This is a genomic window from Nonomuraea mesophila (assembly GCF_004352805.1).
In the GTDB taxonomy this organism is placed as follows: domain Bacteria; phylum Actinomycetota; class Actinomycetes; order Streptosporangiales; family Streptosporangiaceae; genus Nonomuraea; species Nonomuraea longispora.
The window spans coordinates 1-40,805 of record NZ_SMLD01000081.1; the positions used below are offsets into that span (position 1 = coordinate 1).

At 72.5% G+C, this 40,805-nt stretch carries 41 protein-coding genes; 28 read left to right on the top strand and 13 right to left on the bottom strand.

The window, feature by feature from the left end:
• On the top strand, positions 1-520 hold a 520-nt coding region (locus tag E1295_RS26985), incomplete at its 5' end, for a hemerythrin domain-containing protein (protein ID WP_132633953.1).
• Here E1295_RS26985 and E1295_RS26990 read toward each other — a convergent pair.
• The gene (locus tag E1295_RS26990; RefSeq protein WP_132633955.1) at positions 444-1,685 is read right to left on the bottom strand and encodes an MFS transporter; all 1,242 of its coding nucleotides are present in this window, start codon (positions 1,683-1,685) and stop codon (positions 444-446) included. The genes E1295_RS26985 and E1295_RS26990 overlap by 77 nt on opposite strands.
• Before the next feature lie 61 nt (positions 1,686-1,746).
• On the opposite strand from E1295_RS26990, the gene E1295_RS26995 reads away from it, so the two are divergent.
• The 5 genes from E1295_RS26995 to E1295_RS27015 all read left to right on the top strand — a co-directional run bounded on the left by E1295_RS26995 (position 1,747) and on the right by E1295_RS27015 (position 5,107).
• The gene (locus E1295_RS26995; protein WP_132633957.1) at positions 1,747-2,118 is read left to right on the top strand and encodes a MerR family transcriptional regulator; all 372 of its coding nucleotides are present in this window, start codon (positions 1,747-1,749) and stop codon (positions 2,116-2,118) included.
• Between the two features lie 102 nt (positions 2,119-2,220).
• Positions 2,221-2,949, top strand: coding sequence for a class I SAM-dependent methyltransferase (locus tag E1295_RS27000; protein WP_220448906.1), 729 nt, complete (start codon positions 2,221-2,223; stop codon positions 2,947-2,949).
• Between the two features lie 109 nt (positions 2,950-3,058).
• Positions 3,059-3,340, top strand: coding sequence for a hypothetical protein (locus tag E1295_RS27005; RefSeq protein WP_132633959.1), 282 nt, complete (start codon positions 3,059-3,061; stop codon positions 3,338-3,340).
• Positions 3,341-3,438: 98 nt separating this feature from the next.
• A complete protein-coding gene (locus E1295_RS27010) occupies positions 3,439-4,281 on the top strand; it encodes an LLM class flavin-dependent oxidoreductase (protein WP_132633961.1) in 843 nt (280 codons plus the stop codon).
• A gap of 46 nt (positions 4,282-4,327) precedes the next feature.
• Positions 4,328-5,107, top strand: a complete 780-nt coding sequence (locus E1295_RS27015; protein WP_132634024.1) for a TetR/AcrR family transcriptional regulator — start codon at positions 4,328-4,330, stop codon at positions 5,105-5,107.
• A 3-nt stretch (positions 5,108-5,110) separates the two neighbouring features.
• Here the strand turns inward: E1295_RS27015 and E1295_RS27020 are convergent, their stop codons facing one another.
• The 4 genes from E1295_RS27020 to E1295_RS27035 all read right to left on the bottom strand — a co-directional run bounded on the left by E1295_RS27020 (position 5,111) and on the right by E1295_RS27035 (position 8,831).
• A complete protein-coding gene (locus E1295_RS27020) occupies positions 5,111-5,473 on the bottom strand; it encodes a DUF4180 domain-containing protein (protein WP_132633963.1) in 363 nt (120 codons plus the stop codon).
• A gap of 32 nt (positions 5,474-5,505) precedes the next feature.
• On the bottom strand, positions 5,506-5,907 hold the full coding sequence (locus tag E1295_RS27025) for a helix-turn-helix domain-containing protein (RefSeq protein ID WP_132633965.1): 402 nt from the start codon (positions 5,905-5,907) through the stop codon (positions 5,506-5,508).
• An 812-nt stretch (positions 5,908-6,719) separates the two neighbouring features.
• Positions 6,720-8,063 carry a 6-phospho-beta-glucosidase gene (locus E1295_RS27030; RefSeq protein ID WP_132633967.1) on the bottom strand — a complete coding sequence of 448 codons (1,344 nt, stop codon included), beginning with the start codon at positions 8,061-8,063 and terminating at the stop codon, positions 6,720-6,722.
• A 9-nt stretch (positions 8,064-8,072) separates the two neighbouring features.
• On the bottom strand, positions 8,073-8,831 hold the full coding sequence (locus E1295_RS27035; protein ID WP_132633969.1) for a DeoR/GlpR family DNA-binding transcription regulator: 759 nt from the start codon (positions 8,829-8,831) through the stop codon (positions 8,073-8,075).
• A gap of 131 nt (positions 8,832-8,962) precedes the next feature.
• On the opposite strand from E1295_RS27035, the gene E1295_RS27040 reads away from it, so the two are divergent.
• From E1295_RS27040 to E1295_RS27060, 5 genes are read left to right on the top strand one after another with little or no spacing between them, the layout of a single operon-like run.
• A complete protein-coding gene (locus E1295_RS27040; RefSeq protein WP_132633971.1) occupies positions 8,963-10,189 on the top strand; it encodes a PfkB family carbohydrate kinase in 1,227 nt (408 codons plus the stop codon).
• Positions 10,190-10,193: 4 nt separating this feature from the next.
• Entirely contained in the window at positions 10,194-11,591 is a 1,398-nt protein-coding gene (locus tag E1295_RS27045) for an extracellular solute-binding protein (protein WP_132633973.1), read from the top strand.
• A complete protein-coding gene (locus E1295_RS27050; RefSeq protein WP_132633975.1) occupies positions 11,588-12,484 on the top strand; it encodes a carbohydrate ABC transporter permease in 897 nt (298 codons plus the stop codon). Before E1295_RS27045 ends, E1295_RS27050 begins: the two co-directional genes overlap by 4 nt.
• Positions 12,481-13,281 (top strand): carbohydrate ABC transporter permease, encoded by an 801-nt coding sequence (locus tag E1295_RS27055; protein WP_132633978.1) that lies wholly within the window; start codon positions 12,481-12,483, stop codon positions 13,279-13,281. Before E1295_RS27050 ends, E1295_RS27055 begins: the two co-directional genes overlap by 4 nt.
• A gap of 15 nt (positions 13,282-13,296) precedes the next feature.
• Positions 13,297-16,011, top strand: coding sequence for a sugar-binding protein (locus E1295_RS27060; RefSeq protein WP_132633980.1), 2,715 nt, complete (start codon positions 13,297-13,299; stop codon positions 16,009-16,011).
• A gap of 111 nt (positions 16,012-16,122) precedes the next feature.
• On the opposite strand, the gene E1295_RS27065 is transcribed toward E1295_RS27060, so the two are convergent.
• On the bottom strand, positions 16,123-16,914 hold the full coding sequence (locus E1295_RS27065) for a RibD family protein (RefSeq protein ID WP_132633982.1): 792 nt from the start codon (positions 16,912-16,914) through the stop codon (positions 16,123-16,125).
• A 127-nt stretch (positions 16,915-17,041) separates the two neighbouring features.
• Between E1295_RS27065 and E1295_RS27070 the strand changes: the two genes are divergently transcribed.
• Together E1295_RS27070 and E1295_RS27075 are read left to right on the top strand one after the other, a co-directional pair.
• The gene (locus E1295_RS27070; RefSeq protein WP_132633984.1) at positions 17,042-17,797 is read left to right on the top strand and encodes a hypothetical protein; all 756 of its coding nucleotides are present in this window, start codon (positions 17,042-17,044) and stop codon (positions 17,795-17,797) included.
• Positions 17,798-17,870: 73 nt separating this feature from the next.
• On the top strand, positions 17,871-18,407 hold the full coding sequence (locus tag E1295_RS27075; RefSeq protein ID WP_246080391.1) for a pyridoxamine 5'-phosphate oxidase family protein: 537 nt from the start codon (positions 17,871-17,873) through the stop codon (positions 18,405-18,407).
• Between the two features lie 31 nt (positions 18,408-18,438).
• Here the strand turns inward: E1295_RS27075 and E1295_RS27080 are convergent, their stop codons facing one another.
• The 3 genes from E1295_RS27080 to E1295_RS27090 form a co-directional block, all read right to left on the bottom strand.
• The gene (locus tag E1295_RS27080) at positions 18,439-19,167 is read right to left on the bottom strand and encodes a Clp protease N-terminal domain-containing protein (protein ID WP_132633986.1); all 729 of its coding nucleotides are present in this window, start codon (positions 19,165-19,167) and stop codon (positions 18,439-18,441) included.
• Between the two features lie 85 nt (positions 19,168-19,252).
• Positions 19,253-20,230, bottom strand: a complete 978-nt coding sequence (locus E1295_RS27085) for a threonine ammonia-lyase (RefSeq protein ID WP_132633988.1) — start codon at positions 20,228-20,230, stop codon at positions 19,253-19,255.
• A 58-nt stretch (positions 20,231-20,288) separates the two neighbouring features.
• Positions 20,289-21,221, bottom strand: a complete 933-nt coding sequence (locus tag E1295_RS27090; RefSeq protein WP_220448907.1) for an alpha/beta fold hydrolase — start codon at positions 21,219-21,221, stop codon at positions 20,289-20,291.
• Between the two features lie 28 nt (positions 21,222-21,249).
• Here E1295_RS27090 and E1295_RS27095 point away from each other — a divergent pair, with 28 nt between their 5' ends.
• Positions 21,250-21,840, top strand: coding sequence for a TetR/AcrR family transcriptional regulator (locus E1295_RS27095; RefSeq protein ID WP_166427433.1), 591 nt, complete (start codon positions 21,250-21,252; stop codon positions 21,838-21,840).
• Positions 21,841-21,953: 113 nt separating this feature from the next.
• Here E1295_RS27095 and E1295_RS27100 read toward each other — a convergent pair whose 3' ends face one another.
• Positions 21,954-23,432 carry an MFS transporter gene (locus E1295_RS27100; protein ID WP_132633994.1) on the bottom strand — a complete coding sequence of 493 codons (1,479 nt, stop codon included), beginning with the start codon at positions 23,430-23,432 and terminating at the stop codon, positions 21,954-21,956.
• Between the two features lie 101 nt (positions 23,433-23,533).
• Between E1295_RS27100 and E1295_RS27105 the strand changes: the two genes are divergently transcribed.
• The gene (locus tag E1295_RS27105) at positions 23,534-24,460 is read left to right on the top strand and encodes a LysR family transcriptional regulator (RefSeq protein WP_181958048.1); all 927 of its coding nucleotides are present in this window, start codon (positions 23,534-23,536) and stop codon (positions 24,458-24,460) included.
• A 77-nt stretch (positions 24,461-24,537) separates the two neighbouring features.
• Here E1295_RS27105 and E1295_RS27110 read toward each other — a convergent pair whose 3' ends face one another.
• The gene (locus tag E1295_RS27110) at positions 24,538-25,707 is read right to left on the bottom strand and encodes a DUF418 domain-containing protein (RefSeq protein WP_132633996.1); all 1,170 of its coding nucleotides are present in this window, start codon (positions 25,705-25,707) and stop codon (positions 24,538-24,540) included.
• Positions 25,708-25,798: 91 nt separating this feature from the next.
• Here E1295_RS27110 and E1295_RS27115 point away from each other — a divergent pair, with 91 nt between their 5' ends.
• Complete coding sequence (locus tag E1295_RS27115) at positions 25,799-26,284, top strand: MarR family winged helix-turn-helix transcriptional regulator (RefSeq protein ID WP_246080393.1); 486 nt, start codon at positions 25,799-25,801, stop codon at positions 26,282-26,284.
• A 109-nt stretch (positions 26,285-26,393) separates the two neighbouring features.
• On the top strand, positions 26,394-26,867 hold the full coding sequence (locus E1295_RS27120; protein WP_132633998.1) for a carboxymuconolactone decarboxylase family protein: 474 nt from the start codon (positions 26,394-26,396) through the stop codon (positions 26,865-26,867).
• A 28-nt stretch (positions 26,868-26,895) separates the two neighbouring features.
• On the opposite strand, the gene E1295_RS27125 is transcribed toward E1295_RS27120, so the two are convergent.
• The gene (locus E1295_RS27125; RefSeq protein ID WP_132634000.1) at positions 26,896-27,930 is read right to left on the bottom strand and encodes a helix-turn-helix domain-containing protein; all 1,035 of its coding nucleotides are present in this window, start codon (positions 27,928-27,930) and stop codon (positions 26,896-26,898) included.
• A 24-nt stretch (positions 27,931-27,954) separates the two neighbouring features.
• Here E1295_RS27125 and E1295_RS27130 point away from each other — a divergent pair, with 24 nt between their 5' ends.
• The 7 genes from E1295_RS27130 (at position 27,955) to E1295_RS27155 (ending at position 36,196) form a co-directional block, all read left to right on the top strand.
• Entirely contained in the window at positions 27,955-28,926 is a 972-nt protein-coding gene (locus E1295_RS27130; protein WP_246080396.1) for an alpha/beta hydrolase, read from the top strand.
• A gap of 60 nt (positions 28,927-28,986) precedes the next feature.
• The gene (locus E1295_RS27135; protein WP_132634002.1) at positions 28,987-30,819 is read left to right on the top strand and encodes an ABC transporter ATP-binding protein; all 1,833 of its coding nucleotides are present in this window, start codon (positions 28,987-28,989) and stop codon (positions 30,817-30,819) included.
• The gene (locus E1295_RS27140; RefSeq protein ID WP_132634004.1) at positions 30,816-32,531 is read left to right on the top strand and encodes an ABC transporter ATP-binding protein; all 1,716 of its coding nucleotides are present in this window, start codon (positions 30,816-30,818) and stop codon (positions 32,529-32,531) included. Before E1295_RS27135 ends, E1295_RS27140 begins: the two co-directional genes overlap by 4 nt.
• 117 nt (positions 32,532-32,648) lie before the next feature.
• Positions 32,649-33,539: a diacylglycerol/lipid kinase family protein gene (locus E1295_RS27145; protein ID WP_132634006.1), complete on the top strand. Its 891-nt coding sequence runs from the start codon at positions 32,649-32,651 to the stop codon at positions 33,537-33,539.
• A 149-nt stretch (positions 33,540-33,688) separates the two neighbouring features.
• Complete coding sequence (locus E1295_RS27150; RefSeq protein ID WP_132634008.1) at positions 33,689-34,687, top strand: glycoside hydrolase family 43 protein; 999 nt, start codon at positions 33,689-33,691, stop codon at positions 34,685-34,687.
• Between the two features lie 40 nt (positions 34,688-34,727).
• Positions 34,728-34,856, top strand: coding sequence for a hypothetical protein (locus E1295_RS51945; RefSeq protein ID WP_281284772.1), 129 nt, complete (start codon positions 34,728-34,730; stop codon positions 34,854-34,856).
• 173 nt (positions 34,857-35,029) lie between these two features.
• Positions 35,030-36,196, top strand: coding sequence for a serine hydrolase domain-containing protein (locus E1295_RS27155; protein ID WP_132634010.1), 1,167 nt, complete (start codon positions 35,030-35,032; stop codon positions 36,194-36,196).
• On the opposite strand, the gene E1295_RS27160 is transcribed toward E1295_RS27155, so the two are convergent.
• The gene (locus tag E1295_RS27160; protein ID WP_132634012.1) at positions 36,150-36,416 is read right to left on the bottom strand and encodes a hypothetical protein; all 267 of its coding nucleotides are present in this window, start codon (positions 36,414-36,416) and stop codon (positions 36,150-36,152) included. The two genes, E1295_RS27155 and E1295_RS27160, sit on opposite strands and share 47 nt — an antisense overlap.
• Positions 36,417-36,648: 232 nt before the next feature.
• On the opposite strand from E1295_RS27160, the gene E1295_RS27165 reads away from it, so the two are divergent.
• Genes E1295_RS27165 through E1295_RS51950 form a run of 4 tightly spaced genes read left to right on the top strand, consistent with a single transcriptional unit; the run spans position 36,649 to position 40,716 of the window.
• Complete coding sequence (locus E1295_RS27165) at positions 36,649-38,154, top strand: ABC transporter substrate-binding protein (RefSeq protein WP_132634014.1); 1,506 nt, start codon at positions 36,649-36,651, stop codon at positions 38,152-38,154.
• Complete coding sequence (locus tag E1295_RS27170) at positions 38,154-39,119, top strand: ABC transporter permease (protein ID WP_132634016.1); 966 nt, start codon at positions 38,154-38,156, stop codon at positions 39,117-39,119. Before E1295_RS27165 ends, E1295_RS27170 begins: the two co-directional genes overlap by 1 nt.
• Positions 39,116-39,928, top strand: a complete 813-nt coding sequence (locus tag E1295_RS27175) for an ABC transporter permease (protein WP_132634018.1) — start codon at positions 39,116-39,118, stop codon at positions 39,926-39,928. The genes E1295_RS27170 and E1295_RS27175 overlap by 4 nt, the downstream gene beginning before the upstream one ends.
• Entirely contained in the window at positions 39,925-40,716 is a 792-nt protein-coding gene (locus E1295_RS51950; protein ID WP_132634020.1) for an ABC transporter ATP-binding protein, read from the top strand. The genes E1295_RS27175 and E1295_RS51950 overlap by 4 nt, the downstream gene beginning before the upstream one ends.
• Positions 40,717-40,805 lie beyond the last annotated feature (89 nt).

A 40,805-nucleotide genomic window follows, 5' to 3' on the forward strand; every position in this document is an offset into this window, starting at 1 on the left:
CCCCACCGCGCCCCGCCCCGATCACCAGAGGCGCTACACCGCGCGCGAGCAGGCCAACGGGCAGCACCTCGTCGACGTGCACGACCACCTGCGCGCCGAGCTGGCCCAGCTGCGCGACCTGGTCGACCAGGTCGCGGCCGGGACCCTCGACGCGGGCGCGGCCCGCTCGAAGATCAACACCTTGACCATGCGCCAGAACAACTGGACCCTGGGCGCCTACTGCGAGTCCTACTGCCGGCTCCTCACCCTGCACCACTCGGTCGAGGACAGCGCGATCTTCCCGCGCCTGCGCAGCGCGGAGCCCGGCCTCGTCCCCGTGCTCGACCGCCTGGAGGAGGAGCACCACGCCATCCACAAGATCGTCGAACGGATCGACCGCGCTCTCGTCGCCTTCGTGGCGGAACCGGGCGGCCTCGGCGCCCTGCGCGCCGCCGTGGACCTGCTCACCGACAGCCTGCTGTCCCACCTGTCGTACGAGGAACGCGAACTCGTCGAGCCCCTGGCCCGACACGGCTTCTAGCGGCCCGGCGGCCGGGGAAGGCGTGCCCGCGCGCCGCGAGCACGACCGCGAGGGCGAGCGCCACCAGCGGCAGGGCCGTCCACGGCAGCGCGCCCGCGCCGGCGCCCTCCAGCACCAGCCCGCCGGCCAGCGACCCACCCGCGATGCCGGCGTTGTACACCGTCGTCTGCATGGAGGTGGCCACATCGGCGTTCTCCGGCCCGGACGCGTTCACCAGCGCCGTCTGCAGCAGCGTCGGCACGCCACCGAAGGCGGCGCCCCACAACACCACCGCCACCAGGGAGACCGGCCCGCCGATCGTACCCAGCACGGCCATCGCCCCCGCCACCACGGCCAGCACCACCACGAGCGTCACGCGCAGGGCCCGGTCGATGACCGCGCCCACCACCCAGATCCCCGCGACCGTCCCCGCGCCGAACGCCAGCAGCACCACGCTCGCCCGCCCGGCGCCGGTCAGCGCGGCGAGCGGCGCCAGGTACGTGTACACCGCCTGGTGCCCCACCAGCACCAGCGCCGTCACCCCCAGCACCGTCGCCACCCCGGGCACGGCGGCGACCCGCCGCAGCGGCACACGCCCGGCCGCCGGCTCGCCGGGGAAGCCGGGCACCGTGACCGGCACCAGCCCCACCAGGACGGCCGCCGCGACGGCCAGTACGCCGAACGCCGCCCGCCATCCGAACGCCCCGGCCAGCGCCGCACCCGCCGGGATGCCCGCGCACAACGCCACCGTGATGCCCGCGGAGACGATCGCGATCGCCCGCCCCCGCCGCTCGGCCGGCACCATCCGCGCCGCGTAGCCGACCAGCATCGCCCACAGGATCCCGCCCATCGCCCCGGCCAGCACCCGGATGCCGAACGTCACCGCGTACGACGAGGACAGCGCGGTCGCCGCGTTGCAGGCGGCGAACCCCGCCAGCGTCCCGACCAGCACCCGCCGCCGGGCGAAGCGCCGTAACAACGCCGTCAGCGGGATCGCCGCCAGGAACGACGCCACCGCGTACGCCGTCACCAGGAACCCGGCCCGCCCTTCCGGCACCCCCAGCGCCGCTCCCATCTGCGGCAGCAACCCGGCGGGCAGCAACTCCGTCATCACCGCCGTGAACGCCGCCGCGGACAACGCCAGCAGTCCCGGCCACGGCATCCTCCCGCGCACTCCATCAACCATGGGACTAGGCTGAAACCTTCACATCAATGTGAATGCAAATCCCAGCGGACCGAGGCCTGCCATGAGAATCGGGGAGCTCTCCCGGCGCACCGGCGTCCCCACCCGCATGCTGCGCTACTACGAGGAGCAGGACCTCCTCCACCCGCAACGCGCGGACAACGGCTACCGCCACTACCCGGACTCGGCCGTCCACCGCGTACGCCAGATCCGCGGCCTGCTCGACTCGGGTCTCACGACGGAGATCATCCGCCGCATCCTCCCGTTCCTCGACGGGCCCGGCAAGATCCACCTGCACCCGGAATGCCTCACGCCCGAACTCGCCGGCCTCCTGGAGGCCGAGGCGGAGCGCATTCAGGAGCGCATCGACTGCCTGTCCCGCAACCGCGACGCCATCCACGCCTACCTCGCCGCCGTACGAGAGGTGCGGACCTGATCCCGCCCACCGCCTTTACAATGTAGATCACAAGGCGCGGGATACCGGCCCGTGGGGGCGGAGGTGCCGCTTGCCCGACCGCCGGCGGGGCAGGCTGATGTGGTGCCGACCGAACAGGAGGTGACCGGCATGGGTTGCGGAAAGCTCCTGCGCCACCACCACGAGCATTCCGGCACCATCGACCATCCACGCGCCTACGAGCTGTTCTCCCGGCTGGGCTACGCGGGGCGCCGGCGGCTGGTGTTCACGCAACTGGCCGCCCTCGCCGGTGCCGGGCCTGGCGACCGGGTACTGGACGTGGGCTGCGGCACCGGCTACCTCACCCGGCGCCTGGCTCCGCTGGTGGCGCCGGGAGGCCGGGTCGTCGGCGTGGACCCGGCGCCGCGGATGATCGCCTACGCCCGCCACCGCTCCCCGGCGAACTGCGTCTACCTGGTGGGCGAGGGACAGTCACTTGACATACCCGGCGGACCGTTCGACGTGGTGGTCTCCAGCCTCGCCGTCCACCACATCCCCCCTGAGGCGCGGGAGACGGCCGTACGGGAGATGTTCCGCGTGCTGCGGCCAGGTGGCCGGCTGCTGATCGCGGAACTCCGCCCGCCACGACGGCCGCTGGTACGCCGGCTCACCGGCCTGGTGAGCGGCCCGACAAGCGACGCTGCGAGCGGCCCGGCGAGCGGTCATGGCAGGGGGCACGACTCGGGCGAACTGGGTGAACCGGGCGAACCGGGCGAGATGCCGGTCGCTCTCGTGCGGGCCGCCGGGTTCCGGGTGCAGGCCGAGGGCGACCTGTGGCCGTTGCTGGGCTACGTGCGGGCGGTCAAGCCGTAGGCCCGCGCGACCGCCCTGTTGATCAAAACAGGCGTGGCGCTTCTTGCTCCCACAAGATCGCTACGTATAGTGATGGCCGATGTCACTTTCGTGATTACAGGGGGAGATCATGAGAAGTACCCTCATCGCCACCGGCGGTGCACTGGCCGCGGCGGCCGTGGTGTTCGGGGCCGGCGCAGCCGCTGCCGACTCCACTCACCACCCGCGCCACTGTGACCTCGCGGTGAACGAAGACTCGACCTACCACCACGTGACGGAGCACGGAAGGTTCGCCGGCACCCGCGACATCGACGCCTGCGTCCCCGGCCACCACCACGACGACCACCACGACTGGCGCGGCAACCCCAACCGGGACGAGCGCAGCTGGGTCTTCAACTGGCTCAGGCGCTGATCTCCCGCCTCGTGGTCCCGGCCCCCGTCATTCGGGGTGCCGGGACCTCGGCTTCTCCGGCGGGTCACCGGGGCGTTCACGTTCGGTAGCCTGGCCTGGTGCGACTTGGCGTGAACGTCCCCAACTTCGGCCCCGGCACCGACCCCGGCATCCTGCGGCGATGGGCGCAGACCGCGGAGGGGCTGGGCTATGACCTGCTGATGGTGTCCGACCACGTGGTGATCACTCCCGACGTGGCGCGGCAATATCCGGCCCCCTTCTACGAGCCGTTCACCACCCTGTCGTGGCTCGCCGGGTGCACCAGCCGCATCGCCCTCGGCACGACCGTGCTGATCGTCCCCTACCGCCATCCGCTGCTCGTGGCCCGCATGGCGGCCAATCTCAACGACCTCAGCGGCGGGCGGCTGGTGCTGGGTGTCGGGGTCGGGTGGGCGCGGCAGGAGTTCGAGGCGCTGGGCGTGGCGCACGAGCGGCGCGGCCGGCTGACCGACGAGCATCTCGCGGCGATCCGCGCGGCCTGGGCCGACGAGCGCGACTACCGCGCCGGCGACATCCCGATCTGGGTGGGCGGCAACAGCGACGCGGCCCTGCGCAGGGCGGCCCGGTTCGGCGAGGCCTGGCACCCGCTCAGGAACACCATGTCCTACCTGCGTGAGACGTGGCCGCGGCTGAAAGACCTCGCGGCCGAGCACGGGCGGCCCACCCCCGACCTGGCGCCCAGGATCCTGCTGCGGCTCACCGCGTCGCCCGTCACGGGTCCCGACCGGCTCGTGGGCGAGGGCACGATCGACCAGGTCGCCGACGACCTCGAGCAACTGCGCCTGCTCGGCGCGGAGAGCGTCCTGCTCGATCCCTTCACCGGCGACCCCGACGAGACGCTCCACCCGGAGGCGGCCTGGGAGATGATCGCGGCGGTGGCCGCCCGCATGACCGCCCGCTGATAGCGTTCATGGCGTAAAGAGTTCGTTCCGCGTGGGGAGTTCCGCGTTGGTCGTCTTCGCCGGGCAGGGTGACGCGCGCCGTTCGATGGCACTGCTGTGGCGCACGGGAGAGCCGGACGAGGTGCGGCCCGGCCCCAAGCCCGGGCTGAGCGTCGACGCGATCGTCGACGCCGCCATCGCCGTGGCCGACAGCGAGGGCATGGCGGCGCTGTCCATGCGCAAGGTGGGCGAGCGGCTCGGCCGCACCGGGATGGCCCTCTACACGTACGTGCCGAGCAAGGGCGAGCTGGTCGACCTGATGTACGACCGGGTGCTGGCGGAGCTGCCCGCCGAGCACGACCTGAGCGGCGGGTGGCGGCCGGCCGTCACGTCGTGGGCCGAGCACGTGCTGGCGTTCTACCTGCGGCATCCGTGGGTGCTGCAGGTCTCGCAGGCGCGGCCGGTGCTGGGGCCCAACGAGTTCGCGATGCTGGACGGCCTGGTCCGCATCCTGCGCGGGACCGGCCTGCCGCCGCAGCGGTTGCGGGGGGTGGTGGCGCTGCTGTCCGACTTCGTACGAGGGGCGGCGCGCACGGTCTCCGAGTCGCGGCAGGCGCCGTCGGCGACCGGGGTGTCCGACGAGGAGTGGTGGCGGGCGCGCTCGTCGCTGCTGGAGGAGGTGGCGCCCGGGTTCGCCTCCCGCTATCCCATGGTGACGTGGGTGGAGTCGGAGGACGACGAGCCCGCGACGGACGAACCCTACCTGGAGCGCCGGGTCGGCGAGACGTTCGCCGTCGGTCTGGCGGTGCTCCTCGACGGCATCGAGGCGGCCGTGAAGTCCGGCTGACCCTCAGCTCTGTGCGGCGGGGTCGTCGCGGCTGGAGCGCCGCTCGGCCAGCTCGTCCAGGTCGCGGACGAACCAGAGGTGCTGACCCCGGTTCGACTCGGTCACCCACGCCTCGAGCGCTGAGCCGGGCGTGACGTGCCGGGAGACGTCGCCGACCACCGCGAGGCCGATCCGGTAGTTGACGAACTTCTGCGCGAACTCGCCCGCGACCCCGCTGCGCAGGACGAAGAAGTCGTCGTGCAGGCGTTCCACGGGGACGGCGACCCACGTGGCCTGGCGCCCCCAGGCCTCCCCGATCAGGTCGAGCGCGTCGCGGGCCTCGCGCAGGGGCTCGCCGTGCGGGTCGCAGACGTAAAGGTCGGGCATGAGGGTCTTCCTCCAGACGGGGACGGGCGCTGTCAGTCGCGCACGAGGGCGTCGACGATCCTCAGCACCTGGGCGGTCTCCTCCAGCCCGCCCAGGATGATGATCTTCAGGTGGGAACGTTCCTCGTCGTGGACGAACTCCACGCGCAGCCCGCGCGGCCCGCCGGACAGGGCGCCCAGCACCATCGTGCTGACACGGTCCATGTCGCTCCTGGCGATGCCGTCGATCTGCACGATGCTCGACACCTCGGCGCGCCGGGCGGGGGCGGGCATGGAAACCGGCAGGCCGGTGAACGCCTCCAGGTCCTCCTTGGCGATGCGATAGCGCTTACCGATCCGCACGGCGGGCAGCCGCCCGTCACGCACGTAGTTACGCACGGTCTTGACGTGCAGCCCTAGCCGGGCCGCCACCTGCTCCACGGTGAAATGTTCCATGACACTCCCTATTATGGCGCATGACAGGGAGTGCTAGGGATGTTCAGAACGGGCCCAACCCGCTCCGAACCGGAGCCCCGACCGGCATGGCCGGGCCGCCGGCGTTCCCACGGACCACCGGCAAACGAAAAGGCCATTCGTCAATAAGCACCTACGCGGTGCGTTGCTCGATAAGAGCATGGATCACCACCCTCACCGTCGGCATATTGGCGTTGGCACGGGGAATCTTCTTCGCGACAATCGGTGTGGAGCAGGCGGACAAGCTTGCCGCGTCATAGGCGCGTTTGTCGGCTTGAGCGGGCGTGCGGTCTCGATATGGAGTGTCACCGGAGGACGAAACGTTCCGGCGGCCCCTCTTCCGGCACAGCACAGCGGCTCCCACGAGGTGAGCGCGGGCCCATCCCAGGAATCGAACGACAGCGCCGATCAGCCCGAGCTGTTATGGACCGCGAGAAAACTGCCGATTCGCAATCCCGATTCGTGGGTCGTAGCGCACTGCTGGTCAAGGTTCACCGCTGCCTGCATGCAGAGCACAACGTGGTGGCCCTCAGAGGTCAGGGCGGCATCGGCAAGTCCGCGATGGCCCAGGAGTATGCTCATCGCTTTTCCGATCGCTACGACGTGGTGTGGTGGGTCGACGCCAGGCGTCCGGAGTTCATCGGCGGCCAGCGCTCCCTTCACCGCGGACGACGGCCCGGTCGACGGCCCGGTCGACGGCCCGGTCGACGGCCCGGTCGACGGCAGCGCGCGGGTTACAGACCGTACGCGAGCCGGGTCGTCGTGCGAGGGCCGGGGACGGCGTGCTGAGGCGGTCAGGGGTGGGAGAAGACCGCGTCCAGTTCCGGGATGCGGGCCCGGTAGCCGGCGAGCAGTTCGCGGCCCACCGTCACCGAGTCGACCAGCGGGTGCAGAGCGAACGCCGCCGCCGCCTGCCGCGGCGACCCCGACAGGGCCGCCTCGATGGCCGTCTGCTCCACCGCCTTGACCTGCTGCACCAGGCCGAGGAAGCGGCCCGGGAGCGGGCCGGTGGCCAGCGGCCGCACTCCGCCGCCGCCCACCGCGCACGGAATCTCCACGACCGCCTCGGCGGGCAGCCCGGCGACCGCGCCGCCGTTGCGCACGTTGAGGATCATGGTGGACGGCTCCCCGCGCGCGAGGGCGGCCATGAGGGCGAGGGCGATGCCTTCGTACCCGCCCGCCTCCAGGTCGGCGGCGTCGCGTTCGCCGGCGGCGGTCACGTCGCGGGCCTCGGCCATGTACGACTCGTCGCGTTCCCTGCGCGCCCTCTCCCATGAGGCCAGGGCGTCGCCGGGCCGGGCGCGTACGGCCGCGTAGAAGTCGTCCTGCTGGCGCAGCAGGGTCTCGCCGCGGGTGCGGCCGGAGATGGCGGCGACCGACTCCCGGGTGAAGTAGTAGTAGTACAGGTATTCGTTGGGGATCGCGCCGAGCGCGCGCACCCAGTCGGGGCCGAGCACGCGGGCCTCCTCCACCTGCCGCAGTGCGGCGTCGTCGGCGAGGAGGCGGGGCAGCACGTCCTCGCCCTGGTGGGTGAGCCCGCACAACCAGCCGAGGTGGTTGAGCCCGGCATATTGGGGCGAGACGCGCGCCGGGTCGAGCCCGAGCGCGGCGGCGGCCCGGCGCACCAGGCCGATGGGCGAGTCGCAGATGCCGATGACGCGGTCGCCGAGCACCTGGCGCATGGCCTCGGTGATCATGCCGGCGGGGTTGGTGAAGTTGATGACCCAGGCTTGGGGGGCGAGTGCGGCCACCCGTTCGGCCACCCGCACCGCGACGGGGACGGTGCGCAGGCCGTAGGCGACGCCGCCGGGGCCGGTGGTTTCCTGCCCGAGCAGCCCCAGGTCCAGCGCCACCCGTTCGTCGGCGACGCGGCCCGCCAGCCCGCCGACGCGGATGGCGGAGAAGACGAAGTCCGCATCGCGCAGCGCGGTGTCGAGGTCGGTGGTGACCCGCACGCGGGGCGGGTCGTCGTGCCCGGCGGCCATGGAGCGCAGCACGTGCTGGACGGCCTCCAGCCGCTCGGCGGACACGTCGTGGAGCACCACCTCCTCCACGCGCGGCTTGGCGGTGTCGCGCAGCAGCGCGCCGTAGACGAGCGGGACCCTGAAGCCCCCGCCGCCGAGGACGGCCAGTCTCATCCGAACCCCTTACGTGAGAAGCACCTGGGCGCCCGCTGCGGCGCAGGCGTCGAGCGTCGTGCTGTCGGCGCCCTCGTTCGTGACGATCACGTCGATGTCCTCGGGCCCACACACCCGCAGGGCGCCGGTGCCGGGAAACTTGTGGCGGTCGACGAGCAGCACCACCTGCCCGGCCGCCGCGATCATGGCGCGCTTCAGCGGCACCTCGGCGAGTGTGGTGTCGACGAGCTGCCCGTCGGGCCGCACGCCGCTGGCTCCGAGGAACACCCGGTCGGCGACGACCTGGCTCAGCGCGGCCTCGGTGAGCACGCCGACCAGCGAGTGGTACGTCCTGCGCACCATGCCGCCGAGCAGCAGCAGCTCGACCGCGGTGTCGGAGCGGAGCGCGTCGAGCACGGCCAGGCTGGAGGTGACCACCGTGACGCGCCGGCCGCGCAGCCGGCGGGCCAGCCGCATCGTGGTGGTCCCGATGTCGAGCAGCAGCACCTCGCCGTCGGCGACGAGCTGCGCGGCCCGGGCGGCCACCGCCTCCTTGTCCTGCTCGTCGACCGCGGCCACCTCGGCGAAGGGCCGGTCGTCGTCGGCGTCGGCGCTGGGCAGGGCGCCGCCGCGGACCCGTCGCAGCGTGCCGTCACGGTCGAGCACCTCGAGGTCCCTGCGTATGGTGGACGGGCTCACGCCGAGCTGGCTGGCGAGATCACGGACGCTGGTCGCGCCGGAGAGCCGGACCCTTCGCATGATCTCGGCATGCCGGAGGCGCTGAAGCACGGCGCGAGTGTATCAGTCAAAATCGAGCAGGAGTGAGCATCTCCGAGCAAAACCACCGGCAAAGCACTTGAAGTAGCCGAGCAAACGTGCAAGATTGCCGACAATCGGAGTGTCGAGGAGGCCCCATCCCCGTGTCTGCCCAGGCGTACGACCCTCTCGCCGGCGAGCGCACCCCGGAGGGTCCGAAGTTCGACGTGTTCCTGGCGGGCACCGTCTTCCTCGACATCGTCTTCACGGGCCTGCCCGCCATGCCCGCCGCGGGCACGGAGATCTGGGCCGAGGGCATGGGGTCGTGCCCCGGCGGCATCGCCAACCTGGCCATCGCGACCAGCCGGCTGGGCCTGCGCACCTCGCTGGCCGCCGCGTTCGGCGACGACGACTACGGCGACTTCTGCTGGCGCACCCTGGAGGAGCAGGAGGCGGTCGACCTGTCCAGGTCGCGGCGCTTCGAGCACTGGCACTCGCCGGTGACGGTCTCCATGGCCGTCGACCGCGACCGCAGCATGGTGACGCACGGCCACCCCGCCCCCATGGCGAGCTCCGAGATGATCGGCTCGCCGCCCCCCTCGCGGGCGGTGATCATGACGCTCTCCCCCGACGAGCCGCTCGGCTCGTCCGGCGGCTCGTGCGGCTGGGCCGAGCTGGCGCACCGCAACGGCTCCCTCATCTTCGCGGACGTGGGCTGGGACCCGTCGGGCTCCTGGCCGTCGTCCATGCTCGATCAGCTGTCCTTCTGCCACGCGTTCATGCCGAACGCGATCGAGGCGATGGCCTACACCGGCGCCGACACCCCGCGCGACGCCCTCTACGCGATCGCCGACAAGGTGCCGCTCGCGGTGGTGACCGACGGCGCCAACGGCGCCATGGCCATCGACTCCATGACGGGCGAGGAGGCGTTCGTCCCCGCGCCGCGGGTGACGGCGCTCGACCCCACAGGCGCGGGCGACGTCTTCGGCGCCGGCCTGGTGCTGGGCACGTTGTGCCGCTGGCCGCTGGCCGACCGGCTGGCCTTCGCCGAGGTCTGCGCGGGGCTCGCGGTGCAGCAGTTCGGCGGCTCGCTGGCCGCGCCGGGCTGGGGCGACATCGCCGACTGGTGGCACGAGGTGCGCGCGGCGGCCGCCCACAGCGGCGCCTACGGCAGCTCGCTGGCCCGCCGCTACGCCTTCCTCGACCGGCTGGTGCCCACCGTCCCGGTGGGCGCGGTCCGCCGCGCGGCGGCCACCATCGCCCGCTACGCCGACGTGGGCATGCCGCCGGGGGCTGCGAGGACGCAGCCGCACCACCACCCCCACGAGACGTCAGGCGAGCCCGGCGACGAGGGCCCGGCCACGTCTCGCGTGCCTGCGCAGAAGGAGTAACACCATGATCGCCCCGACGCGAGAAGGCCGGACCACGAGATCGCCGGGTTCCAGGACGCTCGCCGTGCTCGCCGCGGCGGCCCTGGCCCTCACGGCGTGCGCGCCCGGGTCCTCGGCCCCGCCGGCGGCCACCCCCTCGCAGCCCGGCGCGTCGGCGGTCCGCACCGACGCCGCGACCCTCGGCGACGTCACCCTCACCGTCTGGGACCAGGAGGTACGCGGCGGTCAGGCGGCCCAGATGAAGCAGCTCAACGCCGCGTTCGAGGCGAAATACCCCAACATCAAGCTCAACCGGGTGTCCCGCTCCTTCGACGACCTCAACACCACCCTGCGCCTGGCGCTCAGCGGCAACGAGCCGCCCGACGTGGTGGAGGCCAACAACGGGCGCTCGTCGATGGGCGCGTTCGTGAAAGCGGGGCAGTTGCTGCCGCTCGACGCCTACGCCGAGGCGTACGGATGGAAGGAGCGCTATCCGGAGTCGGTGCTGCGCTACTCGCGCTACAGCGCCGACGGCAAGGTTTTCGGCGAGGGCAACCTGTACGGCCTGCCGCAGGTCGGCGAGGTCGTCGGCATCTTCTACAACGCCGCCAAGCTGACCGAGCTCGGCCTCGAGCCGCCGAAGACCTGGGAGGAGTTCCAGGCCGCGCTGGCCAAGGCCAAGGCGGCCGGCGAGGTGCCGATGCAGCTGGGCAACCTCGACAAGTGGCCCGCCGTGCACGTGTTCGGCACCGTGCAGAGCCGCGACGTGCCCGCCGACCAGATCCGTACGCTGGCCTTCGGCCGCAAGGGCGCCTCGTGGAACACCCCCGAGAACACCAAGGCCGCCCAGCAGCTCGTCGACTGGGTCGGCAAGGGCTACTTCAACAAGGGCTTCAACGGACAGGGCTACGACCCGGCCTGGCAGGCGTTCGGCAAGGGCGAGGGCGTCTTCATGATCGCCGGCACCTGGCTCCTCGCCGACCTGCAGAAGAACCTCGGCGACGACGTCGGCTTCATCCTGCCGCCCGGCGCCACGGACGGCGCGGCGCCCGTCGCGACCGGGGGCACCGGCCTGCCGTTCGCCATCACGGCCAAGAGCCCGCACCCGGACGCGGCGGCGGCGTACATCGACTTCATCACCAGCGCCGACGCGATGAAGGTGCTCACCGACACCGGCAACCTGCCCGTCGCCGACACGGCCGCGCAGAAGGTGCCGGAAGGCCCGCAGCAGGACGTCTTCACCGCGTTCGGCACGGTGAGCGCGGAGAACGGGCTGGTCCCCTACCTCGACTACGCCACCCCGACGTTCGCCGACACGCTGGGCGCGGCGCTGCAGGACCTGCTGGCCGAGAAGGCGAGCCCGCAGGAGTTCCTCGCCACGCTGGAGAAGGACTACAAGACGTTCGCTGAGAGCAACGGGTGACCCAGCGTTCCGGTGCGGCCCGGCCCCCGGGGGAACCGCGCCGCGTCGCCTACCTCTACCTGCTTCCGGCGTTCGTGATCTACGCGGCGTTCCTGCTCTACCCGATCGGCCGCGCGGTCCACCTGTCGTTCTTCGACTGGGACGGGCTGTCGCTCGGCCGCTGGGCGGGCCTGGACAACTACGTGGCGATCGTCGCCGACGAAGGGCTGCGGGCCGCCTTCGGGCACGCCCTGGTGCTCATCGTGTTCTACGCGGTCGTGCCGCTGGCCGTCGGGCTGGCGCTGGCGGCGATCCTGCACCACGCCAAGGTGCGCGGGCTCGGGTTCTTCCGCACCGTGGTGTTCCTGCCGCAGGTGATCGCCATGGTCGTGGTGGCCGTCGCCTGGCGGCGCATCTACGCCCCCGACGGCACGCTCAACAGCCTGCTCGGCGGGCTCGGGCTCGACTCGCTGACGCGCGGCTGGCTGGGCGACCACACGTTCGCGCTGCCCGCGGTCGGTGTGGTCGGCACGTGGTTCGAGACGGGGCTGGTGACCGTGCTGCTGCTGGCGGGGATGAGCCGCATCTCCGGCGAGCTGTACGAAGCGGCCCGGCTCGACGGCGCCGGCGCCGTCAAGGAGTTCTTCGCCGTCACGCTGCCGTCGGTGCGCGGGGAGATCGCGGTGGCGCTGACGCTGACCGTGATCGCCGCGCTGCGCACGTTCGACCTCGTGTACGTCACCACGCGCGGCGGCCCAGGAAACTCCACGTCGGTGCCGTCGTACGAGGTCTACCACCGGGCCTTCGGGCTCGGCCAGGTGGGCTCGGCGGCGGCGATCGGCGTGACGCTCACCGTCGTGATCTTCGCCATCTCGTTCGGCATCAACCGGTTCGCGGACAGGAGCACCACGTGATCTCGCGCGGGGAACGGGTGGCCAACTACGTCATCCTGTCGGCGTTCGCCGCGTTCGCTCTCTTCCCCATCGTGACGATCCTGTCGGCCGCGCTCGGCCCCGCCGACACCGGCGGGACGTCGGGGTTCGGCAACTTCGCCGCGGCGTGGGAGATCGGGCACTTCGGCACCTACCTGCGCAGCAGCCTGCTGGTGTCGGGGTTCGTCGTGGTCGTCAGCGTGGTTCTGTCGATCATGAGCGGGTACGCGTTCGGCACGATGCGCTTTCGCGGACAGTCGGTGCTGTTCTACCTGTTCCTGCTCGGGATCATGATGCCGAGCGAGGCCATCGCGGTCCCGCTCTACTTCGACCTGCGTACGCTCGGCCTGATCGACACGTTCTGGTCGGTGACGTTGCCGCAGGTCGCGTTGTCGGTGGCGTTCGGCACGTTCTGGATGCGGGCGTACTTCCGCGCGAGCAACCGGGCGATCGTCGAGGCGGCTCGCATCGACGGCGCGTCGAGCTGGCGCATCCTGTGGCGGGTGCTGCTGCCGCCGGCCCGGCCCGCCGTCGTCACCCTGACCCTGCTGATCTTCATGTGGACCTGGAACGAGTTCCTCATCCCGCTGATCATGGTGACCAGCGAGTCGTTGCGGACCGCGCCGCTGGGCCTGGCCTTCTTCCAGGGCCAGTACACCTCGGGCTTCACTCTCCTCGCGGCCGGCTCGGTGATCGTGGCGACGCCGGTCGTGATCTTCTACCTGTTCCTCCAGCGTCATTTCGTCCGCGGGCTGCTCCAGGGGGCGGTCCGCGAGTAGTCATCCGGAGGTTCCATGCGTGCAACAGCCGTGGGCCGGCTGGCCGTGACGGCCGCCGTCCTGCTCGCTCTCCTGCCTGCCGCACCGGCGGGCGCGGCCGTCCCTGCCGGTGGTGGACCCGGCTCCCCCGTGGACCTCGACGCGCTGTTCGTCGGCGCGCACCCCGACGACGAGGCCTTCAGCCTGTCGACGCTCGGGCAGTGGAACGAGGACCACGACGTGCGCACCGGCGTGGTCACCGTGACCAGGGGCGAGGGCGGCGGCAACGCGGTCGGGCCCGAGGAGGGCCCGGCGCTCGGCCTGCTGCGCGAGGCGGAGGAGCGCACGGCCGTGGGCAAGGCGGGGGTGCGCGAGGTGTTCAACCTCGACGACGTCGACTTCTACTACACGGTGAGCGCCCCGCTGACCGACCAGGTGTGGGGCGGCGACACGCTGGAGAAGGTCGTCAGGGTCGTCCGTACGACCAGGCCGGAGATCCTGCTGACCATGGATCCGGCCCCCACGCCCGGCAACCACGGCAACCATCAGCTGGCCGCGCGGCTGGCCGTCGAGGCGTTCTACGCGGCGGCCGACCCGAAGGCGTTCCCCCACCAGATCAGCCGGGAGGGGCTGCGGCCCTTCGCGCCCGCCCGGCTGCTGACCGGCGGCGGGCGCGGCACCTCCGCCAGCGGCCCCGACTGCGCCGCCACGTTCCGCCCTGACAACCCGGCGCAGAACGTCTACGGCGTGTGGAGCGGGCGCGCCTCCGCCGCGCGGGGCGCCACGTGGGCCGCCCTCGAGCGCGAGGCTCAGCGCACGTACGCCTCCCAGGGCTGGGCCGCTTTCCCCGACGTGCCGAGCGACCCCGCCCAGCTCGGGTGCGACTTCTTCACCCAGGTGGACGCCCGGGTGCCGTTCCCCGAGCCGGGCACCGACGCCGCGGCGGCGCCCACGGCCGTCCTCGACGGCTCGTTGACCAGGGCGAAGGGCGCCGTGCCGCTCGGCACGCTGTTCTCCCTGCGCTCGGAGACGTTCGACGTGCGGCCGGGGACGGCGTTCAGGGTCGAGGTCACCGCGACCGCACCCCCGCGCACGGCGCTGGGGCGCTCGTCCGTGGCGCTGCGCGTGCCGGACGGCTGGCGGGTCAGCGGGTCCGGCGACCTCGGCAGGCTCGGCGCGGGCCGCACCGGCGAGGCGACGTTCACGGTGACGCCTCCCTCTGGGAACGCGGGGGGCGCGGGCGGGCGCGTGCGCCTCGCGGCCACGCTGAGCACCGAGCGGGGCCGCGGCCACACCGACCGCCAGGTCGAGCTCAGCCCGGCCGTACGCGGTGAGCAGCAGCCACTCCCCCAGGTCGCCCAGTTCCGCACCTGGGTGGACGAGGTGGGCGTGCCGCAGCTGCGCGGCCTGGTCACCCCGGTGCTCACGCTCCCTTCGGGCGGGTCCCGGCAGGTCGGCGTCGTGGTCACGAACGTGAGCGAGGACACCCGGTCGGGCACCGTTCGCCTCGGCCTGCCCGGTGGCTTCACCGCCGACCGCGCCGAGGCCACGTTCGACGACCTGGCGGCGGGCGAGTCGGCGACCGTGCCGTTCACCGTCACCAACTCCGACCCGTCGCTGAAGACCTCGAACGAGGGCGGCGACTACGCCTACACCATCACCACCACGAGCGAGGACGGCTCCAGCACGACCAGGCCGGCACTGGAGCTCGTGCCCGCGGCCACCGTCCCGCGGGCCGGTTCGGCGCCGGACGTCGACGGCGCCGAGGGCGACGGCGAGTACGCGGGCGCCGCCCTCGACGTCTCCCGCCTGTGGGAGGGCGACGCCTGCTCCTCGGCGGCCGACTGCTCGGGCACGGCCAAGGCGGCCTGGCACGACGACACGCTGTACCTGCTGGTGCACGTGAAGGACGACGTGCTCGGCACGCGGCTGCCCGCCTCCGACTGCAAGCGCCACTGGCGCACCGACGCGGTGGAGGTCACCCTGGACCCGCGGGGCACCTCGGAGAACACCTCCACGACGTTCAAGGCCGCGGTGCTGCCGGTGACCGCCGAGGGCCCGCCGTGTTTCCTGCGGGACGCCGACAACCGCCAGGGCTCCGGTGAGGAGACCGCCCCAGGCATGCGGGTGGCCTCGGCGGTGTCGGAGGGCGCGTACATGGTGGAGATGTCCATCCCGATGGAGGTGCTGCCCGCCGCCGTCGACCCCGAGCGCCTCGGGCTGAACATCCTGGTGTACGACTCCGACACCCAGGACAAGACCGGCCAGACCCGGATCGGCTGGTCGACATGGGGCGGGGTGCAAGGCGACCCGTACCGGTGGGGCGTGGCGACGCTGCCCGGGTACGAGCCGCCGGCGGACCGGCCGACCACGCCCGCCGATCCGGTGATCCCCGACACGGCCCTGTCCAGCCTCGACTCGCCGCAGTCGCTGGAGCAGGCGGTGCGCGTGCACGTGCCGCCGGCCGGCGGCCCCGCGGCCAGGCCGTCGCGCGGCGGCGAGGCCGTCTCCGCCGAGCGCGGTGAGGGTGCGGTGAAGGTGCGGTTGCGGGCCGGCGCGGCGGGCAAGGCGCACCTGTTCGTCCGCGACGGCCAGGGCACGGCGGGCGGCCGGGTCGTCACCGTGCCCCGCAAGGGGACGTCGACGGTGACGGTCACGCTGGACCGGGCCCTCGGCGCCGGGCCGAAGGTCGTGGCCGGGTGGGAGGCCACCGGCGGCGGGACGGCCGTCTCGCAGGTGCGTGTGCGCTGACGCCGAGCCAGGGATGAGCGCGTCCGGGCGGGAGGCGCTCATCCTGCGGCCGTCACCCGGGAGTCCTGGGGAACACCGCGCGCGGGCCGACGGCCGGCCCGGGTCAGGGCCTCACGCGGGGGCGGCCTCGCGGATCACCTCGTAGCGCAGCCAGAGCATCCCGTCGCCGCCCACGTGGGCGAAGAGCAGCCGCAGCCGGGTGGGGACCTCCCCGTCGGCGAGTTCGGGGCCGTCGAAGAGCGACGGCGTGCCCAGCCCGCCGATGGCCGCGGGGATGACGACCAGCTGGATCTCGTCGACGAGGCCGGCCCGCAGCAGCGCGCCGTTGAGCCCGCCCCCCGCCGTCGAGACGACACAGGTGACCCCGAGCTTGTCCCGCATGCGCCGCAGGGCGGCGGCCAGGTCGACACGTTCGCCGCCGGCGACCAGGTAGGGGATCCTCTCCCGGCGCAGACAGGCCAGATAGGGCGCGGGCGTGGCGCGGGCCACCAGCACCAGCAGGTCGAACTCGCCGTTGCGCTTCATCGACCACCGCACCCGGCCCCGGCCGTCGACGACCGTGAACCACTTCTCGTGCCCCGGCCGCTCGACGACCTCCTCGGGCAGGAAGTCCGTGCGGAGTTCCTCCACCGGCTCGTCGAACTCCTCGGGCAAGCCGGTCAGCGGCCCGGCGGAGTCGGTGACCAGCGATCCGCTCCCTTCCAGGACCGCCTGCGGCCGATGCAGGCCGGCCAGCAGCGACGAACGCGCGTCCTCGGCCGCCTGCGCCCCCTCCGGCTGCATGGACCGCCAGATCGCGGCGGCGCTGTCGTCCATCAGCAGCCGGTCGCGGCGGAGCGTCACCCGCCCGTCGACCGACGTCGACACGGAGACCACGACCCGCGGCCGGGGTGTCTCGTCCATGACGGCCTGCTCCTCTTCTCCAGGGGTGTGCGGGTCTCCTTCCTATCGAGCGGCACCGACGGTTTCGTGTTGCCGCGCGTCATCGGAAACCGTGGCGCGCGCGGGTAAGGCTCAGTACGTTGAGCGGATGGATCTTGACGATTTCGAGCCGCCGGCACCGGGGTTCTTCGACCTTCACGCCGACGTGCTCGCCGCACTCCCACCGGTGCGCCTCGCCGGCGGGCGTGTGCTGGGCGCGGACGCGAGGCAGAGTGCCGCATTACGGCGGGCGGCCGAATACGCCAGAAGCGCCCAGGACCTCGGGTACGGCCCGGACGACCTCCCGCGCGCGGACCTGTCCGAGGAGGAGGGCACGGTGTCGTCGCTCGCCGCCAGTGCCGGCTTCCTGGAGGTCGAAGAGGGCTTCTTCGCGACGCCCCGGGGTGTCGCCTGGCCGGACGTCCCCGACGCCGAGGCGGTCGAGACGTGGGCCGCGGGCATGTACGGCGCCCTCGCCGGGAACGTCACCGACCGGCTCCAGACGGAGCTTCTCGACGAGCTTCTCGACCAGGACCCCGACGACGAGGACGCCCTGCCCAACTTCAACGACGCCTTCCACGGCCTCGTCCCCGCGTTGCTGGTCACGCTGCTCCGGGCGCCGGGCGGCATGCCCCTATGCGAACTGCGCCGGGCCGCCGCGGAACACACCGGGCAACTCTCCTGGGACACCGTCGCGACCCACCAGGGCGACCCGCTCACCCCGACGCTGGAGCCCCTCGTCGAGTACGGCGTCGTCGTGGTCGAGGACGACGCTGTGCGGCTGACGCCCCTCGGGCTCCACGGCACGGTGTTCCACATCCGGAATGAGGGTCACACCGTCGGATCGTCGAGCGCCGCCGGCTGACGGGCCCCTGCTCCGTTCCGTGGCCCGCGTGCCGGGTAGCAGTTGACCGTCGTGGTCCGCCGATCGTCGAGGGTTGGGAAGCATCATGGTCCGTACGCCCGAAACCACCATCGACCCGCGCTACAGCAGCGACAACGCCCGGCCCACCCCGTGGCAGGACGCCGTCGCCGGCCTCGGGACCGCGGAGCTGTACTGGGTGTCCACCGTCCGGCCCGACGGGCGGCCGCACGTCACGCCGGTCGTCGGGGTCTGGCTGGACGACGCCTTCTACTTCTCCACCGGGCCGGAGGAGCAGAAGGCGAAGAACCTCGCGGCCGGCCCGCACTGCGCGGTGACCACCGGGTGCAACCGGTGGAACGAGGGCCTGGACATCGTCCTGCACGGCGACGCCGTCCAGGTGCGCGACCGGGAGGTGCTGCGCCGGGTGGCCGGCGCCCACACCGCCAAGTACGGCAGCGCCTGGGCCGCCGAGGTCGGCGACGACGGTGTCTTCCGCATGCACGGGCACGAACCGCTGGTGTACGAGGTCGTGCCGGCACAGGCCCTGGGGTTCGGCAAGACGGAGGGGTTCAGCCACACCCGGTGGGACTTCACCACCGGGCCCGACTGACCGGCACCGGCCCCTCGGGCACGGCGGAAGGTCAATCCTTCGACTGCCGGATCTCGTCGATCGCCCGGAGGATCTCACGCTCGGCCGGTTCCTTGGTCACGCCCAGGTCCGCCAGCGCCCGCACCACCGGCCCGTCCTCCAGCGACAGGATGCCGAGCAGGATGTGCTCGGTGCCCACATAGTCGTGGCCCAGCCGCAGCCCCTCGCGCAACGTCAGGTCCAGAGCCTTCCTGCCCTGCGCGGAGAACGGGGTGACCATCTGCCGGGGACTTCCCTCGCCCGGCCCGAGCGCGGCCGTCACGGCGTCCTTGACGGAGCCGGGTGACGCGCCGAGCGCCACCATGGTCGCGGCCGCCAGCGCCTCCGGCTCGCGCAGCAGCCCGAGCACCAGGTGGCCGGGCTCGATGTGGTCGTGGCCCCCTTCCCGCGCCTCCTCCTGAGCCTTGACGACGACGCTGCGGGCCCGATCGGTGAAGCGGGCGTAGGCGCGCATGTCGGCCGGCAGGTCCTGGCCGCCGTCCTTGGGCACGAACCGCTTCTGCGCGGCCTGTTTGGTGACGCCCATGCCGCGCCCGATGTCGGTCCAGGAGGCGCCGGAGCGCCTGGCCTGGTCGACGAAGTGGCCGATCAGGTGGTCGGCCACCTCGCCGATGTGCTCGCCCAGGGCCACCGCGTCCGACAACTCGCCCAGGGGGTCGGCGTCGGGGTGGCGCTTCTTGATCGAGGAGATCAGGTCGTCGAGACGTACCGTACTGTCCATGCCGTCAACCATAGGTTGACGATTGTCCATCGTCAACCTATGGTTGACGCCCACCCCGGTCGCCGGCGCCGGTCCGCGCGAGGCCTCAGCGGGTGCCGACCCAGCGGTGATAGGCGTCCAGGTCGACGTTGCCGCCGCAGACGATGGTGGCCACGTGGCGTCCGGCGAAGCGGTCACGGTCCTCCAGCACGGCGGCGACACCGAGGGCGGCCGAGGGTTCGGCGACGAGCCCGGCGTCCTCCAGGAGCATGCGCATGCCCGCGACGATCGACGACTCCCGCACCAGGACGGCGTCGTCGGCCACCTGGAGGAGGTCGTCCAGGACCGCGGGGATCGGGTAGCGGCCGGCGACCCCGTCGGCGATGGTGTCGGTGGCGCCGGTGGTGACGACCCGGCGCTCGTGGAAGGAGCGGGTCATCGCGGGCGCCCCGAGGGGCTGTACGCAGATCACCTCGACCGCGGGCAGCAGGCTCTTCAGGACGTGGCCCACGCCGGTGGCCATCGCGCCGCCGCCCAAGGCGATCAGGACGGCGTCGAACGGGGGCGTCCCGCTCGCCAGTTCCAGGCCGATGGTGGCCGCGCCCTCGCAGGTCTCGATGTCCAGGCTGTCCTCGACCAGGCGCACGTCACGCTGTCGCGCGATGCTCACCGCCCGCTCGCGGGCCGTTTCGAAGTCGCCCTCCACCAGCTCCAGCTCGGCGCCCAGCGCACGCATCCCGGCGAGCTTGGCGGCGGGCGCGGAGCGCGACGCCACCACCGTCACATCGAGGCCATGGCGGCGCCCCGACCAGGCGAGTGCCTGGCCGAGGTTGCCGGCGCTGGCGCACACCGCGGCCGTGCGGCCCTGGCCGGTCAGCCCGCTCACGACCAGTTCGGCGCCTCGCCCCTTGAAGCTGCGCACCGGGTTGGCCGTCTCCAGCTTGACGCTCACCGTGCAGCCGAGCCGGCGTCCCAGCGCGTCGCACTCGTACAGCGGGCTGTCCAGGAACCGCGGGTCGATCACGTGGCGAACCGCGCGGATCCGGTCGAGGTCGAGGCGGGTGCGGGGGACGGCCTGTTTCATGACCCCATAGTGCCCCACGTACGCAGAGCGCGGGCCCGGGTCGGCCGCGAACGGGGGATCACCGCGGCGGGGGCGGCGTCCCGTGCCGGTCGGCGGCCGGGGACAGCTCGGCGAGGAACGACCGGATCAGCCGCCCCACCGCCTCGGGCGCGTCGGCCGGCAGGCCGTGCCCGGCGTCCGGCACGATCTCCGTACGGTGGCCGGGCAGCAGCCTCCGGGCACGTTCCGCCGCGCGGCGTACGTCGTGGACCGGACTGCGTCCGCCGAGGACCACCAGCGTGGGCACGGTGATCGCGCGCAGCTGGTCGTCGGTCAGGGCCTGCGGCGCGGTGACGGCTCGCTGCCGGTGGTCCAGCAGCGCCGACACCAGCAGGTCGCGCATCGGCGGCGGCGGCACCCGGCCTGCCCGGCACCAGGCCAGGTAGCGGCCGGCGGCCGCCCTGGAGCCGGTCAGCAGCACCACCAGCGCCCGGAGCACGAACGCCGCGCGGACGGGGACGAGCGCCCTGGCCGGTTCGAGCGCCGTCACCGAGGCGACCCGTCGCGGCCGGTGCACCGCCTGGTTGAGCGCCATCCAGCCGCCGTACGAGAGCCCTATCAGGTGGGCGCGGTCGCAGTCCAGCTCGGCCAGCACCTCGTCGAGCCACTGCGCGCGCTCTCGCGCGTCGGTCACGGGGCGCTTCTGGACGCTGGCGCCGGCGTCGCCGAGGGTGTCGACGGCGAGGACCGTGCCGTACGCCGTCAACATCGGCATGATCGGCGCCCAGGAGGCGGAGGTCGCGTTGCCACCGTGCAGGAGCACCAGGGGCGGTCCCGTGCCGCCGTGCGCGCGGTGCACGGCGGTGGGCCCGAACGAGGTCGCCACCTCGTGACGGGTGTGCCGCGGCCAGGCCGCCATGGCCTGGTCGTACAGCGAGAAGAACCGTTCCCGCGCCTCGTCGTCCACGAAGCCGCTCAACCGCACCCCGATCCCCCACTTCGTCGATCGCACACTACATTACAAGTGTAATGTAGGTGGCATGAGAACCAGACTCGACCCGTCACAGCGCCGCGCCGCCATCGCGGAGGCGGTCGGACGGGTGCTGAGCCGCGGCGGGCCGGACGCGCTCGGCATGCGGGAGGTCGCGGCGGAGGCCGGAGTGAGCACCGGAGCCCTCCAGCATCACTTCACCACGAAGGACGACATGCTGCTGTTCACGCTGGAGCACCACGGTCGCCGCCTGGTGGAGAGGCTCTCGGCCCGCGCCGCCGGCGCGCCGCGGCCCTCTGCGCCCCGTCGCGTGCTGCGCGCGATCGCGATCGAGCTGCTTCCGCTGGACGAGGAACGTGCCGCCGAGGCGAGGATCGCCGCGGCGTTCACGCTGCGCGCCGCGGCCGACCCGAAGCTCGCGCAGATCTTCCGCCGGCAGTACGCGCTGCTGCACGCCCTGGTGGCCGAGCAGTTCGGCGGGGCCGGCGTGGCCGACGCCGACGCCCGCGCCCGGGAACTGCTCTGCCTCATCGAGGGCCTGCGCACCCAGCGCCTCCTCGGTGAGATGGGCGACGACACGATCATGGCCATGGTGGAACGGCTCCTCGACCGGCTCGAACCGGACGTGCGTCAAGGGTGACCGTCGCTCGCGGGTCTCAGGAGCTCGTACAGGCTGGAGAAGCCGTCGCGTCTGCCGAGCACACCTGCCGGGCCGGCGAGATCCGCGCTCTCATCGGGCTCGCCCTGGTCGCCTCACCCTCGCCCGCCGCGCGGGGCGAGGGCGCGGAACAGCGGCGGCAGCAGAGCCAGGGCGGTGAGGGCGAGCGCGAGGTTGCCGATCAGCGTGATGGTGAACGCGTCGGAGAACGCGGCAGGTGACGTCCGCTGGCCGAGGAAGGCGAAGAAGACCAGGCTCAGAATCGCGACTCCCAGCGACATGCCCACCTGGGTGGCGGTCTCCAGCACGCCGCCCGCCGCCCCGGCGTCCTTCGCGGGCACGCCGGTCAGCACGGTTCCGATCAGTGGGCTGACGCCCAGGCCTTGGCCGAAGCCGGTGACGGCGAGGGAGGGCAGCAGGATCCAGCCCGTCGCGCCGGTTCCCGCGGCCCATACCGTGGCGAGCAGCGCGAGGGTGCCGGCGGCGTTGATGGCGTAGCCGAGGGTGAGCAGGTGGTGTCCCAGCACGGCCTGGATGCGCGGTCCCAGGAGCGAGGCGGCGGCGAAGGCCACGGCGAGCGGGACGAAGGTGAGCCCGGCGACCAGCGGCGAATAGCCCATGCCGTTCTGCAACTGGAGGGTGAGGACGAAGAACAGGCCCGCGTTCCCGGCGAAGAAGGCCAGCGCGATCGCGTTTCCTGACGTGAAGGCCCGCAGACGGAACAGGGCAGGGTCGAGCAGCGGGCTGCCCCCGCGTACGGCCAGCCGCCGCTCCCAGACCACGAAGGCGGCCAGCACGGGGAGCGAGGCGCCCAGCGAGATCCAGGTCCAGACGGGCCAGCCCGCGTGCTGACCTTCCACCAGCGGAACCGACAGGAGGAGCAGCGCCCCGCTGAGCAGGCCGACGCCGGTCAGGTCGAGCCCGGAACGGCTGCCCGAGGCGCGGCCGGAGGGCAGCAGCCGGGCGGCGCCGGCCAGGACGGCCAGCCCGATCGGCACGTTCACCAGGAACACGTTGCGCCAGCCCAGGCCGAACACGTCGAGGTGGATCAGCAGGCCGCCCAGCACCTGCCCGGCGATCGAGGCCAGCCCGATCGTCGCGCCGAACACCGCGAACGCCGTCGTCCGCGCCCGGCCGGTGAACACGGTCTGCAGCACCGCCAGCACCTGCGGATAGAACAGACCGGCCCCAACCGCCTGGACGGCGCGGAAAGCGATCAACGACACCGGGTCGGGAGCCAGCCCGGCCGCCAGGGAGCCGAGCAGGAAGACCCAGGTCCCGACCAGGTACAACCGCCGCGTGCCGTACAGGTCGCCCAGCCGGCCCCCCGTCACCAGCATCAGCCCGTACACCAGCACATAACCACTCACGGCCAGCTCCACCTGCGAGAAACTGGCCGGCAACTCGGCACGGATCGACGGCACGGCCACATTCACGATGAACGAATCCATGATCGCCATGAACGTGCCGGTCATCACCACCACCAGCGTCCATGTCTCACGCCTGGACAGGCGACCCTCCTGGGGGGCCGGCCCGCGCTGTTCGGCCGCCGCGATGTCGATACCTGCGGACATGTCTTCCCTCTCCTCGATCTCAACCTCGGGACCCATTCATGATCGGTACGCGCGCACCCCCGAACAACGGCGGAGAACGGAACAAGCGATAATCGAGGCTTATGAATAGCGCCCGGCTGCCTGAACGGTACGAACTGGAAATCTTTCTCGTCCTGGCCGACGAGAGGCACTTCGGCCGCACTGCCGAGCGGCTGCGCCTGTCCCAGCCACGAGTGAGCCAGACGATCAAGAAGCTGGAGCGCCGGATCGGCGCGCCCTTGTTCGAACGCACCAGCCGCCGCGTGCAACTCACCCCGCTGGGCGCCCAGCTGCGTGACGACCTGCAACCGCTGTACCAGGGCATGGCCGAGGCGATGGCGCGGGCGACGGCCACCGCCCGCGGCGTGCACGGCACACTGCGCGTCGGGTTCCTGGGCGTGGGTGCCGGCGAGCTCTCCCCCACGATCATGGACACTTTCCGGGCCCGCCACCCCGGCTGCGAGATTCAGATGCGCGAGACCCACTTCTCCGACCCTCTCGGGCCGCTGCGCGCCGGCGAGGTCGACCTCCTGCTCACCCGGCTACCCGTGACCGAGCCCGATCTGACCGTGGGCCCGGTCGTCCTCACGGAACCCCGCGTCCTGGCCGTGCCGGCGCGCCATCCGTTCTCCCGGCGATCCAGCGTCTCCCTGGAGGACCTGGCCCGGGACACGGTGTTCGGCATCACCGGTCCGGCCCCCGGCTACTGGTGGGATTTCCACGTCCCCCGCTCCACTCCGAGCGGCAGGGCCATTCCTCGCGGACAGGACATCAGCACGTTCCAGGAACTGCTGGCACTGATCGCCGCAGGCCAGGGCATCTCCCCCGTGGCCGCCTCCGTCGAGCGCTACTACAACAGACCCGACATCGCCTTCATCCCGCTGGTGGACGCGCCGGACACCGACGTCGCCGTGGTCTGGCGAACCGCCGCCGACACCGCCCGCGTCCGCGCCTTCGTACAGGCCACCCGCCACGCCCTCGACATCAACGGCGGCCCTGCCCGCTTCTGATCGAGGTGTTCACCGCGGTGGGACGGCCGCGCAGTTTTCTCCGCACGGGACGAAAAGTCTCCGTACGTGCGGTAGCTTCACGATGACGCGCGTTTCGCGGCGGGCCGGTGGATCAGGTGCCGCAGGGCGATCTCCGCGGGCCCGCGCCTGCCGCCCCGTTCGAGTGTGTACGCCCCCGCGACCGTGACGAGCCACACCCCGCACGCGAACAGCGCCATGCCGGCCTGGGTCAGGTGCCCGCCGAGGCCGAGCCCCCAGGCGGCGAGCACCGGGGCGAAGATCACTGAATGGGTGAGGTAGCACGACAGTGAGCGTTTGCCGACCGCGGCCAGCGCCACCACGGGGAAGGCGGGCCTCGGCCGGCGGGAGACGGCGTGGGCGATCAGGCCGAACGCCGCCGCGTACCCGACCCCGCACGGCAGGCCGGTCATGGACTGCAGCCAGACGATGACGGCGTCCGGGCTGTCCCCGAGCGCCGGCGGAAGCCCGCCGGTCCAGCCGATCGCGACGCCCGCGCTTGCGGTCCAGCGCAGCTTTCGCAGGTGGCGGCCGGGTTCCTCCAGCACGCGGTGGCGCGCGGCCCAGATGCCGAGCAGGATCGCGATGGGCGCCGTGCCCAGGAGGAGGGTGGCGGCGGTGACCCCTGGCCAGGACATCGTGCGGACGAGCACGGAGGCGAGATAACCGGGTTCACCGGACCCGGAGAGGGCCACGGCGCTGTCGGTCCCGGCCGTGACGTCGAGGTCTCCCACGGCGAACCGCACGACCGTCAGGACGACCAGCACGAGCGTGAGGTAGGCGACCCCGATCCCGCACCAGGTGAGCACGGTGCGGTCGCTCCGCCGCAGGAACAGCCCGGCCAGCACGAGGGTGAACAGCCCCCATGTGCCGAGGACGTCGGTCGACATGAGAAGCGCGGCGTGGGCCAGGCCGAACACGATCATCCAGGCGCCCCGGCGCCTCAGCAGGGAGATCGCGCCGCGTTCGTCCGGCCTGCGGTTGTGGATCTGGACCATGCCGTAGCCGATGAGGAAGGCGAACATCGGATAGATCCGCAGGTCCAGCACGACGGCCATGGCCGATCTGACGAACCCGTCCAGGGCGCTCTCTCCGAACCCCCGCCACAGGTAGTAGCTCGTGTTCGACAACACGATCAGCAGTAACATCGCGCCGCGTGCCAGGTCGGGAGCGAGGGAGCGCTCCGTCCGCCGGGCGGTTGCCTCGGTCCGGTCTCTCGCGGTGGGCATCGTTCCACCAGCTCACTTCCGCTACAATTATCTGCATCGATAAGCTTCTGCATCATGCAGTTATTGAAGAGCGTGCCCTTGAGGAGGAGCGGTGTCAACACATCCGCCGGAGCCGGACGAGCCCGCGGCCCATCAGGAACGGATGATCCGCGAGTTCTTCACCGCCGTGATCCTGCACGGTCACGTCACGGCCAACGCCATCGGCATGCATCCGACCGACCTGTTCGCCTTGAACCTCGTGGAACTGCACGGCCCTCTCGGCGCCGGTGAGCTCGCCGACCGCACGGGGTTGTCGACGGGCGCCACCACCCGGCTCATCGACCGGCTCGAACGCAGCGGCCAGGTCCGCCGCGTCGCCGACCCCGCCGACCGGCGCCGCGTGCGCATCGAGAAGGTCGGCGGCCACGAGCTCGACGCGGCCCTGCACGCGGCCTTCGAGCCGGTCGGGCAGCGCATGGAGGAGGTCATCGGCCGTTATCCCGCCGACCGCCTCGAAGAGCTCATGCGCTTCGTCGCGGAGACGACGGCCGCCGTCCAGGACGCCACCCGGGAGGTCCGCACGGTCACCGGTGAGTAGCCCGGATCTCGCGCGGGAAGAGTGGCCCATGTCACATCCATACTTGTCACACTTCACCGGGCCGCTCCGTCAAGGGGGTACGACCAGCGACAACGACAAGGAGCACACTATGAACGCTCGCCTGAGCCTGTTCGGCAACGATTTCGCCGCCAAGACGCTGAAGCACTTCATCGCGGTGAGCAGGGTGGTCAAGGAGTCCAGCCTGCCGGCCACGACCATAGAGCTGGTGCAACTGCGCGCCAGCCAGATCAACGGCTGCGCCTTCTGCGTCGACATGCACACCAAGGACGCCGCGCACGCCGGGGAGAGCTCGGTGCGGCTCAACCTGGTCGCGGCCTGGCGGGAGGCCACGGTGTTCACCGAGGCCGAGCGCGCCGCCCTGGAACTGGCGGAGGAGGGCACCCGCCTCGCGGACGCGGCCGGCGGTGTCTCCGACGAGGTGTGGGCGAACGTCGCCAAGCACTACGACGAGGAGCAGCTCACCGCCCTGGTGACGCTCATCGCCACCATCAACGCCTTCAACCGCCTGAACGTCATCACCCAGCAGCCGGCCGGCGACTACCAGCCCGGGCAGTTCGGCTGAGGAGGCAGGACCCGGGCGCCGGCGCTCGTCACTCGCCGAGGAGCCGCCACGTGGTGAGGGCGATCCTGGCCCGGGTCAGCCCGGCCGGTTCGGTGAGGTCGATGCTCAGCGCCTTGCCGATCTGTTCGACCCGGCGGGCGATGCTGCTGTGGTGCAGGTGCAGGAGGTCGGCGGCCTGGCGCAGGGAGCCGGTGGCACAGTAGGCGTCCAAGGTGTCCAGGTCCTCCGGAGCGCCGGCCAGCCGGCCGATCGCCGCCACGTCGGGGTTGCCGCGCGCGACCTCCGGCGGGATCTCGGCCAGCAGCGCCAGCGCGCCCAGGTCCTCGTAGTGCACGACCGGCCGGCGCGCGGTGGTGTAGCGCAGGGCGGTGCGCGCCTGCTGCCAGGACACGCAAGGGCCGGCCGCGGAACCGATGCCCGCCCGCGCGCCCGCGGAAAGGCGGCTCTGGTCGACGGTGGTGGCCAGGATGACGCCCACGCCGCCGACCGACGCCGCCCTGACCGGGCGTGCCGGGCAGATCAGGCCGCCGACCTGGTCGAGCGGGAGCCGTGACCGTACGGCGACGACGCGTACGGGCAGGTCGGCGGCGAAGCCCAGCAGCCGCAGCGCCCGCGCTCTGGCGGCGTCCTCGCTGCCGGGGCTGATCGCCAGCTCGACGAGGGCCGGGTCGGCCATGGTGGTGCTGGCCGGGCCGTACCTCTCGACGACGGCCGCGACGGCGATGGCGAGCCGGTCCAGCAGCAGCTCGTCGAGCGGCAAGGGAGGGGCGGAGCGTTCCAGCCAGACCGTGCCGACCTCCTCGTCGTCGAGGGTGATCGGCGCCGTGGTGGACGCGGGCGCCGGCGCGCCGGCCGCCTGCCTGCCGTCGTGCGAGAAGCGGATCACGCGGTCCGGGTCGTGCAGCCTGATGCCCGCCACGCAGCCGGCCAGGTTGGCCGAGGCCCGGGCGAGTGCCGGGAGATCCACCCGGCGGCGCATCAGCGTGTCGTAGAACATGACGACCCGGAGCGCCCCTCCGGCCTCCGCGTCCAGGTGCGACAGCCGTACAGCCAGTGCCTCCATGCAGGGAAGAGTACGCGACGATCGGTGCGCGACCGAGCCGTGATGGGCGACGGATGGCGGATGACCTGGTGGGCCGGCGCCGCGAGGATGAGCGGCATGGATCCCGAACTCGAAGCTTTCATCCCGTTGTTCCCCCGAGCCGACCTGCGCGACCCGATCGCCGAGCGCGACAACTTCGCCACACTGGCCGCGTCGGTGGCGCCTCCGGACACGACGGGCCTGGAGATCGAGGACCATGTCGTGCCCGCCGGCCCCGGCGTGCCGATCCGCGTCTACCGTCCCCGGCAGGCCGGCCAGGGCGCCGTCGTGTGGCTGCACGGCGGCGGCTGGGTCATGGGCGACCTCGAGACCGAGCACCCCTGGGCCGCGCGGCTGGCCGAGGTCTCCGGCACGGTGGTGATCTCGGTCGGCTACCGTCTGGCGCCCGAACATCCCTTCCCCGCCGCCCTCGACGACTCCTACGCCGTCCTCGCCTGGACGGCCGAGCACGCCGGGCGGCTCGGCCTCGACCCCGCCCGCATCGCCGTCGGCGGGCACAGCGCCGGCGGCGGGCTGGCCGCCGGGATGGCCCTGCGCGCCCGCGACGAGCACGGCCCGCGGATCTGCTTCCAGCTGCTCAACCAGCCCGGTCTCGACGACCGGCAGCAGACGTGGTCGGCCCGCACCTTCACCGACACCCCCTGGATGAACAGGGACAAGGTGCGCGCGGCCTGGGGCCACTACCTCGGCGGCAACCCCGCCACCGCGTACGCGGCCCCGGCACGCGCGGAAGACCTGACCGGCCTGCCGCCCGCCTACATCGCCACGGCCGAGCTGTGCCCCAACCGCGACGAGGACATCGTGTACGCCACCCGCCTGCTCCAGGCCGGCGTCTCGGTCGAGCTCCACCAGTGGGCGGGCACCTTCCACGGCTCCCAGGCCATCCTGTCCGCCGAGGTCTCACAACGTCAGATCGCCGAGCTCGGCACCGTGCTCCACCGCGCCCTCGCCGGCTGACGCCGTCCGCCACCACCACCGCTCAGGAAACGCGATGAGATCCACGACCACGGGAGAGCCATGAGCGCGACCGATCTCGCCCCGGCCAGGGAGCGGCCCGCTCCCCCGCCGGATGCCGGAGCAGGGCCGGCACCGGGCATGACAGGACTGCTGCGCCCGTACGGGTGGGCTTTCGCCGCCGTCGTCCTGCTCCAGATGGTCGGCGCCGTCGCCGGCCTGGCGCCCCTGCTCGCCGTCGTCGAGGTGGGCCGGGTCCTGCTCTCGCCGGGCCCCGCTGACCCTGGCCATGTCTGGGCCGTCGTGACGGCCGGCGCGGCCGGCCTGCTGGTCCGGCTGCTGTTCACGGCCGCGTCGTCGGGGATCGGGCACGTCCTCGACGGTGAGGTGCAGCTGGCGCTCCGCAGGCGCCTGGCGGCGCGGCTGGGGCGCGTACCGATCGGGTGGTTCTCCCGGCGCGGGTCCGGAGAGGTGGCCAAGGTGGTGGGCGAGGACGTCAGCGCCGTGCACCCCTTCATCGCCCACGCCCCCGGCGAGCTGGTCTCGGCCTTCGTGGTGCCGCTGGTGTCGCTGGTCTACCTGTTCGCCGTCGACTGGCGGCTCACGCTGATCACCCTGATCCCGGTGGCCCTGGCGGTGGCGATGGTCCCCCTGATGATGGTGCCGGCCCGGCTGCGCGAGCAGGAGGAGTTCGACGCGGCGATGGGACGGATCGCGGATTCCACCGTCGAGTTCGTGCAGGGCATCGCGGTGGTCAAGGCGTTCGGCGGGGCCGAGCGCGCCCACCGCAGGTTCATCCGGGCCGCGGACGACTTCGTCGACGTCTTCGTCCGGTGGGTGCGCAACATGTCCCTGATCGCCGCGGCGATGCAGCTGGCGCTGTCGCCGCCGTTCGTGCTGCTGGTCGTGCTGATCGGCGGCGCGGCGCTGATCACCTCCGGCGGCATGGCCCCGGCGGACCTGCTGCCCTTCATGCTCCTCGGACTGGGCCTGACCGCGCCGGTCGCGGCCCTCGGCCACGGCTTCGACGACCTTCAGGCCGCCCGGCGGGCGGCCGGCCGGATCAAGGACGTGCTCGAGGTGGCGCCTCTGCCGGAGCCGGCCGAACCCGCCTCGCCGCGGGGGCACCGGGTCGAGCTGCGTGACGTGCGGTTCGCCTACGACGACGGCCGCGAGGTGTTGCGCGGGATCGACCTGGTGCTCGAACCCGGGACGGTCACCGCGCTCGTCGGGCCGTCGGGGAGCGGCAAGTCCACGCTGGTCCAGCTGTTGCCGCGGTTCTTCGACCCGGTGGGCGGCTCGGTCCTGCTCGGCGGTGTCGACCTGCGCGAGCTCGGGAGCGGCGAGCTCTACCGGAAGGTCTCGTTCGTCTTCCAGGACGTCCGCCTGCTGCGCGCCCCGGTCGCCGACAACATCGCCCTGGCGGTGCCGCACGCCGGGCACGACGAGGTGGTCCGCGCCGCCCGGCTGGCCGGCATTCACGACCGCATCCTGGAGCTGCCGCGGGGGTACGACACCGTGATCGGGGACGACGCGCGCCTGTCGGGCGGCGAGGCGCAGCGGGTCGCGATCGCCCGCGCGCTGCTGGCCGACACACCCGTCCTGGTGCTCGACGAGGCGACCGCGTTCGCCGACCCGCAGACCGAGCAGGCCGTACGCCGGGCGCTGGCGACCCTGGACGGCGATCGCACGGTCCTCGTCATCGCCCACCGCCTGGAGACGGTCGCCGACGCCGACACCGTCGTGATGCTGGACAACGGATCGATCGTCGAACGCGGCAGCCCCGCCGAACTGATGGCACGGAACGGAAGGTTCGCCGCGTTCTGGCGCTCCCGGCGGATCGCCGGCGCGGCCGGGACGAACGGCGGCCAGGAGCGAGGAGATGAGTCCCGATGATCCGCATGCTGCTGCGCGTGCTGGGACACGAGTACGCCAGGACGATGCGCCGCACCATGGCCCTCATGACGATCACGGCGACGGCCGAGGGACTGTCGTACGCGCTGCTCGTCCCCGTGCTGCGGGCGCTGCTCGGAGGCTCCCCCGTGGACGCCTGGCCGTGGCTGGTGGCGTTCGGGGCCGCGGTCGCCGCCTACGCCGTGCTGCGCTACACCAGCGACCTGTCCGGCATGCGCGTCGGGACGACGATGTTGCGCGGCATGTACCACCGGCTCGGCGAGCACCTGGCCCGGCTGCCCATCGGCTGGTACGACGCAGGCCGGGTCGGCGAGGTGTCCGTCATGGCCGGCCGCGGGCTGCTGGCGGCGATGAGCGTGGCGGCGCATCTGCTGGCGCCGTTCGTCTCCGCGGTGGTGACGCCCCTGACGATCGTGGCCGTGATGCTCGCCTTCGACTGGCGTATGGGGCTGGCCGCGCTGGCGGGCGTACCCGTCGTGGCGGCGATCCAGTGGTGGACGGTCCGCTCGACGACCGCCACGGACGCCGAGCGCCACGAGCGCGACCACGAGGCGAGCGGGCGCGTCATCGAGTACCTCCAGGCCCAGCCGGTGCTGCGGGCCGGCGGCCGGACCATGGAACGTTTCGCGCTGCTCGACGACTCGCTGCGCGGGGTGCAGCGGGCGTCCCGGCGTACCGTCCTGGCCGCGCTGCCGGGTGTGGTGGGGCTGACGGTCGTGGTGCAGGCGCTCTTCACCGTCTTGCTGGTCCTCGGCGCCTACCTCGTGCTCGGCGGGAACATCGGCGCGGCGGAGGTGCTGACGATCCTGGTGCTGGCCGCCCGGTGCGCCGACCCGCTGCTGTCGCTGTCGGACATCGGCGGCAAACTGCGCGGCGCCCGGTCCGAGCTGGACCGGCTGGACGAGGTGTTGCGGACGGATCCGCTGCCGGAGCCGGCCGAGCCGATCGAGCCGGCGGGGCACGACCTGGAGCTCGCGTCCGTCACCTTCCGGCACGGAGACCGTACGGTGTTCGACGAGATGTCGTTGTCCGTGCCGCAGGGGCAGCGGCTCGCCGTCGTCGGGCCGTCGGGGGCGGGCAAGAGCACCCTGCTGCAGGTGCTCGCGCGCTTCTACGACGTGGACGCGGGCGCGGTGCGCATGGGAGGCGTGGACGTGCGCGCGATCGACACGAAGGCGCTCATGGAGCGGATCGCCATCGTCTTCCAGCACGTCTATCTCTTCGACGGGAGCATCGAGGATAACGTACGTCTCGGCCGTCCCGGCGCGACCGAGGCGGAGGTGCGGGCGGCGGCGGCAGCGGCGCGGCTCGACGAGGTGATCGAGCGGCTGCCCGGCGGATGGGAGACGAACGTCGGCGAGGGCGGCTCGCTGCTGTCGGGCGGCGAGCGCCAGCGGGTCTCGATCGCGCGGGCGCTGCTGAAGGACGCGCCCGTCGTGCTGCTGGACGAGGTGACCTCCGCGCTGGACCCGGTGAACGAGGCGGCCGTGCACGAGGGGATCGAGCGGCTCATGGCGGGCCGGACGGTGGTGATGGTGGCGCACCGCATGCGGACCGTCCAGCGCGCCGACCGGGTCGTCTTCCTCGACGGCGGCCGGATCGTGGAGGCGGGCACCCACGACGAGCTGCTGCGCCGCGGCGGACGCTATGCCGGGTTCTGGGAGGTCTCCCATCGCGCGGCGGCCCCGGGCTGAGCACCGGAGGCCCTCCCCCGGCCGGGACTCCCGAGCCGGCCCGGCGGCGCCCCCGGGCGTTTCGCCGGCCCGGCCGGGGGAACCGGGGCAGCCCAGGACGAGGGAAGGCGGGCGGAGATGGCGCGCAGGCTGGTGGCGATCGGCAATCCGGCGGCGGGCGGCGACGACGACGAGACCCGGCAGGCGGTGCTGCGCACGCTGGAGGGCGAGGCCGACATCGTGGCGCCCGCCACGGCGACGCCCGGGGACGTCGGCCGCGTCCTGGCCGGGTACGCCGACCGCGACCCCGTCGTGTTGGGCGGCGACGGCACCCTGCACACCGTGCTGCAGGCGCTGCTCGCCCGCGGCGAACTCGCCGACCGGCCGGTGGGGCTGATCCCCATGGGCACCGGCAACGACCTGGCGCGCTCACTCGGCATCCCGCTGGACCCGGGGAAGGCCGCGCTGACGGTGCTGCACGGCACGGAACGGCCGCTGGACCTGCTGGTCGACGACGAGGGCGGGATTGTGATGAACGCCGTGCACGTCGGCGTCGGCGCACTCGCCTCGGAGCAGGCGGCCCCGCTCAAGCCGGTGCTGCGCAGGGCCGCCTACGCCGCGGGCGCACTCGTCGCGGGGGCCCGCAGCAGGGGCTGGCGGCTGCGGGTGCGCGCGGACGGCGTCGTCGTCGCGTCCGGCCGCCGCCGGGTGCTCATGGTGGGCGTCGGCAACGGCGCCACGATCGGCGGCGGCACCCCGCTGGCGCCGGACGCCCGCCCGGACGACGGGCTGGCCGACGTGGTCGTCTCCTTCGCCGTCTCCCCCTGGGCGCGGCTGGCGTACGGGCTGCGTCTGCGGCGCGGCGAGCACCCCGAACGCGGTGACGTGGTCACCGTGCGGGCGGGCCGGGTCGTCATCGAGGGCGAGCCCGTGCCGGCCAACGCCGACGGCGAACTGCTCCCGGCCGCGCCCTCGTGGGCCTGGACCGTACGGCCCGGAGCGTGGCGGCTCATCGCCCCCGGCGCGTGACGCCCGGCCCGGACGAGGCCGGCGAGGCTCCGCGAGCGGCCGCCGCTCGCACCGGACCGTGACGCTTGACGCTTGTGAGATCATCGGTCAGAACACACGTGGTGATCGCTCGCCGGAGGCGGGCGGCGCGCGGCGGATGGGAGGCTCCCATGTCGTTGTCCGGCCGGCTCATTCTGGTGTTACCCCTGGTGGCGACGTTCGCGGCGGGCGGAGGCGAGGCCCGCGCGGCTGTGGCGGCCGTCGCGCCGCCGGCGGTCATCGAGGCCGACTTCCCCGACCCCGACGTCATCCAGGCCGGATCCACCTTCTACGCCTACTCGACCAGCAGCCGGGCCGGCCGCATCCAGGTGGCCGACGCGCCGTCGCCCACCGGGCCGTGGACCGTGCGCGGTGACGCCCTGCCCGGCAAGCCGAGCTGGGCGGGCGACGGCGGTTTCTGGGCGCCCGACGTGACGCGCCGCGCGGACGGCCAGTACCTCATGTACTTCACCGGCCCGAGCACCGCGACCGGGCGCATGTGCATCGGCGCCGCGCTGTCAGCCACCCCGCTCGGCCCGTTCCGGCCCATCGGCGACTCCCCGCTCGTCTGCGACCCCGCCGAGGGCGGCGACATCGACCCGTCGAGCTTCGTCGACCCGGACGGCACGCGCTATCTGCTGTACAAGAACGACGGCAATGCCGTGGGCAAGCCGACCGTCATCTGGTTGCAGCAGGTGCAGGCCGACGGCGTCACCTTCACCGGGCCCAGGAGGGAGCTCATCCGCAACGACCGCCCGGAGGAGGCCGGCGTGATCGAGGCGCCGGTGCTGGTCAAGCACCCGTCGCAGTACGTGCTGTTCTACTCGGGCGGCTCCTACACCGGCAACTCCTACTTCACCGGGTACGCCACCGCCCCTTCGCTGACCGGCCCCTACACCAAGGCGTACCGGCCGCTCATGACGACCGGCACGTTCGACGGCGCGGTGCAGGGCCCTGGTGGCACCGATGTGCTGGGCGACCGTGTCTTCTTCCACGGCTGGGTGGGCGACGCGCGCTGGATGTACACCGCGGACCTCGGCTGGGCCAACGACTATCCCGTCGTGCGCGGCAGCCGGGTGCGGTACGAAGCCGAGCGCGGCACGGTCGACCACGCGGAGGTCCGCAGATGAGGGAACCGCGTCCGAGTTCGGGGACAACGCCAGGACCACCGTGTGGCTGAGAGCCGGGACCACCCTTCTCAGGGTCACCCACACCATGAGTGAGCAGTCGAAGGTGACCGACGAGGTCCGCGACGGCGCCGTCGAAGCCGCCCGCCAGGCGCTGGACAACCTGCCCTGACGACGCCCCGTGCGAAGGGGTCCGATCAGGGCGGGGGAGGCGGGTCAGTCTGTGGTCGCAGCCGGGGTGCGACCACCGGGGCAGGCGAGGTTCGTCAGGATTGAGGACGATCACGGCCGCCGGTCCTTCGAGGATGGAGATCGTTCACCGCCGTCCATCGAAGGAACCTTGTCATGTCCCTGCTGACCGGCCGCCGCGTGGCGGTCGCCATGATGATCGCCGCGGGGCTGCTGTCCCCTCTCCCCTCGAACGCGAAGGCGAACCCGAACGCGCAGGCGCAGGCGCATGCCGGCGTGCGCCAGGCGCTCGACGCGATGGTGGCCGCCGGCGCTCCCGGCGTGCAGGCCAGGATCGACGACGATCGCGGCACCTGGATCGCCACCAGCGGGGTCGCCGATCTGGAGTCCCGCGCGCCGGTGCCGCGCGAGGCGCGGTTCCGGATCGCCAGCCTGACCAAGAGCATGGTGGCCGCAGTGGTCCTGCAGCTGGTGCGGGAGGGCAGGGTGAGCCTGGACGAGAAGATCTCCGCCCGGCTGCCCGGCCTGGTCAGGGGCGGCGACCGGATCACCGTACGGCAGCTGCTCAACCACACGGGCGGCCTGGCCGACTACGTGCGGGCACCCGAGTTCGCCGACCCCGCCCGCTTGACCAGGACCTACACCCCGCGGCAGCTCGTCGCAGCGGCGGAGCGGCTGCCGCGGGCGGAGCAGGGCCGCTTCTCCTACTCCAACACCGGCTACATCCTGCTCGGCCTGCTGGTGGAGAAGGTCACGGGGCACGACCTGGGCTCCGAGCTGCGGCGGCGGATCTTCCGGCCCGCGCGGATGACGCGCACGTACCTGCCGCTGACGCAGCAGGGCATCCGCGGCCCGCACGCCACGGGCTACTACCTGCCCGAGGGCGCCGACCCCGGCGTGCCGGGCTCGCTCAAGCCGATCACCCGGCTGAACCCGTCATTCGCGTGGGCGGCGTACGGGGTGGTGTCGGACGCCCGGGATGTGAACCGCTTCTACCAGGCGTTGTTCGGTGGCCGGCTGGTCACGCGCGAGCTGCTCGCCCAGATGCGCACCGGCGTCGGGACGCCGCAGGCTCCGGTCTTCCCGCGGTACGGGCTCGGACTGGAGTCGGCGGGGCTCACCTGCGGCGAGATGTGGGGGGCGACCGGGTCCATCCCGGGTTACCAGACGTTCAGCTTCGCCGACGCGAAGGGCCGGCGCCGGATGACGCTCTCGGTGAACGTGCAGCGCAACGATCCGAAGGTCGCGCCGATGTTGCTGGCGGGGGTGGACGCGCTCAACCGCTATTTCTGCGGCGAGCCGTACACGCTGCCGACGACGTGACGCCGAGCCCGGTGATCGCGTAGGCGCCGGCCGCGATCACCACGTCGGCCCAGCACAGCCCCCTGCCCCAGGCCATGGGCACGGCGGCCGTCAGCGCCGCGAACGGCGCCAGCACGGATCCCCAGAGCGCGGCCGCCGCCACGACCGGCCTGCGCTCCGGCGCCGGCGCGGCGGTGTCCGCGCGGTTCCGATCGGTGATGTCCGTTGCCGTTGGAGCCATCTCAGATCCGCCTCCCGTCGAACGGCCGCAAGCGCTGCGGGAAGCCCACGCCTGCCCGACCAGGAACGGTCATACCGCCCATCAGTCTGGTTTTGGCATTGACTAGGGTGATTCTGGGTCGGATCGCGGCGCGTGTTTGCCACGGGTCTACCAGCCGCCACTGAGCGGCGACTCAGGGCCCCCGGTATGATCCCACTAAACCTACCCATTTAGTGCATATTGCTCGGGAGTGATGGTGAACAGCAAACTCGCCGGCGTCGTGGCCGCACTGGCGCTCGTTCTGGCCGCGTGCGGCTCCGGCCAGGAAGGCCCGGCGGGAGGCGACGCCACGCCCGACGCCGCGGCCGTGATCGAGATCGGATCCCTGTACGAGCCCCAGAACCTCGACAACACCGCCGGCGGCGGGCAGGGCGTCACCGAGGCGTTCAACGGCAACGTGTACGAAGGATTGTTCCGGCTGACCGACGCGGGCAAGGTGGACGACCTCCTGGCCGAGAAGTACGACGTGTCCGACGACGGCCTGACGTACACCTTCGAGCTGCGCGACGGCGTCACGTTCCACTCCGGCAAGGAGCTGACGGCGGCCGACGTGAAGCACAGCATCGAGCGGGTCACCGCCGAGGACTCCCAGTCGGCGCGCAAGAGCAACCTCGAGGTGATCGAGTCCGTGGAGGCGCCCGACGACGGCACCGTGGTCGTCAAGCTGGCGCACAGGTCGGTGTCGCTGGTGTACAACCTCACGTACGTGTGGATCGTCAACGCCGACGCCAAGGACCTGGCGACCGCCGAGGACGGCACGGGGCCGTACACGCTGGGGGCCTGGAAGCGCGGCTCCACGCTCAGCCTCGACCGCTTCCCCGGCTACTGGGGCGCCCCGCCGGCCAACGGCGGCGTGGTGTTCCACTACTTCACCGACGCCACGGCGCTCAACAACGCGCTGCTGACCAACGCCGTGGACATCGTGACCAGCCAGCAGAGCCCCGACGCGCTCGAGCAGTTCACCGGCAACCCCGACTACAAGGTCAGCGAGGGCCACTCCACCACCAAGCTGCTGCTCGCCTTCAACGACAGGAAGGCCCCCTTCGACAAGCCGCTCGTGCGCAAGGCGGTCTCGTCGGCCATCGACGACGCCAAGCTGCTGGAGTCGATCTGGGCCGGGCACGGCAGCCTGATCGGCTCGATGGTGCCGCCCACCGACCCGTGGTACGAGGACCTCACCAAGGTGAACCCGTACGACGTGGAGCTGGCCAAGCGGCAGCTCGCCGAGGCCGGCTACGCCAAGGGCTTCCGCTTCACCCTCGACACCCCCAACTACGACCCCCACCCGACGGCCGCCGCGTTCATCAAGAGCGAGCTGGCCAAGGTCGGCATCACGGTCGACATCAACGTCATCACCGCCGACGAGTGGTACTCGAAGGTGTACAAGAACCACGACTTCGCCGCCACCCTTCAGGAGCACGTCAACGACCGCGACGTGGTCTGGTACGGCGACCCCGGCTTCTACTGGGGCTACGACGACAAGCAGGTGAGCGAGTGGATCAAGGAAGCCGAGCGCGCCAGGACCCCTGAGGAGCAGACCGAGCTGCTGAAGAAGGCCAACCGGCGGATCGCCGAGAACGCGGCCAGCGACTGGCTCTACCTCTACCCGCAGATCGTGGTGGCCGCGTCGAACCTGTCCGGCTACCCGGTCAACGGCCTGAACTCGCAGTTCTACGCGTACGGGATCAAGAAGAGCTGATGGGGCGCTACCTGCTGCGCCGCACCGCGTTCCTGCTGGTCTCGCTGCTGCTGGCGGCCTCGCTGCTGTTCGTGCTGCTGCGGCTGCTGCCCGGCGACCCGGCCAACGCGCTCGTGTCGGTCGGCGCGACGCCGGAGCAGCTCGCCGCGGCACGCCGGCAGCTCGGCTCGGACCTGCCGCTGCCCCAGCAGTTCGCCTCCTGGCTGGGCGGTCTGGCCAGGTTCGACCTCGGCACGTCGTTCGTCAGCAAGCTGCCCGTCGGATCCGAGATCGCCGCGCGGCTGGGCGTCACCGTGCCGCTGACGCTGCTCGCGTTCGTGCTGGCCGTGGTGGTCGCCCTGCCCGTGGGGTTCCTGGCCGCGTGGCGGTCGGACCGCTGGTACGGGCCGCTGCTGAACGGGGTCGCGCAGCTCGGCGTCGCGGTGCCGGTGTTCTGGATCGGCATGCTGCTGGTGACCGTGTTCGCGCTGCGGCTGCGGGTGTTGCCCGCGGGCGGCTTCCCGCGCGAGGACTGGGCCGAGCCGGGGCGGGCGCTGACGTCGCTGCTGCTGCCGGTCGTCACGATCGCGCTGGTGATGTCGGCCTCCCTGATCCGTTACGTGCGCTCGGCCACCGTGGACGTCCTCGGCAGCGACTTCCTGCGCACGGCCAGGGCGATGGGCGAGTCGTTCGGCGGCGCGATGTGGCGGCACGGGCTGCGCAACGCGTCGGTGCCCGTCATCTCCATCCTGGGCATCGAGCTGGCGACCACGTTCCTCGGGGCGGTGGTCGTGGAGAGTGTGTTCACCCTGCCCGGCCTCGGCACCCTGCTGATCGAGGGCATCTCCGAGCACGACTACCCCGTCATCCAGGGTGTGCTGGTGGTGAGCACGCTCGCGGTGCTGCTGATCGGCTTCGCGGCCGACATCGTCCAGCGGCTGGTCGACCCGCGGTTGCGCGCGCACGTCGGTGGAGGCCGTCCGTGAAGGGCCGGCACACGTTCGTCGCCGGGTGCGTGCTGGTCGGCCTCGTGCTCGCCGTGGCCGTCGTGTCGCTGGTGTGGCTGCCCTACGATCCGTCGGACACGACGGGCGGGCGGCTCGCGCCACCGGGCGGCGAGCACCTTCTCGGCACCGACAAGCTGGGCCGCGACCTGCTGACCCGGCTCATGGTGGGCGCCCGCATCGCGCTGACGGTGGGCGCCGGCTCCGTGCTGGTGGGCGGGGTGCTGGGCGTCGCGGCCGGGCTGCTCGCCGGGTTCGCCACCCGCTGGCTGGACGACGCGCTGTCGGCCGCGCTCGACATCCTCATCGCGTTCCCGACGCTGCTGCTGGCCATGCTGGTGGTGGCGGTGCGCGAGGCGTCGCTCGGCTCGGCGATCGTCGCGATCGGCCTGGCCATGTCGGGCGTCGTGGCGCGGCTGACCCGGGTGCTGGTCAAGCGCGTGCTCTCCCAGGACTACATCACGGCTTCGCGCACGTCCGGCACCTCGTGGCCGCGCCTGGTGACGGAGCACGTGCTGCCGAACATCTGGCCGACGCTGCTGGTCAACCTGGCTCTCCAGCTCGGCCTGGCCGTGCTCGCGGAGGCGTCGCTGTCCTACCTGGGGCTGGGCCCGCCGCCGCCGAACGCCTCGTGGGGCCGGCTGCTGCAGGAGGCGCAGGCCACGGTGCTGACCGCGCCGCTCGGCGCCATCGCCCCCGGTGTGCTGCTCGTCGTGCTCGTGGTGGGCGTGAACCTGGTCGCCGACGGCCTGCGCGACCTGGCCGATCCGACGCGAAGGAGCAGCCGATGACCCTGCTGCAGGCGGACGACCTCTCGGTACGCCATCCGGACGGCCACGACTTGGTCCGCGGCCTGTCGTTCGCCGTCGAACCCGGCGCGCGGCTCGGCCTGGTCGGTGAGTCGGGGTCCGGCAAGTCGCTGACCGCACTCGCCGTCATGGGGTTGCTGCCCGCGGGCATGACGGCCGGCGGCAGCGTGGTGCTCGGCGGGACGCAGGTCGTCGGCGCGTCCGGCAGGACGCTGGACCGCGTACGCGGCCGGTCGGCGAGCATGGTCTTCCAGGAGCCGCTGACCGCGCTGGACCCGCTGATGCGGGTCGGCCGGCAGGTCGCCGGTCCGATCAGGCGGCGGCGCGGCCTGCGCGGCGGCGCGCTGCGGGCCGCCGTCATGGAGGCGCTGTCGGAGGTACGCCTGCCCGAGCGGGTGGCGGGGGCGTACCCGCACGAGATCTCCGGCGGGCAGCGCCAGCGGGTGGCCATCGCGATGGCGCTGGCCTGTCAGCCCGAGCTGCTCATCGCCGACGAGCCGACCACGGCGCTGGACGTGACCGTGCAGGCGGAGGTGCTGGCGCTGCTGGACGGGCTGGTGGCGGGCCGGGGCATGGCGCTGTTGTTCATCAGCCACGACCTGGCCGTGGTCGCCGACGTGGCCGACCGCATCGTGGTGCTCAAGGAGGGTTCGGCGGTGGAGTCGGGAAGGACGCAGGAGGTCGTACGGGAACCGCGGCACCCCTACACGCGCTCGCTGGTCGACAGCGCGTGGGCGCTGGAGGGCGAGCTGGATCGGCTGGCCCCATGAGCGGCACGGGGGCGGGCCGCAGGGAAGGCGCGAGGGAGAGCGCCGGGGAAGGCGCGAGGGAAGGCGGCGGGGGCGTGCCCGTGCTGGAG

What these genes read in the sequence shown, in the direction of transcription:
- E1295_RS26990 (WP_132633955.1), bottom strand. Translation starts at nt 1,685, where the DNA reads ATGGTTGATGGAGTGCGCGGGAGGATGCCGTGGCCGGGACTGCTGGCG.
- E1295_RS26995 (WP_132633957.1), top strand. Translation starts at nt 1,747, where the DNA reads ATGAGAATCGGGGAGCTCTCCCGGCGCACCGGCGTCCCCACCCGCATG.
- E1295_RS27005 (WP_132633959.1), top strand. Translation starts at nt 3,059, where the DNA reads ATGAGAAGTACCCTCATCGCCACCGGCGGTGCACTGGCCGCGGCGGCC.
- E1295_RS27020 (WP_132633963.1), bottom strand. Translation starts at nt 5,473, where the DNA reads ATGCCCGACCTTTACGTCTGCGACCCGCACGGCGAGCCCCTGCGCGAG.
- E1295_RS27025 (WP_132633965.1), bottom strand. Translation starts at nt 5,907, where the DNA reads ATGGAACATTTCACCGTGGAGCAGGTGGCGGCCCGGCTAGGGCTGCAC.
- E1295_RS27030 (WP_132633967.1), bottom strand. Translation starts at nt 8,063, where the DNA reads ATGAGACTGGCCGTCCTCGGCGGCGGGGGCTTCAGGGTCCCGCTCGTC.
- E1295_RS27045 (WP_132633973.1), top strand. Translation starts at nt 10,194, where the DNA reads ATGATCGCCCCGACGCGAGAAGGCCGGACCACGAGATCGCCGGGTTCC.
- E1295_RS27060 (WP_132633980.1), top strand. Translation starts at nt 13,297, where the DNA reads ATGCGTGCAACAGCCGTGGGCCGGCTGGCCGTGACGGCCGCCGTCCTG.
- E1295_RS27065 (WP_132633982.1), bottom strand. Translation starts at nt 16,914, where the DNA reads ATGGACGAGACACCCCGGCCGCGGGTCGTGGTCTCCGTGTCGACGTCG.
- E1295_RS27070 (WP_132633984.1), top strand. Translation starts at nt 17,042, where the DNA reads ATGGATCTTGACGATTTCGAGCCGCCGGCACCGGGGTTCTTCGACCTT.
- E1295_RS27080 (WP_132633986.1), bottom strand. Translation starts at nt 19,167, where the DNA reads ATGGACAGTACGGTACGTCTCGACGACCTGATCTCCTCGATCAAGAAG.
- E1295_RS27085 (WP_132633988.1), bottom strand. Translation starts at nt 20,230, where the DNA reads ATGAAACAGGCCGTCCCCCGCACCCGCCTCGACCTCGACCGGATCCGC.
- E1295_RS27095 (WP_166427433.1), top strand. Translation starts at nt 21,250, where the DNA reads ATGAGAACCAGACTCGACCCGTCACAGCGCCGCGCCGCCATCGCGGAG.
- E1295_RS27100 (WP_132633994.1), bottom strand. Translation starts at nt 23,432, where the DNA reads ATGTCCGCAGGTATCGACATCGCGGCGGCCGAACAGCGCGGGCCGGCC.
- E1295_RS27105 (WP_181958048.1), top strand. Translation starts at nt 23,534, where the DNA reads ATGAATAGCGCCCGGCTGCCTGAACGGTACGAACTGGAAATCTTTCTC.
- E1295_RS27110 (WP_132633996.1), bottom strand. Translation starts at nt 25,707, where the DNA reads ATGCCCACCGCGAGAGACCGGACCGAGGCAACCGCCCGGCGGACGGAG.
- E1295_RS27120 (WP_132633998.1), top strand. Translation starts at nt 26,394, where the DNA reads ATGAACGCTCGCCTGAGCCTGTTCGGCAACGATTTCGCCGCCAAGACG.
- E1295_RS27125 (WP_132634000.1), bottom strand. Translation starts at nt 27,930, where the DNA reads ATGGAGGCACTGGCTGTACGGCTGTCGCACCTGGACGCGGAGGCCGGA.
- E1295_RS27135 (WP_132634002.1), top strand. Translation starts at nt 28,987, where the DNA reads ATGAGCGCGACCGATCTCGCCCCGGCCAGGGAGCGGCCCGCTCCCCCG.
- E1295_RS27140 (WP_132634004.1), top strand. Translation starts at nt 30,816, where the DNA reads ATGATCCGCATGCTGCTGCGCGTGCTGGGACACGAGTACGCCAGGACG.
- E1295_RS27145 (WP_132634006.1), top strand. Translation starts at nt 32,649, where the DNA reads ATGGCGCGCAGGCTGGTGGCGATCGGCAATCCGGCGGCGGGCGGCGAC.
- E1295_RS27150 (WP_132634008.1), top strand. Translation starts at nt 33,689, where the DNA reads ATGTCGTTGTCCGGCCGGCTCATTCTGGTGTTACCCCTGGTGGCGACG.
- E1295_RS27155 (WP_132634010.1), top strand. Translation starts at nt 35,030, where the DNA reads ATGTCCCTGCTGACCGGCCGCCGCGTGGCGGTCGCCATGATGATCGCC.
- E1295_RS27160 (WP_132634012.1), bottom strand. Translation starts at nt 36,416, where the DNA reads ATGGCTCCAACGGCAACGGACATCACCGATCGGAACCGCGCGGACACC.
- E1295_RS27165 (WP_132634014.1), top strand. Translation starts at nt 36,649, where the DNA reads ATGGTGAACAGCAAACTCGCCGGCGTCGTGGCCGCACTGGCGCTCGTT.
- E1295_RS27170 (WP_132634016.1), top strand. Translation starts at nt 38,154, where the DNA reads ATGGGGCGCTACCTGCTGCGCCGCACCGCGTTCCTGCTGGTCTCGCTG.
- E1295_RS51950 (WP_132634020.1), top strand. Translation starts at nt 39,925, where the DNA reads ATGACCCTGCTGCAGGCGGACGACCTCTCGGTACGCCATCCGGACGGC.